Source organism: Nocardia sp. NPDC102475 (genome assembly GCF_055584605.1).
Window position 1 is genome coordinate 1 of sequence record NZ_JBVJLS010000022.1, and the last position, 56386, is coordinate 56386.

At 65.3% G+C, this 56386-nt stretch carries 56 protein-coding genes (1 of these 56 cut by a window edge); 27 read left to right on the plus strand and 29 right to left on the minus strand.

Features of this window, described 5'->3' with window-relative positions; genetic code table 11:
- Positions 1–81: 81 nt before the first annotated feature.
- The 7 genes from pcaG to ACZ60G_RS32485 all read right to left on the minus strand — a co-directional run bounded on the left by pcaG (position 82) and on the right by ACZ60G_RS32485 (position 6112).
- Complete coding sequence (gene pcaG, locus ACZ60G_RS32455) at positions 82–627, minus strand: protocatechuate 3,4-dioxygenase subunit alpha (protein WP_465815032.1); 546 nt, start codon at positions 625–627, stop codon at positions 82–84.
- Positions 620–1342 (minus strand): protocatechuate 3,4-dioxygenase subunit beta, encoded by a 723-nt coding sequence (gene pcaH, locus ACZ60G_RS32460; RefSeq protein ID WP_465815034.1) that lies wholly within the window; start codon positions 1340–1342, stop codon positions 620–622. Before pcaH ends, pcaG begins: the two co-directional genes overlap by 8 nt.
- Positions 1339–2520, minus strand: a complete 1182-nt coding sequence (locus tag ACZ60G_RS32465; RefSeq protein WP_465815036.1) for a thiolase family protein — start codon at positions 2518–2520, stop codon at positions 1339–1341. Before ACZ60G_RS32465 ends, pcaH begins: the two co-directional genes overlap by 4 nt.
- Entirely contained in the window at positions 2517–3299 is a 783-nt protein-coding gene (locus ACZ60G_RS32470) for a CoA-transferase subunit beta (RefSeq protein WP_465815037.1), read from the minus strand. Before ACZ60G_RS32470 ends, ACZ60G_RS32465 begins: the two co-directional genes overlap by 4 nt.
- Positions 3296–4117, minus strand: coding sequence for a CoA transferase subunit A (locus tag ACZ60G_RS32475; protein ID WP_465815039.1), 822 nt, complete (start codon positions 4115–4117; stop codon positions 3296–3298). Before ACZ60G_RS32475 ends, ACZ60G_RS32470 begins: the two co-directional genes overlap by 4 nt.
- Positions 4118–4915: 798 nt before the next feature.
- Positions 4916–5410, minus strand: coding sequence for a YbhB/YbcL family Raf kinase inhibitor-like protein (locus ACZ60G_RS32480; RefSeq protein ID WP_465815041.1), 495 nt, complete (start codon positions 5408–5410; stop codon positions 4916–4918).
- Between the two features lie 123 nt (positions 5411–5533).
- Positions 5534–6112: a DUF2267 domain-containing protein gene (locus tag ACZ60G_RS32485; protein WP_465815043.1), complete on the minus strand. Its 579-nt coding sequence runs from the start codon at positions 6110–6112 to the stop codon at positions 5534–5536.
- A gap of 283 nt (positions 6113–6395) precedes the next feature.
- Between ACZ60G_RS32485 and ACZ60G_RS32490 the strand changes: the two genes are divergently transcribed.
- From ACZ60G_RS32490 to ACZ60G_RS32520, 7 genes are all read left to right on the plus strand, one after another.
- A complete protein-coding gene (locus ACZ60G_RS32490; RefSeq protein WP_465815214.1) occupies positions 6396–7250 on the plus strand; it encodes an alpha/beta fold hydrolase in 855 nt (284 codons plus the stop codon).
- Between the two features lie 2 nt (positions 7251–7252).
- A complete protein-coding gene (locus ACZ60G_RS32495) occupies positions 7253–8281 on the plus strand; it encodes a VOC family protein (protein ID WP_465815045.1) in 1029 nt (342 codons plus the stop codon).
- Positions 8278–10011, plus strand: a complete 1734-nt coding sequence (gene mhpA / locus ACZ60G_RS32500) for a bifunctional 3-(3-hydroxy-phenyl)propionate/3-hydroxycinnamic acid hydroxylase MhpA (protein ID WP_465815047.1) — start codon at positions 8278–8280, stop codon at positions 10009–10011. The genes ACZ60G_RS32495 and mhpA overlap by 4 nt, the downstream gene beginning before the upstream one ends.
- The gene (locus ACZ60G_RS32505) at positions 10008–10823 is read left to right on the plus strand and encodes a 2-keto-4-pentenoate hydratase (protein WP_465815049.1); all 816 of its coding nucleotides are present in this window, start codon (positions 10008–10010) and stop codon (positions 10821–10823) included. The genes mhpA and ACZ60G_RS32505 overlap by 4 nt, the downstream gene beginning before the upstream one ends.
- Positions 10820–11776, plus strand: a complete 957-nt coding sequence (locus tag ACZ60G_RS32510) for an acetaldehyde dehydrogenase (acetylating) (protein ID WP_465815051.1) — start codon at positions 10820–10822, stop codon at positions 11774–11776. The genes ACZ60G_RS32505 and ACZ60G_RS32510 overlap by 4 nt, the downstream gene beginning before the upstream one ends.
- A gap of 26 nt (positions 11777–11802) precedes the next feature.
- Positions 11803–12840 carry a 4-hydroxy-2-oxovalerate aldolase gene (gene dmpG / locus ACZ60G_RS32515; protein WP_465815215.1) on the plus strand — a complete coding sequence of 346 codons (1038 nt, stop codon included), beginning with the start codon at positions 11803–11805 and terminating at the stop codon, positions 12838–12840.
- A 134-nt stretch (positions 12841–12974) separates the two neighbouring features.
- The gene (locus tag ACZ60G_RS32520) at positions 12975–14012 is read left to right on the plus strand and encodes an amidohydrolase family protein (RefSeq protein WP_465815053.1); all 1038 of its coding nucleotides are present in this window, start codon (positions 12975–12977) and stop codon (positions 14010–14012) included.
- Here the strand turns inward: ACZ60G_RS32520 and ACZ60G_RS32525 are convergent, their stop codons facing one another.
- Complete coding sequence (locus ACZ60G_RS32525) at positions 14013–14648, minus strand: TetR/AcrR family transcriptional regulator (protein WP_465815055.1); 636 nt, start codon at positions 14646–14648, stop codon at positions 14013–14015.
- A gap of 146 nt (positions 14649–14794) precedes the next feature.
- On the opposite strand from ACZ60G_RS32525, the gene ACZ60G_RS32530 reads away from it, so the two are divergent.
- From ACZ60G_RS32530 to ACZ60G_RS32545, 4 genes are all read left to right on the plus strand, one after another.
- Positions 14795–16105 (plus strand): bifunctional o-acetylhomoserine/o-acetylserine sulfhydrylase, encoded by a 1311-nt coding sequence (locus tag ACZ60G_RS32530; RefSeq protein WP_387290212.1) that lies wholly within the window; start codon positions 14795–14797, stop codon positions 16103–16105.
- Between the two features lie 5 nt (positions 16106–16110).
- Positions 16111–16902 carry an ABC transporter ATP-binding protein gene (locus ACZ60G_RS32535; protein WP_465815057.1) on the plus strand — a complete coding sequence of 264 codons (792 nt, stop codon included), beginning with the start codon at positions 16111–16113 and terminating at the stop codon, positions 16900–16902.
- Positions 16902–17879 (plus strand): aliphatic sulfonate ABC transporter substrate-binding protein, encoded by a 978-nt coding sequence (locus ACZ60G_RS32540; RefSeq protein ID WP_465815059.1) that lies wholly within the window; start codon positions 16902–16904, stop codon positions 17877–17879. The genes ACZ60G_RS32535 and ACZ60G_RS32540 overlap by 1 nt, the downstream gene beginning before the upstream one ends.
- A gap of 77 nt (positions 17880–17956) precedes the next feature.
- A complete protein-coding gene (locus ACZ60G_RS32545; RefSeq protein WP_465815216.1) occupies positions 17957–18667 on the plus strand; it encodes an ABC transporter permease in 711 nt (236 codons plus the stop codon).
- A 3-nt stretch (positions 18668–18670) separates the two neighbouring features.
- On the opposite strand, the gene ACZ60G_RS32550 is transcribed toward ACZ60G_RS32545, so the two are convergent.
- The gene (locus ACZ60G_RS32550; RefSeq protein WP_465815060.1) at positions 18671–20386 is read right to left on the minus strand and encodes an FAD-dependent monooxygenase; all 1716 of its coding nucleotides are present in this window, start codon (positions 20384–20386) and stop codon (positions 18671–18673) included.
- A gap of 160 nt (positions 20387–20546) precedes the next feature.
- Here ACZ60G_RS32550 and ACZ60G_RS32555 point away from each other — a divergent pair, with 160 nt between their 5' ends.
- Positions 20547–21155, plus strand: a complete 609-nt coding sequence (locus tag ACZ60G_RS32555; RefSeq protein ID WP_465815062.1) for a TetR/AcrR family transcriptional regulator — start codon at positions 20547–20549, stop codon at positions 21153–21155.
- Between the two features lie 64 nt (positions 21156–21219).
- Complete coding sequence (locus ACZ60G_RS32560; RefSeq protein WP_465815064.1) at positions 21220–22521, plus strand: NtaA/DmoA family FMN-dependent monooxygenase; 1302 nt, start codon at positions 21220–21222, stop codon at positions 22519–22521.
- Positions 22522–22531: 10 nt separating this feature from the next.
- Here the strand turns inward: ACZ60G_RS32560 and ACZ60G_RS32565 are convergent, their stop codons facing one another.
- Complete coding sequence (locus ACZ60G_RS32565; protein ID WP_465815066.1) at positions 22532–23269, minus strand: GNAT family N-acetyltransferase; 738 nt, start codon at positions 23267–23269, stop codon at positions 22532–22534.
- A gap of 265 nt (positions 23270–23534) precedes the next feature.
- On the opposite strand from ACZ60G_RS32565, the gene ACZ60G_RS32570 reads away from it, so the two are divergent.
- The 3 genes from ACZ60G_RS32570 (at position 23535) to ACZ60G_RS32580 (ending at position 24729) form a co-directional block, all read left to right on the plus strand.
- Positions 23535–23657 carry a hypothetical protein gene (locus ACZ60G_RS32570; protein ID WP_465815068.1) on the plus strand — a complete coding sequence of 41 codons (123 nt, stop codon included), beginning with the start codon at positions 23535–23537 and terminating at the stop codon, positions 23655–23657.
- A gap of 46 nt (positions 23658–23703) precedes the next feature.
- The gene (locus ACZ60G_RS32575) at positions 23704–24147 is read left to right on the plus strand and encodes a nitroreductase/quinone reductase family protein (protein WP_465815070.1); all 444 of its coding nucleotides are present in this window, start codon (positions 23704–23706) and stop codon (positions 24145–24147) included.
- 90 nt (positions 24148–24237) lie between these two features.
- Complete coding sequence (locus tag ACZ60G_RS32580) at positions 24238–24729, plus strand: MarR family transcriptional regulator (protein WP_465815072.1); 492 nt, start codon at positions 24238–24240, stop codon at positions 24727–24729.
- 3 nt (positions 24730–24732) lie between these two features.
- Here ACZ60G_RS32580 and ACZ60G_RS32585 read toward each other — a convergent pair whose 3' ends face one another.
- Positions 24733–25974 carry a PucR family transcriptional regulator gene (locus ACZ60G_RS32585; RefSeq protein ID WP_465815074.1) on the minus strand — a complete coding sequence of 414 codons (1242 nt, stop codon included), beginning with the start codon at positions 25972–25974 and terminating at the stop codon, positions 24733–24735.
- A gap of 167 nt (positions 25975–26141) precedes the next feature.
- Between ACZ60G_RS32585 and ACZ60G_RS32590 the strand changes: the two genes are divergently transcribed.
- From ACZ60G_RS32590 to ACZ60G_RS32605, 4 genes are all read left to right on the plus strand, one after another.
- Positions 26142–27593: a class I adenylate-forming enzyme family protein gene (locus tag ACZ60G_RS32590; RefSeq protein WP_465815217.1), complete on the plus strand. Its 1452-nt coding sequence runs from the start codon at positions 26142–26144 to the stop codon at positions 27591–27593.
- Between the two features lie 94 nt (positions 27594–27687).
- On the plus strand, positions 27688–29499 hold the full coding sequence (locus ACZ60G_RS32595) for a DUF3556 domain-containing protein (RefSeq protein WP_465815076.1): 1812 nt from the start codon (positions 27688–27690) through the stop codon (positions 29497–29499).
- Positions 29500–29535: 36 nt separating this feature from the next.
- Positions 29536–30951 (plus strand): phytoene desaturase family protein, encoded by a 1416-nt coding sequence (locus ACZ60G_RS32600; protein WP_465815078.1) that lies wholly within the window; start codon positions 29536–29538, stop codon positions 30949–30951.
- Positions 30952–31120: 169 nt separating this feature from the next.
- Positions 31121–32053 (plus strand): alpha/beta fold hydrolase, encoded by a 933-nt coding sequence (locus ACZ60G_RS32605; protein WP_465815080.1) that lies wholly within the window; start codon positions 31121–31123, stop codon positions 32051–32053.
- A 4-nt stretch (positions 32054–32057) separates the two neighbouring features.
- Here ACZ60G_RS32605 and ACZ60G_RS32610 read toward each other — a convergent pair whose 3' ends face one another.
- The 3 genes from ACZ60G_RS32610 to ACZ60G_RS32620 are packed head-to-tail and all read right to left on the minus strand — an operon-like array spanning position 32058 to position 35442.
- On the minus strand, positions 32058–32942 hold the full coding sequence (locus ACZ60G_RS32610) for an SCO6745 family protein (protein WP_465815082.1): 885 nt from the start codon (positions 32940–32942) through the stop codon (positions 32058–32060).
- 26 nt (positions 32943–32968) lie between these two features.
- Entirely contained in the window at positions 32969–33928 is a 960-nt protein-coding gene (locus ACZ60G_RS32615) for a phosphotriesterase family protein (protein WP_465815083.1), read from the minus strand.
- Positions 33925–35442, minus strand: a complete 1518-nt coding sequence (locus tag ACZ60G_RS32620) for a long-chain-fatty-acid--CoA ligase (protein ID WP_465815218.1) — start codon at positions 35440–35442, stop codon at positions 33925–33927. The genes ACZ60G_RS32615 and ACZ60G_RS32620 overlap by 4 nt, the downstream gene beginning before the upstream one ends.
- A 287-nt stretch (positions 35443–35729) precedes the next feature.
- Between ACZ60G_RS32620 and ACZ60G_RS32625 the strand changes: the two genes are divergently transcribed.
- The 5 genes from ACZ60G_RS32625 (at position 35730) to ACZ60G_RS32645 (ending at position 39451) form a co-directional block, all read left to right on the plus strand.
- Entirely contained in the window at positions 35730–36308 is a 579-nt protein-coding gene (locus ACZ60G_RS32625) for a TetR/AcrR family transcriptional regulator (RefSeq protein ID WP_387291392.1), read from the plus strand.
- Positions 36309–36456: 148 nt separating this feature from the next.
- Positions 36457–37212: an SDR family oxidoreductase gene (locus tag ACZ60G_RS32630; protein WP_433622660.1), complete on the plus strand. Its 756-nt coding sequence runs from the start codon at positions 36457–36459 to the stop codon at positions 37210–37212.
- Complete coding sequence (locus tag ACZ60G_RS32635; RefSeq protein ID WP_465815085.1) at positions 37209–38192, plus strand: NADPH:quinone oxidoreductase family protein; 984 nt, start codon at positions 37209–37211, stop codon at positions 38190–38192. Before ACZ60G_RS32630 ends, ACZ60G_RS32635 begins: the two co-directional genes overlap by 4 nt.
- Positions 38193–38226: 34 nt before the next feature.
- Entirely contained in the window at positions 38227–38988 is a 762-nt protein-coding gene (fabG, locus tag ACZ60G_RS32640; protein ID WP_465815087.1) for a 3-oxoacyl-ACP reductase FabG, read from the plus strand.
- 10 nt (positions 38989–38998) lie between these two features.
- Positions 38999–39451: a MaoC family dehydratase gene (locus ACZ60G_RS32645; RefSeq protein WP_465815089.1), complete on the plus strand. Its 453-nt coding sequence runs from the start codon at positions 38999–39001 to the stop codon at positions 39449–39451.
- Positions 39452–39522: 71 nt separating this feature from the next.
- Here ACZ60G_RS32645 and ACZ60G_RS32650 read toward each other — a convergent pair whose 3' ends face one another.
- From ACZ60G_RS32650 to ACZ60G_RS32685, 8 genes are all read right to left on the minus strand, one after another.
- Positions 39523–40578 (minus strand): phosphotransferase family protein, encoded by a 1056-nt coding sequence (locus ACZ60G_RS32650; protein ID WP_465815091.1) that lies wholly within the window; start codon positions 40576–40578, stop codon positions 39523–39525.
- A 15-nt stretch (positions 40579–40593) separates the two neighbouring features.
- Positions 40594–41811, minus strand: a complete 1218-nt coding sequence (locus ACZ60G_RS32655; protein ID WP_465815093.1) for an acyl-CoA dehydrogenase family protein — start codon at positions 41809–41811, stop codon at positions 40594–40596.
- Between the two features lie 58 nt (positions 41812–41869).
- Complete coding sequence (locus ACZ60G_RS32660) at positions 41870–42490, minus strand: HAD family hydrolase (protein WP_465815095.1); 621 nt, start codon at positions 42488–42490, stop codon at positions 41870–41872.
- On the minus strand, positions 42487–43296 hold the full coding sequence (locus ACZ60G_RS32665; protein ID WP_465815097.1) for an SDR family oxidoreductase: 810 nt from the start codon (positions 43294–43296) through the stop codon (positions 42487–42489). Before ACZ60G_RS32665 ends, ACZ60G_RS32660 begins: the two co-directional genes overlap by 4 nt.
- A complete protein-coding gene (locus ACZ60G_RS32670) occupies positions 43296–44309 on the minus strand; it encodes an NADP-dependent oxidoreductase (RefSeq protein ID WP_465815099.1) in 1014 nt (337 codons plus the stop codon). Before ACZ60G_RS32670 ends, ACZ60G_RS32665 begins: the two co-directional genes overlap by 1 nt.
- Positions 44310–44531: 222 nt before the next feature.
- Positions 44532–44771: a hypothetical protein gene (locus ACZ60G_RS32675; protein ID WP_465815101.1), complete on the minus strand. Its 240-nt coding sequence runs from the start codon at positions 44769–44771 to the stop codon at positions 44532–44534.
- Between the two features lie 155 nt (positions 44772–44926).
- Positions 44927–45199, minus strand: coding sequence for a hypothetical protein (locus ACZ60G_RS32680; protein WP_465815103.1), 273 nt, complete (start codon positions 45197–45199; stop codon positions 44927–44929).
- Positions 45196–45522: a hypothetical protein gene (locus tag ACZ60G_RS32685; RefSeq protein ID WP_465815105.1), complete on the minus strand. Its 327-nt coding sequence runs from the start codon at positions 45520–45522 to the stop codon at positions 45196–45198. Before ACZ60G_RS32685 ends, ACZ60G_RS32680 begins: the two co-directional genes overlap by 4 nt.
- A gap of 187 nt (positions 45523–45709) precedes the next feature.
- Between ACZ60G_RS32685 and ACZ60G_RS32690 the strand changes: the two genes are divergently transcribed.
- Complete coding sequence (locus ACZ60G_RS32690) at positions 45710–47047, plus strand: helix-turn-helix domain-containing protein (RefSeq protein ID WP_465815108.1); 1338 nt, start codon at positions 45710–45712, stop codon at positions 47045–47047.
- Here ACZ60G_RS32690 and ACZ60G_RS32695 read toward each other — a convergent pair.
- The 5 genes from ACZ60G_RS32695 to ACZ60G_RS32715 form a co-directional block, all read right to left on the minus strand.
- Entirely contained in the window at positions 46998–47549 is a 552-nt protein-coding gene (locus ACZ60G_RS32695) for a GNAT family N-acetyltransferase (protein WP_465815219.1), read from the minus strand. The two genes, ACZ60G_RS32690 and ACZ60G_RS32695, sit on opposite strands and share 50 nt — an antisense overlap.
- A 207-nt stretch (positions 47550–47756) precedes the next feature.
- Positions 47757–48770: a galactofuranose ABC transporter, permease protein YjfF gene (gene yjfF, locus ACZ60G_RS32700; protein ID WP_465815110.1), complete on the minus strand. Its 1014-nt coding sequence runs from the start codon at positions 48768–48770 to the stop codon at positions 47757–47759.
- Positions 48767–49798 (minus strand): ABC transporter permease, encoded by a 1032-nt coding sequence (locus tag ACZ60G_RS32705; protein ID WP_465815111.1) that lies wholly within the window; start codon positions 49796–49798, stop codon positions 48767–48769. Before ACZ60G_RS32705 ends, yjfF begins: the two co-directional genes overlap by 4 nt.
- Complete coding sequence (locus ACZ60G_RS32710) at positions 49795–51327, minus strand: sugar ABC transporter ATP-binding protein (RefSeq protein ID WP_465815113.1); 1533 nt, start codon at positions 51325–51327, stop codon at positions 49795–49797. The genes ACZ60G_RS32705 and ACZ60G_RS32710 overlap by 4 nt, the downstream gene beginning before the upstream one ends.
- Before the next feature lie 13 nt (positions 51328–51340).
- Positions 51341–52300, minus strand: a complete 960-nt coding sequence (locus ACZ60G_RS32715) for an ABC transporter substrate-binding protein (protein ID WP_465815115.1) — start codon at positions 52298–52300, stop codon at positions 51341–51343.
- Positions 52301–52527: 227 nt separating this feature from the next.
- On the opposite strand from ACZ60G_RS32715, the gene ACZ60G_RS32720 reads away from it, so the two are divergent.
- Positions 52528–53598, plus strand: coding sequence for a LacI family DNA-binding transcriptional regulator (locus tag ACZ60G_RS32720; protein ID WP_465815117.1), 1071 nt, complete (start codon positions 52528–52530; stop codon positions 53596–53598).
- Between the two features lie 4 nt (positions 53599–53602).
- Here the strand turns inward: ACZ60G_RS32720 and mmsB are convergent, their stop codons facing one another.
- Both mmsB and mmsA read right to left on the minus strand, forming a co-directional pair.
- Positions 53603–54919: a multiple monosaccharide ABC transporter permease gene (mmsB, locus tag ACZ60G_RS32725; protein ID WP_465815119.1), complete on the minus strand. Its 1317-nt coding sequence runs from the start codon at positions 54917–54919 to the stop codon at positions 53603–53605.
- Positions 54916–56386, minus strand: partial view of a multiple monosaccharide ABC transporter ATP-binding protein gene (gene mmsA, locus ACZ60G_RS32730; RefSeq protein ID WP_465815121.1) — the 3' portion only. The gene runs 83 nt beyond the window's last position; the window shows 1471 of its 1554 coding nt (coding positions 84–1554); its start codon lies beyond the right edge, outside the window; its stop codon occupies positions 54916–54918. Before mmsA ends, mmsB begins: the two co-directional genes overlap by 4 nt.

Below are 56386 nucleotides of genomic sequence, written 5' to 3' on the forward strand. Positions count from 1 at the left end.
CTACACACCTGCACCACCCGAACCGGCCGCTACTGCCGCCTGACACCAGGCGGTCGCAATGATCTTGAAACGTTGACATCTTCATTGAAAATCGAAGAACACCGTCTCGCGCTCACCTTGGAGGTACACGTCGAAAACATAGCCATCGGGACCGTCGGCGGCGATCAACGTGCCACGACGTTCCGGCGGCACCGCGGCCAGCACCGGATCGATCGTGTGCTGATCGGCGTGCTCGGGGAAGTAGATGCGGGTGACCACGCGATGCAGCAGACCACGGGCGAACACCGAGACGTCGATATGCGGGGCCTGCCCATCACCGAGCGCGCCGGGAACGACGGTGTAGACAGCGAATTCGCCCGTTCGGGTGTCGCTGCGTGCGAATCCGCGGAAGTCTTCGCGGACACCGCGACCATCGTCGGGATGCGCGATATGCCCGTCCGGGTCGGCCTGCCAGATCTCGACCATGGCGTCATCGATCGGCTCGCCGACGGCGTCGAGCACCCGGCCGCGAATCCACACGGCCTCGGGTGTCCCCAGCGGTACGGCGTACGGGCCGTCGTCCCACGTCAGTCCGATGTGCAGGTAGGGGCCGACGGTCTGCGAAGGCGTGGTGGGCAGATTAGTCATCGTCCTCGTCGTCCTCGAAAGGCGTGGCGTCGCGGCCACGCAATACGATGTCGAACTCGAAGGCCAGCGCCCGCTCGGGTTCGCTGCGGTCGAGATCGAAGCGGCTGATCAGCAGTGGGCGAGCGGCCTCGGGCACCGAGTTGAAGATGGGGTCCTGGGCGAACAACGGATCGTCCGGAAAATACATCTGGGTGACCAGTCGCTGGGTGAAGGCGCGCCCGAACAGCGAGAAGTGGATGTGCGCGGGCCGCCAGGCATTGTGGTGGTTGCGCCACGGATAGGCACCGGGCTTGATCGTGGTGAACTCGTAGCGACCCGCGCCGTCGGTGAGGGTGCGCCCGGCGCCGTCGAAGTTGGGATCCAGCGGACAGCCCCACGCGCCCCGGTCGTGCCGGTACCGGCCGCCGGCATTGGCCTGCCAGATCTCGATCAGCGAGTTCGGGATCGGCTTGCCGTCACCGTCGAGCAGTCGGCCGTGCACGATGATGCGCTGTCCGAGCGGTTCCGCGCGGTGCTGCGCGGTCAGGTCGTTATCGGTCTCGGCGAGCCGGTCCGCGCCGAGCACCGGAGCGGTGAGTTCGGTCAGCCGCTGCGGCAGCAGGACCAGCGGCTCTTTCGGATGCCGAAGGGCGGTGGACTTGTAGTCCGGGGAGTCCAGCGGCGGGTGGGTGCCTGCCGGATCCTTTCTATAGCTTTGCAGCGCGTGGGTTTTCATGATGTCGCCTCCAGAACAACGGCCAGCCCCTGACCGACGCCGATACACAATGCGGCTAGTCCCCACCGGCTGCCGCTACGCCGCATTTCGCGGGCGAGTTGGTTGATGACGCGTCCGCCCGAAGCCCCGAGCGGATGGCCGATCGCGATCGCGCCACCGTTGACATTGACGATGCCGGGATCCACCTCCGGCCAATCGGCAAGGCAGGCAAGCGATTGCGCGGCGAAGGCCTCGTTCAATTCGACGACGCCGAGATCGCCCCAGCCGATTCCCGCGCGCCGCAGGGCGATGCGCGCCGCTTCGACCGGACCGATACCGAACACATCCGGATCGACCCCGGCCGCGCCGCGTCCCGCGATCCGCGCCAAGGGTGCGCGGCCGAGCCGATCGGCCAGGGCTTCGTCACCGAGCAGCAGGGCGGAGGCGCCGTCGTTCAGCGGTGAGGCATTTCCGGCGGTGACGGTGCCTTCCGGCCGGAACGACGGTTTCAAGCCCGCCAACCGATCGACGGTCGTTTCCGCCCGCAGCGACTCGTCGCGAGCCAGTTCGGTGCCTGGGACGGCGACGACATGATCGTCGTAGAAGCCGTTGTCCCAGGCCTTGGCGGCGAGCTGATGGCTGCGCGCGGCGAATTCGTCCTGCGCCGCGCGCTCGATTCCGTAACGGCCCGCGAGGATTTCGGTGCTCTCACCCAAGGACACCGTCCACTGCGCGGGCATTGCCGGATTCACCAGCCGCCAGCCCAATGTGGTGGAATGCAGTGTTTCGTTGCCGACGGGAAATCCCTTGGCGGGCTTGGGCATAACCATGGGCGCGCGGCTCATCGATTCGACGCCGCCGACGACAACCGTTGCCGCATCGCCGGTTTCGATCATCCGGGCGGCCTGCATCGCGGCGTCCATACTCGACCCGCACAGCCGGTTCACGGTCGTGCCGGGTACCGAGGTCGGCCAATCCGCCAGCAGCGCTGCCATGCGTGCCACATTGCGATTATCCTCGCCCGCCTGGTTCGCCGCCCCGAAGACGACCTCGTCCACCGTCGCGGGGTCCAGATCGTTGCGCTCCGCGAGCGAACGCAGCGCCGAGGCGGCGAGGTCATCGGGCCGGATGCCGCTCAGCGCACCGCCGTACCTGCCGAACGGGGTGCGAATACCGTCGTAGAGAAATGCGCTGGTCATGAGGCGGCTTTCAGTGCTCGCAGGGTGGTGAGTTCCATGGCGGTCGGTGGCTCGCCGATTTCGAGATCCGGCGCGATCCGCAGTTGCCAGCCGGTGGCATCGCGGACCTGCTCGACGGTCACGCCCGGATGCAGCGCGACGAGGATCAGCTCGCCGGTGTCGTCGGGCCGCATCACCCCGAGGTCGGTGATCACCAGGGTCGGGCCCGCGCCGCGCAGGCCGAGTTCCGCGCGCTCGCCGGCGCCGCGACCGTGCCCGAACGAGGTGATGAAGTCGACTTTGTCGACGAAGGACCGGCGCGACTGGCGCACGACGACGAACACCTCGCCACAGGAGGCGGCGATCTCGGGCGCGCCACCGGCTCCCGGCAGGCGGACCTTCGGATGGTTGTAATCATCGCCGATGACGGTGGTGTTGATATTGCCGTACTTGTCGAGCTGCGCGGCCCCGAGGAACCCGATATCGATCCGCCCCGGCTGCAGCCAGTAATTGAATATCTCCGGCACGCTGATCACGGCGTCGGCGGTCTCGGCCAGCACACCGTCACCGATGGAAGCGGGCAGCCGATCCGGCTTCGAACCCAACGTTCCGGATTCGTAGATGAGGACCAGATCGGGCGCGTGGGTATTGCGTGCGAGATTGGCGGCCGTCGACGGCAACCCGATCCCGACGAAGCACCGTTTACCCGCACCGAGTGCCCTGGCGGCGGCGATTGTCATCATCTCGTCGGCGGTGTATGCCGTTTCCATTGTGGTGGTGCGGGTTTCGGCGATGGTCATACTGTCTCCGTGGTGGCGGTGTACACGTTTTCGTCGAGCCAGCGGGTGAAGTGGTCGCGGTCTCGGCTGATCGCGTCCCAGGTCTTGTAGTAGGCGTTGTCGCGTTCGGAATAGCCCTGGGCGTAAGACGGGTGCGCGCCCCCGGGCACCTCCGCGACGGCGGTCACCGCCCACGCGGGCAGCACGATCGCGCCGGGCACCGGGGTCAGTTCGTCGACGATCTCCTCGACCGTGACCAGGCTGCGGCGCGCGGCGAGCACCGCCTCCTTCTGCACCCCGAGCAGCCCCCACAGCTGCACATTTCCGGCCCGATCGGCGCGCTGGGCGTGGATGACCGTGACATCGGGATTGATCGCCGGAACCGCGGTCAGCTGCTCACCGGTGAACGGGCAGGTGATCGGTTTGATGGTGTCGGTGACCGTCGGCAGATCGGTGCCGACGTATCCGCGCAGCACGGCGAACGGCAATCCGGACGCCCCCGCCACATAGCGATTCGCCATACCGGCGTGGCTGTGTTCCTCGATATCCAACGTCGTGGGCCAGGCATGCTGTACCGCGTCGCGGAACCGATGCAGCGAGCCGGCGCCCGGATTGCCGCCCCAGGAAAAGATCAGCTTGCGTGCGCAACCGGCCCCGATCAGCTGGTCGTAGACGATGTCCGGTGTCATCCGCACCAGCGTCAGATCCCGCTTGCGCTGGCGGATGATCTCTTGCCCGGCGGCCACCGGGATCAGATGTGTGAACCCCTCCAGCGCGACCGTATCGCCGTCGCGGACGAGTTCGCCGACCGCAGCTGCCAAGGAGGTAATCCTGGCCATATCACTCCTCATTCGAAATCGTGGAAACGCGGCCGAGCCGAATCCAGCGGTTCGGCATCGATCCCGATGAGCACCGCGGTACCGCCAGTGTCGAGCCGCAGCTCGGGAACCTGCCGATGGCCGTGGCAGACGGACGGATCCGAACCTCACAGGCCGAAGCCGAGCATGCGCACCTGGACGTCAGCACGCCCGCAGACCGGGTCCGGCAACTCCGCGACCGTGATCCGTTCCGGCGCAACCAAGGGAGCCGCTCTCATAGCCCCTTTGTGCGCAATACGTACATTTGGTTGTTATGCGAACATCGTAAGCCGAATCCGATGGCGACTCAAGTCCCATATATCGATCGATGGCACGGTCGAGGACAACGGCCACCTTCGGCGTCGGCTATGTCGCCCGGCCGCTGGGCGCATTCGTGCTCGGTCACTGGAGTGACCGGCACGGCCGCAAGAACGTGCCATGATCGTGGAGCACGTACCGTTCGGGCGACGCGGATTCTTCGCCGGCTTCGCGCTGCAAGGGGTGCAGGCCGGTCAAATCTATACTGCCGCAGCGTTTTTGCTGATGTCGGCGCTGTCGCCCGATGACGCGTTCCAAACGTGGGATTGGCGAATTCCGTTCCTGCTCAGCGTCATTGTGGTGTTCGCCGGTTATCTGATCCGCGCCGGGCGGACGAAACTCCCGCATTCCAGGCCGAGCGGGCGCGGCAGGAACTCGTCGCCTCGTCCCGCTGTCACGCGAGGACTACTCGCGCCTGCGCGCCGAGGCGATCGCGGCGTAGGAGTGCGCGGTGCGGGTGGATCAGGCGGCGAAGAGGCCGACCAGGGTGCCGCTCGCGATGACGTGGTCCGTGATGGCGGACCGGACCACGTCGGCCGTGGTTTCCTTGGTGAATCCGGGCTTTTGGTCCAGGGCGTAGAGGCGGAAGAAGTACCGGTGCGGCTGGTCGCCGACCGGCGGTCGCGGACCGCTCCAGCCGATTTCACCGAAGTCATTGGGACCTACGACGGCCATGGGCGGCGGCGCGTCCGCCCGGACACTGGTCGCGTTCGGCGCGATGCCGGTCATCAGCCAGTGGGTGAACGGCCCGCCCGGTGCGTCCTCGTCCTCACACAACAGGACGAGCTCTTCGGCGTCGTCGGGGATGCCACTCCATTCGAGCGGCGGGACAGCGTTTCCGCCGTCATAGGAGTAGCGGTCCGGAATCGTCGCGTGGTCGGTGAACGCGGCACTGTGCAGGTCCGCGCGGGCCGGCGTCCGTTGCACGTCGGATCGCTGGCTGGTGGGATTGGCCATAGTTTCCTCCGGTCGATCGATGGTTCGAAAGTTGCCTCGGAATCACAGAGGTTCGCGCTGATCTCGTACTCGCCGAGCAGCGTCAATGTGCGGGTTACCGCCGGACTACTTGTTAAACCGTGGCTAATAGACGGCCTCGTACTTACCGGTCTGATCCGATGACATACCGGCCAGCCGCTGATCGATGCGCGCGAGCGTATCCGAGAGTGATTCGACCGACCGTTCCAGTCGATCCAACCGGTCGGCAGTGCCGTGCCTGGCCGTCTTGGGTGGGGCCGTTTCGGCGGACAACAGGAGCTCGCGCAGTGCGGGTGGCAGTTGTTCGAGGGCGTGCTCCAGCGTGCCCGGCGAGAACCGGTCCCGCAGCGCCGCGCTCAAACAGGTCACCGTAAACGGCACATCGCCGTCGGAGATCGTGGCCTCCGCGGCGAAGAGCTTGACGAATTCGGATTGGTCGTAGCGTTTCGGAACGTCACTCGGACGCCAGCCCTCGTAGTAAATGCCGCGCAACAGCTCCGGGAGCTGCGCGCCGAGATGCGCTGCCGCATCCACCGTCAGACGGTCACGCACCGTATGCAACCACGCGCGGAGCACGCGGTATGCGTAACGGCGATCACTGGTCCCCAGGCACTCCATAACGGTGTCGAGCCAGATTCGCGCTGTCTGTTCGGTGTGGGCGAATGGGTCACCTCCGCGGTTCATTTCGCCTTCCCTTCGGTCTCGTGAATCCACTTCCCAGGGTAGGCCGATCGAACCCGTCATATGTGTCATAACCGCAGCTCACGCCTATCCGGTCGGCCTCCGCGCCAGATCGGGCAGCGCCGTGGCGTGATGACCTTCAGATGACGATTTCATCATTGCTGAAATATCTCGTCAAATCTGGATGTGCACCATTCTGACGGTTTCATCATTTTTCGCTTGACAGAGGGTATGATCGTGACTGATGATTTCATCAACAACGATCGTGGAGGTAACTGTGGCAACCATCGACAAGGGTGTCGACGTCGGGCGAACGGTCCGGGTCGGCGAGCGTGAGATCTTCTTCAGCGAGGCCGGGTCCGGTCCCGCGGTGGTGCTGTTGCACGGTGGCGGACCGGGGGCGACCGGGCTATCGAACTATTCGCGCAATATCGAGGCGTTGGCGCAGCGGTTCCGCGTGATCGTGCCGGATATGCCGGGCTACGGGCGTTCCTCGAAGGTTGTCGATCAGTCCGACCCGTTCGGCGACATCGCGCTCGGGATCGGTGGTCTGCTGGACGAACTCGGCTTGGACTCGGCGCATATGATCGGCAACTCCTTAGGTGGAGCTACGGCGCTGCGGTTGGCGATGGACCGGCCGGAAAAGGTGGGCCGAATGATCCTGATGGGGCCCGGCGGTATCGGCTCCTCGCGCGCGCTGCCGACCAAGGGTCTGCAGGAGCTGTTGAACTACTACCAGGGCAGCGGTCCGAGCCGGGAGAAGATCACCCGGTTCATCCGTGAATACCTGGTGTTCGACGGCGCTGCGGTGTCCGACGACCTGATCGAGCTGCGCTTCCAGGCCAGCATCGACCCGGAGGTGGCGGCGCATCCGCCGCTGCGCCGGCCGTCGATTCCTTTCGGCTTGCGCACATTGTGGCGGATGGATCTCAGCCGGGATTCGCGGCTGCGGGACGTCGCTCATCCCACCTTGGTGATCTGGGGTGCCGCGGACAAGGTCAACCGGCCCGAAGGCGGTCGGTTCCTGGCCGATGCGATGCCGAACTGCGACCTGTATATGGCGGCCAATACCGGGCACTGGGTGCAGTGGGAACGCGCCGAGCTGTTCAACGCGCTGGGCACCGCATTTCTAGAGGTGTAGCCATGCGCGGGTTTCTGCGTCCCAACACCGATGCCTCGGTATTCGGCTCGGTGCACCTGGGATACATTGTGGTGCAATCGAATCGGCTGACCGATTGGCGCCGCTTCGGTGCCGAGGCGATCGGCATGCACGTGGACGAGGTCGACCGTGACGTGCTGCGCTTTCGTCTGGACGATCGCGCCTGTCGGTGCCTCGTCGAGCGTGGTTCGGCCGAGGATGTCACAGCATTGGGCTGGCATATCGACGACCACGATACCTTCGACCGCATCGTCGCCCGGGTGACCGATCGCGGTGTTCCGATCGTCGAGGGCACCCCGGAAGAGGCCGCGCTGCGTGGTGTGGAGCGACTATGGCGCTTCCCCGGCCCGAAAGGCCTTGTCCAGGAAATCTTTACCACCCCGATAACCACACCGGAACCGCTGCGGATGCTCAGTTCCGGATGGGTGACGGGGGAGGCCGGATTGGGTCATGTCGCGATCATTTCGCGCGAACCGGAAGCGATGCTTGGCTACTACCAAACGGTTTTCGACTCCCGACTGAGCGACTACATCGATGAGAACATCTCCGGGCTGAAGATGAAGATCCGGTTCCTGCGGGTCAACGAGCGACACCATTCGATCGCCATCGCCAATTTCCGTGGCATCAAGATCGACCCTATTCGAACCAGCGTGCAGCACGTCAATATTCAATCGGCGACCTTGGACGACATGCTTGCCTCCTTTGAGCGCGTCACCGATCTCGGCTTCCGCATACAGTGGTCGGTCGGGCAGCACACCAACGACCGGGAACTGTCGTACTACTGCATGACTCCGTCCGGCTTCGAACTCGAAATCGGCTGGAACCCGATCGTGATCGGTCCGGAACTCGAATCCACCTGGGAACCGACGACATACCAAGGCATCACCATCTGGGGCCACACCCCGGTCGGGGAGACGGTACTGGACAAATTCGCCCAATTCCGCCAGGCCCTGCGGACCTCCACCAAATCGGAGGTCACCGTTACGCAACTGGCAGAAGGACTTTCACAATGAATACCCCCGACTACGACGTGGTGGTCGTCGGCCTCGGTCCGACCGGCCTGACGCTGGCCAACCTACTGGGACGGCGCGGCGTGCGCGTGCTCGTGCTGGAACGGGAACCGGAGTACTACGGACTCGCGCGTGCGGTCTACACCGATGACGAAGGCATGCGCATCTTCCAAACCGCCGGTGCCGCAGACGAACTCGCGTCCGATATGAATGTGGACTCCACCGTGCAGTGGGTGCGCGGCGATGGCCGGGTGCTGGTGCAGTTCTATCAGATCGACCGTCCGCTGGGGTGGCCGGTGGTCAACTTCCTGTACCAGCCCTACCTCGAGAACACCCTCGAAAGTGCCCTCGGCAGCTATCCGCATGTCACCGTCCGCCGTGGCCGCGAGGTCGTCGATTTCGACCAGGACGAATCCGGAGTGAGCGTCGAACATGCCGAATGCCGGGGTACTGGATATGGCAACCGCCCGCCGGATACCGACCTTCGGACAGGCGAGCGGGTACGCGCGAAATTCCTGGTCGGCTGTGACGGCGGGCGCAGTGTGGTGCGCACGAAACTCGGTATCGATATGAGCGGGACCAGCTTTCCCGAGCGTTGGCTCGTGGTGGACCTGAAGGCCGAGGACGGTATCGATGCCTTCCGGCATCTGCCGTACTTCAACTTCGTCTGCGATCCGGCAATGCCGATCGTGTCCTGCCCCCAACCGAATGGGCATCACCGCTTCGAGTTCATGCTGACCGATTCGCAGACCAAAGAGGAGATGGAAGATCCGGAGACCGTCCGCCGAAACATCGCGCGCTTCGTCGATCCGGACGAGGTCGAAGTGTTGCGCAAGCTGGTCTACACCTTCAATGCCGTGCTTGCCGACCGGTGGCGGGACGGGCGGGTCCTCATTGCCGGTGACGCCGCGCATATGACGCCGCAGTTCGTCGGGCAGGGCATGAACTCCGGGGTGCGCGATGCCGACAACCTGTCGTGGAAGCTCACCGCCGTCCTCGAACAGGGTGCGGACCTGCGGATACTGGACAGCTACCAGTCCGAACGGCGACCGCACGCCAAGGCGATGATCGATTTTTCGGTACTGAACAAGAACATCGTCTCTTTCGACAACAAGCTGGTCGCGGCGGCCCGGGATATCGCACTCACCACCGCGCTCCGGGTGCCCGGGCTGGGCGGCTGGATTCGCGCCGCGAAGATGAAACCGGCACCACGCTTCCGTCGCGGCGCCTACCTGGGTCTACCCCGGCGTGGGCTGCGCGGTGTGGAAGGCACGCTCGCCCCGCAACCGGACGTACGGACCTACGACGGACGGCATCGGCGTTTCGACGATGTGCTCGGCCTCGGATTCGCGGTCGTCGGCAACGGTGTCGATCCGCGTGCTGTGCTCGGCGCCGACGACCTGGCGAGGTTGCGGGCCTGGGGCGCTCGTTTCGTCACCGTGTATCCGCTCGGTGGGCGACCGCAGGGGGAGCCGGGCGATGGTCGGGCCACCGGCGACGACTACGCCGACATCGAAGACCACACCGGCGCCCTGACCCGCTGGTTCGCAAAGGCGTGTGTCGGGACCGGCGGCCTGGTGCTGCTGCGCCCGGACAAGTTCGTCTTCGGGACCGCCGCTGCCCGTCGTGGCGGTGCCTTGATAGCCGAACTCATGCAGCAGCTCACCGGGACGGTTCCGGCACCGCCGCAATCGGATTCGGTCCAGAACCGCCACCTCGAGGAGGCTCGATGACTTCAACCGTGACCGATTCCCCGGCGGTGCGTGCCGCGGCCGAACGGCTTTCCATCGCCACAACGACTGGAACGCCGATCGCCCCGGTGCGTGATCTCATCGGCCCCGATGATGTCGATCTGGCGTATGCGGTGCAGCGCATCGGTATCCAGGAACGCTTGGCCGCCGGTGCCAGGCTGGTCGGACGCAAGATCGGGCTCACCTCACCGGCGGTACAGCGCCAGCTCGGGGTGAATCAGCCCGACTTCGGTGTGCTGTTCGAGGATATGAACGTCACCGAAACCCTTGCGGCGCAACGGCCACCGCTATTGCAGCCGAAGATCGAGGCCGAACTGGCCTTCGTGCTGCGTGCCGACCTCGACGACGAGCAGTTGGATGCGATCAGCGTGCGCGGGGCGGTGGACTACGCGGTGGCCGCATTGGAGATCGTCGACAGTCGCATCGCCGACTGGGATATCAGTTTCGCCGACACCGTGGCCGATAACGCCTCCAGCGGCTGGTTCGTCCTCGGTACCGAGCAGCTTTCCATGGCCGAGTTCGAACCGCGCGAGATCACGATGCATATGGCGATCGATGGCAAAATCGTTTCCGCTGGAACGGGTTCGGCCTGTTTGGGTGATCCGCTCAACGCGCTGGCCTGGCTGGCCCGCACCGCCCGCGACTTCGGTGCGCCACTGCGCGCCGGTGAGATCGTGCTCTCCGGTGCGCTCGGGCCGATGGCCCCTTTGCGCCCGGGTGCCCGCGTTCGGTCCGAACTATTCAGCGGCACAACCACACTCGGTGCCGTCGACTTCACGCTGGAGGAATCATGAGCCGCACTAAGGTCGCCGTCATCGGCTCGGGCAATATCGGTACCGACTTGATGTTCAAGGTGCTCCGGCTGTCGGAAACCCTCGAGATGGCCGCCATGGTCGGTATCGATCCGGACTCCGACGGACTGGCCCGTGCCGACAGGCTGGGCGTGCCCACCACCGCGCGCGGTGTCAGCGGACTGACCGGCATGCCGGGTTTCGACGAGATCGATATCGTTTTCGACGCCACCTCCGCCGGAGCGCACCGCGCCAATGCCACCGCGCTGGAGCCGCACGGGAAACGCCTGATCGACCTGACCCCGGCCGCGATCGGCCCCTTTGTCGTGCCCGCGGTCAACCTGGACCAGCACCTGGACGCCGCCAATGTGAACATGGTGACCTGTGGTGGCCAGGCCACCATTCCGATCGTCGGGGCGATCTCGCGGGTCACCGCTGTGCCCTACGCGGAGATCGTGGCCTCGATCGCATCCAAATCCGCCGGGCCCGGAACCCGCGCCAATATCGACGAGTTCACCGAGACGACTGCGCAGGCGATCGAGGCGGTCGGCGGCGCTACTCGCGGCCGGGCGATCATCATCCTCAATCCGGCCGAGCCGCCGCTGATCATGCGCGACACCGTGCTCGCGCTGATCAACGATCCCGAGTCCGAACACGATGCGGCCGTGCGGGAATCGATTCTGGCGATGGTCGCGGAGGTCGCCGCCTATGTGCCCGGTTACCGGCTCAAACAGGATATTCAGATCACGCCGGTGGCCCCGGACGCGGCACTGCGCACGCTGGTCGGCGATGCCGCTGTGACGCATCAGGTGTCGGTATTCCTCGAAGTCGAAGGCGCGGCGCACTATCTGCCGTCCTACGCCGGAAATCTCGACATCATGACCTCGGCCGCGCTGCGCGTCGCCGAACACCTTGCCGCAGCGTCACTTTCGGCCATGACCACGGAGAATGTGTAATGAATGCAGCATCGCAAAGCGATTCGATGAGGGGTGGTGGCCGGGTGGCGGGTGGGCCCGAAGTCTTCCTGCAAGATGTGACGCTGCGCGACGGCATGCACGCGCTGCGCCACCGCATCACCCCCGACGCTGTTGCCGCCGTGGCCGCGGCCCTGGACGCGGCCGGTGTGGATGCGGTGGAGGTCGCCCACGGCGACGGTCTGCACGGTGGCAGTCTCACCTACGGTCCAGGCAGCCATACGGATTGGGAATGGCTGGAAGCCGCCGCGAACGCGCTGACGAACGCCCGGCTGACCACCCTGTTGCTGCCTGGTATCGGCAGCATCGAGGACCTGCGCCGCGCCTACGACCTCGGTGTGCGTTCGGTGCGGGTGGCCACCCACTGCACCGAGGCCGATATCTCCGCCCAGCACATCTCCTTCGCCCGCGAACTCGGCATGGACGTCTCGGGCTTCCTGATGATGAGCCACATGAACACCCCCGCCGGGCTCGCCGCACAGGCCAAGCTCATGGAAGCCTATGGTGCACAATGTGTTTACGTCACCGACTCGGGCGGGCGACTCACCATGGACGGGGTCCGCAAGCGGGTCCGCGCCTACCGGGCCGTGCTGGACGAGAACACCGAGATCGGTATCCACGCGCATCAGAATCTGTCGCTGTCGGTCGCCAATAGTGTCGTCGCTGTCGAGGAGGGCGTGACCCGCGTCGACGCCTCGCTGGCCGGGCTCGGCGCGGGGGCGGGCAATACACCGATCGAGGCATTCGTCGCGGTCGCCGATCTCGAAGGCTGGAAGCATAGTGCCGACCTGAATCGGCTCACCGATGCCGCCGACGATCTGATCCGACCGCTGATGGAGCGACCGGTGCAGGTGGACCGGGAAACGCTGACCCTCGGCTACGCGGGCGTGTACTCGAGCTTCCTGCGTCACGCCGAAAAGGCCTCCGCTACATACGGAATCGATGTCCGCACGCTATTGACCGAGGCTGGACGCCGTGGCCTGATCGGCGGGCAGGAAGACATGATCGTCGATATCGCACTCGACTTGGCCGCCGTGGCGGAATGACGAAGGACTGTCACGAACACGAAAGGCGAAGCTCTGTGAACGGTCCTCGTGTAGAGGCCCCGCCTGCGGTCAGTCGTCGGCGCGCTCTCGGTAGCGTTGTTGCCGGCACGCTCGGTGCGGCCGCGGTGGCGTCGATGCCGAATGCCCAGGCGGCCCCCGCCCGCGCCCAACAGCCTGCGCCGTCGGGCACCTACCGCATCGACCTGCACGCGCACTTCCTGCCGCCGGATTACCGTGCCGCACTGCTCGATCACGGTCACCTCACGATCGGCGGCTACCCGACGCCGCAATGGTCGCCGGATGCGGCGGTGGCCTTCATGGACTACTACGGCATCCAGGCGCAGGCACTGTCGGTATCGGATCCGGGGGTGTCGTTCCTGGCCGGTAAAGAGGCCAGCGATATGGCTCGCTACTGCAATACATATGCCGCTGGTTTGTTCCGGTCCGATCCCACGCGGTTCGGCGCTTTCGCCGTGCTGCCGATGCCCGATATCGCGGCCTCGATCACCGAGGCGATCTACGCGCTGGACGAACTGCACCTCGACGGTGTGATCCTGCTGTCGGCCTATGACGGTGTCTACCTGGGTGATCCGCGCTTCGAACCGCTGATGATCGCGTTGAACCAGCGCAATGCCTACGTCTTCGTGCATCCGGCCGCCATTCCGGATGCTGCCAAGCCGAAGCTGCCGCTGCCGGACTTCCTGGAGGAGTTCACTTTCGACACCACGCGGGCGGCGACCATGATGATGGTCACCGGAATGACCCAGCGCTATCCCAACATTCGCTTCCAGCTTGCGCACGCGGGCGGCACCGTGCCGTTCCTGTCCTGGCGCATCAGCGTCGCGTCGCAAACGGTGCTGGGCGAGCTGTGGCCGCAAGACCTGCCGAAACCGTCGGTGCTTGATATGAAGAACCAGATCTCGCGGTTCTACTACGACACCGCGCTCAGTGGTTCGCCCGCCGCCATGGCCGGGGTGCTCGCCGTGACGAACCGTGATCACATCGTCTTCGGCTCCGACTGGCCCTTCAGCGCGCTAACGCTCCCGCAGAGCGGTTCGCACGATCCCGCACCCGGGCTCAGCGAGATCTTCGATGCAGATCAGCGCATGCAGGTCGAACACCACAATCCGCTGCGGCAACTGCCGCGACTTGCCGCAGCGGTCAACGGCTGATCACAGCTGGGGCTGCGGCGGCAATTCGCTGGATACCAGCTTCTGTGCCGCGCGCTTGTTCATACCGAACATCCGCAGCACACGCAGGGTCAACTCGTCGATGAGCGCCCCGGCATCGGCCTCGGGCCGGGTGTCCAATAGTTGCAGCAGTCCCAGCAGTGCCCCGCCCGAGGCCATCAGCGCCACATCCGGGTCCATCGGTTCGAACCGGCCCGCCTCCTGGGCGGATATGATGTCGCGGCGCGCTCGTGGGCCCAAGCCCTCGTCGCGCAGCAGCACCGACGTACCGGAATTCAGGATCACCCGCACGCCCTCCGGGATCTGACGCTGCAGCCGCCCGGTCATCCGGAAGCTCACCGCGAATACCTCGGCGGGATCGTCGTACATGGCGACGATCTCGTCGCGCATCTCGCTGTAGATCTGCAGCACCGACCGCACGGCCTCGTCGAACAACTGCTCCTTGGACTGGAAGTGGTTGTAGAACGAGCCGAATCCGACATCGGCGGCATCGGTGATCTCCTGGATGCTGACCGCGGATCGCCCCTCCGACAGGAACTTCCGCGCCGCCCCGATCAGCGCATTGCGCGTCCGCTCGCGCCGCCTGTCGATGCGGTTGCCCACCACACCTGTCACCATGTCCTCTTCCCGTCGTTTCCGTTATCGAAATCGTATCTGATAAAAGGATCAGAGTCGATTCCGGCCATGGTTTTCGGGGCTCGGATTCGGTTCCGGCTGAATGTAACTATCGACGCCCAGGCAGGCGCTTCTTAGTGTCCGTTGATGTGACCACCAGCGACCAGACCCAGGCCGACCCGAGCGCCGACTGGAGCTTCGAAACCAAGCAGATCCACGTCGGACAGGCGCCGGACGGCACGACCAATGCCCGCGCCCTGCCGATCTACCAGACCACTTCCTACACGTTCCGGGATACCGCGCACGCTGCGGCGCTGTTCGGTCTCGCCGAGCCGGGCAATATCTACACCCGCATCATGAACCCGACCCAGGACGCCGTGGAACAGCGCATCGCCGCGTTGGAGGGCGGTGTCGCGGCGCTGCTGCTGGCCTCCGGACAGGCCGCGGAGACCTTCGCGATCCTGAATATCGCCGGTGCGGGCGATCACATCGTGTCCAGCCCGCGGCTCTACGGCGGCACCTACAACCTGTTCCGCTACTCGCTGCCGAAACTGGGCATCGAGGTCAGCTTCGTCGACGATCCGGACGATCTGGACCAGTGGCGCGCGGCGATCCGGCCGAATACCAAGGCGGTGTACGGCGAAACGATCTCCAACCCGCAGAACCACATCTTCGACATTCCCGGCATCGCCGAAATCGCCCATGCCGCAGGCGTTCCGCTGATCCTCGACAACACCGTCGCGACGCCGTATCTGATCCAGCCGCTCGCCCACGGCGCCGATATCGTGGTGCATTCGGCGACCAAATATCTGGGCGGCCACGGTGCGGCCATCGCGGGCGTGATCGTCGACGGCGGCACCTTCGATTGGACCGGCGGCCGGTTCCCCGGCTTCACCACGCCGGACCCGAGCTACCACGGCGTGGTGTACGCCGACCTCGGCGCTCCCGCCTATGCCCTCAAGGCCAGGGTGCAACTGCTGCGCGATCTCGGCTCGGCCGTCTCACCGTTCAACGCCTTCCTGATCAGCCAGGGTCTGGAGACGCTGAGTCTGCGGATCGAACGGCATGTGCAGAACGCGAAGGCGGTGGCGGACTTCCTCGCGGCCCGTCCGGAGGTGACCTCGGTGTCCTACGCCGGGCTGCCGTCCTCCCCGTGGTACGAACGCGGGCGCACCCTCGCGCCCAAGGGCGTCGGCGCGGTGATCGGCTTCGAATTGGCCGGTGGGGTCGATGCGGGTAAGCGTTTCGTCGAGGCGCTCACGCTACACAGCCACGTCGCCAATATCGGCGATGTGCGTTCGCTGGTAATCCATCCGGCCTCGACCACCCACTCCCAGCTGACTCCGGAAGAGCAGTTGGCGGCCGGTGTCACGCCGGGTCTGGTCCGTCTCGCGGTCGGCATCGAGGGGATCGATGACATCCTCGCCGATCTCCGCGGCGGATTCGCCGCCGCTCAGTAGTCGACGTGTCACCCACTGCCAGTCGTGCCGCCGGGGTCGCATTGCGCGGCCTCGGCCGCAGTTTCGGCACCCATACCGTCCTGCGCGATATCGAATTGCAGATCGCGCCGGGTGAGGTGATCGCGCTGGTCGGTCCGTCCGGCAGTGGTAAATCGACACTGCTGCGGGTCATCGCCGGGTTGGATGAGCCGACCGAGGGCGAAGTCGTGCTGGACGGTCGGCCCATGCGTGGCATCGACCCGCGCTGCGCTGTGGTTTTCCAGGAGCCGCGGTTGCTGCCGTGGCGCAACCTCGCGGGCAACGTCGCATTGGGTCTGCCACCGACCATCTCGCGGGCCGAAGGCGAGGCCGAGGTGCGGCGTGGACTGGAGATCGTCGGCCTGGCCGGATTCGAGGGACATCGGCCGCGACAGGTGTCCGGGGGCATGGCGCAGCGAACGGCATTGGCCCGTGCGCTGGTTCGCCATCCGGGCGTGCTGCTGCTGGACGAGCCGTTCGCGGCGCTGGATGCGCTGACCAGGCTGCGGATGCAGGACCTGCTCGATGAGGTGCAGCGCGCCGCGGGCATCACGGTCGTACTCGTCACCCATGATGTAGACGAGGCGCTGCGCCTGGCCGACCGCGTTGTGGTACTCGAAACCGTCAGTGGTGAAACGGGTTTCACAATCGGTGCGGCCTTGGAGGTATCCGCCGACCGGCCCCGTGACGATACCGACCCACGGTTGGCCGCACTGCGGCTCGACCTACTCGAACGACTCGGCGTTCCGCGCCGCGCCACCGTCAAGGAGACACTCTGATGAGACCACCGACACTCGTCCTGGCAGCCGTCGCGGCAACGGTGGTGACGCTGCTTTCGGGTTGCGCGGAGGGCGAAAAGTCTGGTGCGGCGGGTGCGGATGAGGTGCGGCTGGACTACGCCTACTACAACCCGCTGAGCCTGGTCATCCGGGACCAGCACCTGCTGGAGAAGTCCGGCGCCAAGGTGACCTGGGTGTTCTCCGCGGGCAGTAATAAGGCCAATGAAAGCCTGCGCGCCGATGCGATCGACGTGAATTCGACCGCGGGTTCGGCGGCGCTGCTGGCGAAGGCCAATGGCACACCGCTGCAAAGCATTTCGGTCTACAGCAAGCCGGAATGGACCGCGCTGGTCGTCGCGAAGGATTCACCCATCACCTCGGTGGCCGAGTTGAAGGGGAAGAAGATCGCGGCGACGAAGGGCACCGACGCCTACTTCACACTGCTGCAAGCACTTCAGACGGCCGGTCTCACCGCCAGGGACGTGGAAGTGACCAACCTGCAGCACGCCGATGGCAAGACCGCACTCGAACGCGGCGATGTCGACGCATGGGCGGGTTTGGATCCCTATATGGCACAGACCCGTCAGGAGCAGGGTTCGCGATTGCTGTACCGCAACGCCAACTTCCAGACCTATGGTGTGCTCAATGCCCGCGCGGATTTCATCGCACAGCATCCGGATCGGGTCCAGGCCGTGGTCAATGCCTATGAGCAGGCTCGGGTTTGGGCGCTGGATCATCCGAACGAACTCGCGCAGCTGCTGGCGACGGAGTCGAAGACCTCCCTCGATGTCGCCGAGGAAACGCTCGAGCGCACCGTGCTGAAGGTCGATCCGGTGCCGGGTGAGGCCCAGCGGGCGGTGCTCACCCCGATCGTGCCGATCATCGTGGCCGACGGTGACGTGCGGTCGAAGGAAGCCGCCGAGACCGCACTCGGTGGACTCTTCGAGCCGAAATTCGCACAGCAGGCCATTCGGTGACGGTGACCCAGACCGCGGCGGCGCGTGCCGTGCGCCGGATCCGTTGGGACCGGGTAGCGCTCGGACTGGTCGTGCCCGTGCTGCTGCTGTCGCTGTGGCAGGGGGTGACCTCGGCCGGACTGTATTCGTCGAGTCAGCTCGCGCCGCCCGCGGATGTGCTTGCCGCACTGCGGGAATTGCTACAGCGCGACGAACTGTGGAGCCATCTGGCGATCAGCATCCAGCGGGTGCTGCTCGGATTCGCCAGCGGCGCACTCATCGCACTGGTGCTCGGCGCGGTCGTCGGGCTGTTCGATATCGCCCGCGTGCTGCTGGTGCCGACCGTCGGATTGTTCCGCACGGTGCCGTCGCTGGCGTGGGTGCCGCTGCTGCTGTTGTGGCTCGGTATCGGCGAGGAACCCAAGATCGTGCTGGTGGCCATCGGTGCGTTCTTCCCGATCTATACGACGACGGCTTCGGCTCTGGCACAGGTCGATCCACACCTGACCGAACTCGGCCGGGCCTATGGCCTCCGTCGGGCCGCGCTGTTGTTCTCGATCCAATTGCCCGCGGTCGCACCGGCGGTCGTCAACGGTCTGCGACTCGGTCTGGCGAACGGCTGGCTGTTCCTGGTAGCGGCCGAGCTGATCGCCTCGTCGAAGGGACTCGGATTCCTGCTGATCGACAGCCAGAACAGCGGCCGCACCGACATCATGCTGCTGGCCATCGTGCTGCTGGCCTTGCTCGGCAAGATCAGCGACACCGTATTCGCCATCGCGGAAACGAAATTGATCGACAGCCGGTTCTGAAAGTCAGGCGTGCGCGCCGCGGATGCGGTCGACGATGGAAAGCGGGTCGGTCGGGGCGGCGTTGCCGCGCCACGCTACGTGTTGGTCGGGACGGATCAGCACGAGGTCGCGTTCGTAGAGCGCACGGGCGTGGTCGTCGCGGATATCGACCACGTCGAGGGGAACGCCGCGCTCAGCTGCGGCGTCCACGAGTCCGGTGACATCGTGTTCGGCGAAGCGCAGCAGGGTGAAGCCGCGGCCGAGCAGGTCGAAGATCGCGCGGTCGTCCGCGAGGTACACACTCGGCGGCCTGGTGCCGGGCCAAGTGCTCGGTACGTATTCGTCCATCCGCTGCGGCGGCGCGTGCCCCTCGGGATCTCGGCAGACGATGGGGGAGTCGTCGTAGCGGTAGTCGAGTTCGATGCCGAGGGCTTCGTTCTCCAGGTTGCCCAGGTCGCTGATCTCGCGGCCGAGTTCGCGCCGGGTGCGTTCGGCGAACCAGCGTTCGCTGTGCATGGCGGTCCAGTCGCTGGTCATTATGGCGCCGCGGACCGCGCTGTGCCTGGCCGAGGCCGCGCGGTTGCGCAGCGCTACGGCGCGGCGCTCGTGCTCGTAGGCCGTGAGCAGGCCGGGGCCGCCCCAGCCGTGCAACTGTGCGGCGAGGACCCACCCGAGTCCTACCGCGTCACCGACGCCGGTATTCATGCCGTAGCCCCCGGTGGGCACGACTTGGTGGACGGCATCGCCGGCGAGCCAGATGCGGCCGCGTCCGAAGGAATCGGCGACGGTCAGGCGCGGGGTCCAGAAATTGGCGACCAGGATCTCGATATCGAAGCGTCGGCCGAGTCGTTCGAAGACGAACTCCCGCGGGTCGATCGTGTCGGCGTCGGTGACGATGCCGAGGGGCGCCTGCAGGGTGAAGGTGTCGCGGTCGTTCTGCGAGATGACGGTCCAGCCTTCGGGGGACTGGAAGTGCCAGACGGTGCCGAAGCGAGTGCGGATCTCGGTATCAGTGGTGGTGAAGTGCACGAGGTAGAACCGGCCGTCCATGGGGCGCTGCCCGGTGGCGCGGAATGCGCGGATCGAACTCTTGACGGTTCGTCCCGGGCCGAGTTCTTTGACGAGGAGTTTGCGGAGATCGATCTCGTCGAGTCCGATACCGAGTTGCCTGCGGGTGCGGCTGCCTGCGCCGTCGCAGCCCACGAGATATTGCGCGCGGACGGTGCGCGATTGCCCGGTCTCCCCGGACAACAGACGCACGGTGACACCGTCGGCGTCCTCGGTGAAACTGTCCAGCGCCCAGCCGTAGTGGACGTGTGGGTTGGCTCGGGTGTCGAGCTGTTCGCGAAGAGCTGGTTCGAGGATCACCTGGGATACACGCATGGCGGGTTCCAGCGGGAGGGTGCCGTCATTGCGCTCGCGGATGAGCCGGAATTGTTCGGCGACGCTGGGATATTCGAAGCGCGCCAGCTCCCAGCCGACCGCATTGGTGACCCAGGTGACCCGGGTTCTGGAGTCGTCCGGAATCGCGACCTTGCGCAGTTCGTCGGCGACACCCAGCCGCCGGTACAGCTCCATGCTGCGGCCATTGGTGATGTCCATTTTCGGATGCCTGGTGCTCGTGGCATTGCGTTCCACGACGACGGTGTCGACACCGTGGCGATCCAGTTCGAGCGCAAGCGTCAGACCTACCGGACCGGCCCCGACCACCAGTACCGAGGTTGTTTCGGCGGGGGTCATCGCGCCGTCCTTTCCGGATCTTTCCAGTCACTCCGATGTGCCACGCACCACATTGAACACTTCTGTTCAATTCATGTCAATGATGATCTATTTAGGTCACTTTTGACTCATTCGAAACGTGCTCGTACATTGGGGTGGAACTCCAGGAAGGAGATGCCGGGTGAATGCGACCGAGAAGCGGATCAATGCGGCTGCGATGCGGCTGTTCGCTGCGCGGGGCAGCGCGGATCTGACGATCAGCGAGCTGGCCACCGAGGCCGGCGTCGCCCGCGGCACGCTGTATCGCAATGTCGAATCCATCGAGCAGCTCTTCGACCGGGTGCGGGCGCAACTCGCTTTCGATATCCACGACGCGAACGCCCGGGTCATGGACGCCCACGGCGATATCGATCCGCCGCTGCGGATGGCCACCGGCATTCGCTTGCTGGTGCGCCGGGCCCATGAGAATCCAGCGATGGGACGCTTCCTGGTCCGGTTCGGTATGACCGACGAATCCCTGCGCGAGGTGCTCGTCGGTCCGCCGATGCGCGATATCGAGAAGGGCATCGAGAGCGGCCGCTACACCGTCTCGCCGGGGATGGCGCTGAGCGTGGCCGCGATGGTCACGGGTTCGGTGGTCAGTGCGATGTGGATGGTGCTCGAAGGGCATCAGGCCTGGCGCGATGCGGGTGCCGGTGCGGCCGAACTGGTGCTGTGCGCGTTGGGGGTGCCGCGAGAGGAGGCGCGTCAGATAGTCGCCGCGCCACTGCCCGATCTTCCCGAACTCTGACCGATTCCATTCGAGCTGATCGCAAACCTGTTCTGCGGGAGTGGAATACGGTTGTCTCGAGCAAATGAGCTCTGCACGACGTCGGGCGTTGAAAACAGTCACCGGAGTCAGCGGCGCGGTGAGCGTCTATGCGGCCGCGATCGATCCGCATGAATCGACGGTCGCGTCCTCGATCGAGATCGCGAAGATCGCCGAGGCCAATAAGTTCGACGCCCTGTTCGCCGCCGACCTGCTGAGCTTCGGCGCGCAGGGAGCGATCGGCGCGCAGGAGCCGCTGATCTTCCTGTCCGCACTGAGCGCGGTGACCTCGCACGTTGGCTTGATCGCCACCGTGACCAGCACCTTCCACCACCCCTACAATCTCGCCCGGCTGTTCGGAACGCTCGACCATGTGAGCAACGGCCGCGCCGCTTGGAATGTCGTCACATCCTCGGTGGGTGAGGAGAACTACGGCGCTCGAGATTTACCGAGCCCGGAGCAGCGGTATGCGCGGGCGACCGAATCACTCGAGGTCGTCAACGCGCTGTTCGACAGCTGGGAACCGGGCGCGCTGACCCCCGACGGAAGCGGCGGCGCGGTCCTCGACGCGACCAAGGTGCGCCCGATCGAGTATGCGGGGCAATACTTCACGGTGCGGGGTCCGCTCAATATCCCGCCGTTGCCGCAGCGTCGCCCGGTCCAATTCCAGGCCGGTCAATCGGCGGGCGGTATCGAGCTCGGCGCCCGATTCGCCGAGGTGGTCTTCACCTCGCTGCCGACCCTCGAAGATGCGGTGACCTATACCAAGACGATTCGCGCCCGTGCGACGGAACTCGGTCGCGCACAAGGCTTGCCGCTGATTATGAGTTCATTCCATACGACCTATGGAGCGACGGAGGCGGAGGCGCGCCGGTTGGTCCGCGAGGCGGCCGAAGCGACCGACTTCGATGCGGGCCGAATCCAATTGGCGGATATGTTCGGCGGCGGAATCGATCTTTCGGAGCTGCCGCTGGATCGGCCTATCCCGGAAACACTGCTGCCCGAGCTGAATTCGGTGAATCGGCGTCGCGGGCGGGTAGAGATCTTCAGCAAGCTGGCAGCATCGGGTCGCACGCTGCGTGAGCTGATCGTCGCGGCGAAAGATACCGGGCACTGGGCGGCTGCCGGTACGCCGGAACAACTGGCTGATGCTGTCGAAGAGCGTTATCGCGCAGGCGTTCTCGATGTCATTTCGCTGGGCGGTCTGGCCGATGCCCGAACTCGGGACTTTGTCACCAATGGACTTCTGCCCGAATTGCGCCGCCGGGGAATCGTCGGAAACGACTACGTCGGTGGCACTTTCCGCGAGAACCTGGAACTGCCCCCGCTACCCGAGCGCACGGTGTGATTTCGGCTGGTTAGTTCGGCGTCGATGCGGAGCCGGTGGCCGATGGTGCCTGCACGAGCGTCAACAACGAACGCTTGCGCAGGGTGAATCCCAACGTCTCGTACAAACTGATGGCCGTCGCATTGTGGGCGACGGCGTGCAGGAACGGGGTCTCGCCGCGCGCACGGATCCTGGCGCCGACCGCACGGGTCAGCCGAGAGGCGAAGCCGCGGCCGCGGAATTCGGCATCGGTGCACACGGCGCTGATCTCGGTCCAGCCCGGCGGGTGCAGGCGCTCACCCGCCATTGCCACCAGCCTGCCCTCCACCCGAATTCCTAGGTAGGTGCCCATTTCGATGGTCCGGGGCGCATACGGGCCGGGTTCGGTGCGGGCGATCAGCTCCAGGATCTCCGGCACATCGGTGGCGGTGAGTACCTCGAGTTCCGGATCATGGGCGACGCGTAGTGCCCTGCCGTCCATTTGTACCGAACCGAATTCGTTCAGCACAGTCCACCCATCCGGCGGCACATGGCCGTAGCCGCGCAGTGCGGTGCTGCCGCCCGGTCCGAGCAGGGTGGCCAGATCGGCCCAGTCCTGCTCGTCCAGTACCGGTGGATGACCGATGAACCTGGCGACGTCCGGGTCGTAGCGGCCGATGCGGCCAACCCAGCTGGCGAAGCGGCGGTGCTCGCCGCGCAGCGATGCCCGCACCGGATCGTCGAGCGGGTGCAGTGGGGTATTGATATCGATGGTCGACTCGGTGGTCATCGCGCACTCCTCCGCAACAGGGTCCGACCGGAGAACGTTAGCGAGGCGCACGAGTGTCGGCACTGGTTGTGCTCAGCGGAATTTCTATCCGGTGGTAGTCGACTCGCAGCGTATTTCCCCGCGCTCGAGCTGATCTCAATCGCAGCTTTGCTCGATGTGCAATCGCCTCCTCTCCCGGAGGCGAGGATGCCAATGGACAGATCTGGTCGCCGCGGCGGCTTCCTCGATCCGGCCGACCGCTGCGTACGGGGCGCGGAGACACTGTATGCCGTTCGCGCCCTGTGGGATTCGTGGGACGCCGCCGATATCGTCGCGGTTCGCCACCGCCGAGCGCCTGCGCCAGGTCGCCGAGCGCTTCGCCGAGGAGGGGCCGGGCGCTGGTATGTGAAATATACGATATGAAACTCGTATAATCTTCAACTAGGATTGTGTGCATGAGTGCAGATAGTTACCGTCGGACAACCAACACCATCAACAAGGTCATCGTCGGGCTACAGCGGATAGGCATCGCCTTCGGCCCGATGCAACTGCTCACGGTCGCGGGGCGACGCAGCGGACAGTTGCGTACCTTCCCGATCGCGGTGAACCAGCTCGACAGCGGACGCTTCATCTTCCAGGCATTCCCGAAGGCGGCGTGGGTCGCGAATGCCCGTGCGGCAGACATCGTTACGCTGACGCGCGGCCGAAAGTCGTCGACGGCGCGCCTGGTGGAGGTGCCCGCCGAGGAGCGTCCGTCGCTGCTGCACGAATTGGTGGCGTCGAGTCCGAAGAGCGTCGGCCAGCGTTTCGTCACCACCGGACTGGCCGATGCCGCCACCCCGGATGGCGTGGCGGCGTCGGCGCATCGAATCGCGGTCTTCCGCGTCGTTCCGGCCTGACGGAGCGAATCGCGCACGTCGGCGAGCCGGATCTGCCCCTCGCCTACGTATGATACGAAAACCGTATAAACGTAGGCGAGGTGGCGGACAATGAGTTCAGCGGCAGGTCGTACATCGACGCGCAGCCGTCGGCGATTGACGGCTGATGTGCGGGAAGCATTGCGTGACTTGAATATTCAGCTTTCGCTGCTGAATAGACGGTTCGGCGGCCGGGTCGAACTCAAGGACGTCGACTGGACCTGCCTCGACCTGATCAACCGCCACGGCCCCATATCCCCGACGGCGTTGGCGCGCCGCGCCGGATTACACCCCGCGACCATGACCGGAATCCTTGATCGCCTGCAGAAGGGCGGATGGATCGTTCGCGAACGTGACCCGGACTCGACGGATCGTCGCGCGGTCACCTTGCATTCGGTGCGCGAACGGAATTCCGAACTGTTCGAGCTGTTCTCCGGCATGAACAACCGTATGGACGAACTCTGTTCCCGCTACTCCGAAGCCGAACTCGAGGTGATCGCCGACTTCCTGCAGCGAACCGGCGTGGCGGGCCAAGAAGCCGCCCAGGAGTTGGCGCAAGGCTGAGGATCAGCTGCCTCGGCGCTCCGGTCGATCCAGTCCGAGCTGTGCGCAGGCGAGCAGGGCGACCTCGATTTCGAGCCGGTTCTCGGTGACCGGGTGACCGAGGATTTCCTCGGCTTTGCGGACTCGGTAGTGGACGGTGTTCTTGTGCACGTGCATGCGGGTGGCGGCATCGGTGAAGCTGCCGCGGGCATCGAGGAAGATCTGCACCGTTTCCCGCAGCCGGACGGTCGCTTCATCGTCGCGCATGAGGTCGCCGAGCACGCGGTCGGCGAAGGCCCGGACATCGGCGAGATGGTCGATCAACAAGCTGGCCAAGGCAATTCGGGAATGCAGGGTGAGCTGACGGTCGAGGTGGGTGGTCGCGATGGCGACACCGCGGGCGCGCTGTGCGTCGCGAAAGGTGCGACGGAATCCGTCGAGTCCGGTGCCGGGTTCCCCGACTGCCAAATGCAGGGTCGGTCGTGTGCGCAGCTCGTTGTCGAGCCGGTCGGCATCGAGGGCGGGTTTGCCGGTGGAGGAGATCCAGGCCCAGCAGTTCTGTTCGTCGACGGTGATCGTCAGTGCGGTCTTTCCGGTGGCCGCGGATAGCATCGCCACGCCCGCGCGCAGCAGACCGGCAGGGTCGGGGGAGCCCGGTGGTATCCAGATGACGGCGGCCAGGTGCCAGCCGCGCAGTGAGGTCGCCAGCATCTGTTCGGCCGATGCCAGATCGAGTTCGTCGGTGTCGAGTACGGCGCGGATCTGTGCGGCGCGGGTGGCGTCGGAGCGGGTATCCCAGCGGCGGCGTTCGGTTTCGTAGATGTCGATGATGCCCTCGATGACCTGGTCGATGTAGCTGTTGACCAGCAGGGCGATCCGGCTCATGGTCGCCAGTGCCTCGTCGGCGGACCGATCCAATTCGCGCAGGATCGTCATGGCCTGCTGTAGGAACATGTGTTCGCCGAGGCGATAGGCGCGCAGGAGCCCTTCCAGGGACAGATCGTGCTGGGCGAATCGGCGAGCGTATTCGGCGGCCGCCGGTGGCACGGTGATGTCGTCGATCGAGATGCTCAGGGCCAGCATGTCGATAATGGCGACGAGATTGGACGAGGTGCTGGCGACCATCAGCCGCCGCACCTCGCTGTCGTGCCGGAATTCCGGGATGACCTCGACGAACATCGAGGTCATCTCGACGGTCAGCCGCTCGAGATCGGCCTTGATACTTCCCGCGACCTCGCGCACGATCGGGTCCACGCCGGCACTCATAGCCGGACAGTAACCGACGGCATGGTCGGGTTCGGCCGTATTCGGAAACCCTTTGTGCCCGCAGTACAAAGCCGTCGGTGAATTCTGGGATACCGGCCCGTAGTCGAGGGTCGGCCGGGTGCCTACCGTTGAATGTAATACCGATCACACCCGATGGTGAGGAAATCGTGCACCACATCGCCGAATTACCGGATATCAGGGCCGAGCGGAATCCGGCCGGTCCCTGTATCGCGGATGATCGTGAGCAGTTGGATAATCAGGCCTTCGCGGATCGTGTTCGCGCGGCCGCCGACGTTTTGTACGGGCATGGAATTCGTCCCGGGGATGTCGTGGCGGTGGCGCTGTCGAATCGAATGGAATTGGTGATAATTCTATTCGCCGCATGGCGTCTCGGTGCCGCGGTCACACCGGTGAATCCGGACCTGACGTTCGACGAAGCGCGTTATCAAATCGAGGATGCCGCGGCGAAGGTGGTGATCACCGAGAGCGGGCGCGGCATCGGGACGCTGGATGTGGCCGACGTGGCCGGGCGGCCGGCAAACACGGACGCCATGGTGGATTCAGCTGTCGGAGATGGTCTGGCGCTGCTCATCTATACGAGCGGTACGACCGGACGGCCGAAGGGCGTCATGCTCGATCACGGCAATATCGCCGCGATGTGCGGCATGATCATCGACGCGCTGAGCCTGGACGAGTCCGATCACAGTCTGCTGATCCTGCCGCTGTTCCACGTCAACGGGATCGTGGTGAGCGTGCTGTCGCCGCTGCTGGCGGGCGGTCGCGCGAGTATCGCCGGGAGGTTCTCCGCATCGACATTTTTCGATGTCGTCGCGCGGGTCCGGCCGACCTATTTCTCCGCCGTGCCCGCGATCTACGCGATGCTGGTGTCCCAGCCGGAACAGTTGCGCCCGGACACCTCGTCGCTGCGCCGGGTGATCTGCGGTGCGGCGCCGATGCCCGCCGAATTGATCACACGCTTCGAAACCCGGTTCGGTGTACCGATCGTCGAGGGCTACGGACTGTCCGAGGGCACCTGCGCATCGACGCTGAATCCGCCTGCGGGGCAAAGGAAGCCGGGTACGGTCGGGCTTCCGCTGCCCGGGCAGACCGTCGCGATCATGGATCCCGGCGGCAGCCTGCTCGCGGATGGATCGCCCGGCGAGGTGGTGGTGCGCGGGCCGAATGTCATGCGCGGCTATCTCGGCCGGCCGGATGCGACCGCGCGCACCATCGTCGACGGCTGGCTGCACACCGGGGACGTGGGCCGGTTCGATGCCGACGGCTACCTGGTGCTGGTGGACCGGATCAAGGACATGATCATCCGCGGTGGCGAGAACATCTATCCCAAGGAGATCGAGAATGTCCTGCATGCCCACCCGGGCGTGTTGGAAGCGGCCGTGGTCGGTGCGCCCGATCCGGTCCTCGGCGAGGTTCCGGTCGCCCATATCGTGCCGCTGCCCGGTTCGCTGGTCACCGAGACCGAGCTGATCGAGCACTGTCTGCGCTCGCTGGCCCGCATCAAGGCGCCGGTATCGATCTTCCTCACCGACGGACTGCCCAGAAATCCCGTCGGAAAGATCGATAAACGAAAACTCCGTGCACTCGCGGCGAGTGCATAGCGGATTATCCGCCCGGCCACACAATCCGTAATCACCGGTATTTCGGACGCGGCCGGTGCCTGCCCGAAATCCCTGCCATTGAAAGGTTCGAACAATGGGATTCAAAGAGGCGGACTTCCCGCCCGTCGATCCGGAGACATTTCTCGACAAACCGCTCATGGAGCGCATGAAAGCACTGGCCCTGCACTGGGTGGAATACGGATTCGGCACGCCGAAAATGATCCACACCATCTATATGGTCAAGGTGCTGATCCTCTACGTTCTCTGCGGTACCGCGCTGGTCACCTGGACATCCGGCGTCGGCCCGTTCTGGGATGTGGCGCATTGGTGGAACCAGCCGATCGTTTATCAGAAGCTGATCCTGTGGACGGTGCTGTTGGAGGCGATCGGCATCGCCGGATCGTGGGGACCGATCGCGGGCAAATTCAAGCCGATGATCGGCGGCGTCCTGTTCTATGCCCGGCGCGGGGCGATCCGGCTGCGGCCGTGGCGGCGGGTGCCGTTCACCGATGGCGATCGCCGCACCGGTGTGGATGTGCTGCTGTATCTGGCATTCCTGGCCAGTCTGCTGGTGCCGATCCTGCTGCCGGGAGTGCCGAGTTCCTCGCTGAGCGACGCGGTGCCCGACAACACCACTGGTCTGGTGCAGCCGACGCTGCTGATCACGCCGATTGCGCTGTACATACTGTGCGGGTTGCGGGACAAGACGATCTTCCTCACCGCCCGTGGTGAGCAGTACCTGCCCGCGCTGGTGTCCTTCGCGGTATTGCCGTTCGTCGACATGATCATCGCCGCGAAACTGCTGATCTGCGTGGTGTGGATCGGGGCGGGGATCTCGAAGTACGGCCACCACTTCAGCAATGTCGTGTCGGCGATGACCTCGAATGGTCCCTGTGTGCCGTTCAAGAGCGTCAAGCGGCGGTACTACCGCGACTTCCCACGCGATATCCGGCCCTCGAAGCTGGCCTCGCTCACCGCGCATGTCGGCGGTTCGGCCGTGGAGATCGCCACTCCGCTCGTGCTGCTGTTCGCCACCAATCGGTGGATCATCCTGGCGGCAGTCGTGCTCATGGTGGTGTTCCACCTGACGATCATTTCGATGTTCGCGCTGGCGGTGCCGCAGGAATGGAATGTCATCTTCGCTTACCTGACGGTGTTCCTGTTCCTGGGCTTCCCCGCCGGGGACGGTTATGCCGTCACCGACATGTCCTCGCCATGGTTGACCGTCGCGATCGTCGCGGTTCTGGTCTGCTTCCCGATTCTGGGCAACCTGCGTCCGGATCTGGTGTCGTTCCTGCCGTCGATGCGGCAGTACGCCGGAAACTGGGCCTCGGCACTGTGGGCCTTCGCCCCCGGTGCGGAGGATAAGCTGAACGCGCTGCCGCACCGGCCGACCAAGAACCAGATCGACCAACTGCGGGCCATGGGCTATCCGCCCGCGGTCGCCGAGATCACCATGCAGCAGACCATCGCGTGGCGGTCCATGCACAGCCAGGGGCGCGGACTATTCTCCCTGCTGCTGAAGAACATCCACGAGATCGACCGCTGGACGGTGCGCGAGGCCGAGTTCGGCTGCAATTCGCTGATCGGCTTCAACTTCGGCGACGGGCATCTGCACAATCTGGATCTGATCAACGCCGTCCAAGCGAGGATCGGATTCGAACCCGGCGAATGGATCATCGTCTGGGTCGAATCACAGCCGATCCATCGGGGAACCCAGGAGTATCAGGTGATCGATGCGGCGCTCGGCGTCATCGAACGCGGCACCTGGCGGGTCCGCGACGCGGTGAACGCCCAGCCGTGGCTGCCGGACGGCCCGATTCCGTTGCAGGTCACCTGGCGGCGGGAGGAGGCGTTCCGCGCCTTGTCCGGCAGGGCCGAGCCGGAGTCGGAAATGGTGTCGTAGTGCCTGTGCCCCAATAGTTTTCAGGAAGGACATCCGATGAAGACCGCCATCGTCGTCGGCAGCGGACCGAATGGCCTGGCCGCCGCGATCACCCTCGCACGAGCCGGTGTCGAAGTGACCGTGCTGGAGGCGGCCGACGAGATCGGCGGCGGGACCCGTTCGAGCGAGGCGATCGTGCCCGGCCTCGTGCACGATCACTGCTCGGCCATCCATCCGATGGCGGTCGGATCGCCGTTTCTGGGCAGCCTGGATCTGGAGCGTTACGGGCTGCGGTGGGCGTGGCCGGAGATCGACTGCGCCCACCCGCTCGACGACGGAACCGCCGGGGTGCTGTATCGCTCGGTCGCCGAGACCGCCGCCGGTCTCGGTATCGATGGCCGGGCCTGGCGCCTGCTGTTCGACCGGCCGGTCGCCGCCTACGACCGGTTCGGTGCGGACATCATGCGCCCGCTGCTGCGGCTGCCCCGGCATCCGATCAGCCTGGCCCGCTTCGGAATTCCCGCGCTGGCACCGGCATCACTGCTGGCGGAGATCTTCCGCACCGAGCAGGCGCGGGCATTGTTCGGTGGCGTCGCCGCGCACGCGTTCCACCCGCTGCACCGACCGCTGAGCGCCAGCGTCGGGCTCGGCATCCTCACCGCGGGGCATCGGCACGGCTGGGCAGTTGCCGTCGGCGGCTCACAGCGCATCACCGACGCGATGGCCGCACTGCTGCTCGACCTCGGCGGGAAGATCGAAACCGGTGTGCACGTGCGGTCGCCATGGCAGTTGCCGCCCACCGACATCACCATGTGGGATGTGGCGCCGACCGCGGTCGCCGAAATCCTCGGTGACCGGCTTCCTTCGCGAATTGCCAAGGCATATCGGCGATTCCGCTACGGGCCAGCGGCCTTCAAGGTCGACTTCGCGGTCGAGGGCGGGGTTCCCTGGACCGCCGAACCCGCCCGCCGGGCCGGAACCGTCCACCTCGGCGGTGGTTTCGCCGAAATCGCCGCCGCCGAACAAGAAATCCATGCCGGGCGCATGCCCGGGCGACCGTTCGTCCTGGTCGGACAGCAGTACCTCGCCGACCCCCAGCGTTCGGTCGGCGCCGTGCACCCGGTGTGGACCTATGCCCATGTTCCGCATGGCTTCACCGGCGATGCCACCGAAGCGATCAGCGACCGGATCGAAGGCTTCGCCCCCGGCTTCCGCGACCGCATCGTCGGCACCATCGTCCGCACCGCACCCGGTTTCGCCGAATACAACCCCAACTACGTCGGCGGCGACATCATGACCGGTGCCAAAGACATTCCCCAACTCGTCTTCGGCCCGCGAAAAACCTTGCAGCCCTACGATATCGGCCTCCCCGGCCACTACCTGTGCTCTGCCGCCACCCCACCCGGCCCCGGCGCTCATGGCATGTGCGGAGCCAACGCCGCTGCCCGCGCCCTGCGGCTACTTCATCACTGAACAGTGCAGTTCACGTCACATTTCTCGCCCGGCCGTCGTCAGCTGTCGATTCATTCGTCCTGGAGGAGCAGTCGAAACGACGGGTGGGCGGGCGTAGCCGAAAGTTGAACTTGACGTCAGAGTCGAATACGGTGTCGATCTATATTGCCGTGGTAGACGAGGTGACCCATTGGACGCACGCAATCTGCTGGACGAGTGGCTGGGGCTGGGGAGTCGCCAGGTCGCGACCAATGGGATCGAGTTGCGGGTTGTCGAGCATGGTGACGGTCCCGTTGTGGTGTTCTGTCATGGTTTTCCCGAGCTCGGATTCTCGTGGCGGCATCAGGTTTTCGCGCTCGCCGAGGCGGGTTTCCGGACGTTGACACCGGATATGCGCGGATACGGAGGCAGTTCTCGGCCGAGTCGGATCGAGGACTACGACATGGCCGCGCTGTGTGGTGATCTCGTCGGTTTGCTCGATGCGGCCGGTGTCGAGGATGCGATCTTCGTCGGTCATGACTGGGGTGCGTCGGTGGTGTGGCAGTTGGCCCTGCGGCATCCGGATCGGGTGCGGGCCGTTGCGGGGCTGAGTGTTCCGGCCACACCGCGGTCGGTCGCGGCGCCGTTGCCGATTCTGCGGTCCCGGCTCGGCGACGAGTTCTATATGTGTTGGTTTCAGGAACCGGGCCGCGCTGACGCGGAGCTCGCGTCGGATGTGCGTCGCACTCTGCTGCAGGACGATGTCGTCGGTGTCCGGGATCTGTTGAGCGGCAACGGTTCCGAGATGGCGGCTCCGGCCTGGCTGAGTGAGGACGAACTCGGTTACTACATAGAGACTTTCACGGCGACCGGGTTCACCGGCGGACTCAACTACTATCGCAACCTCGACCGTAACTGGGAACATAGCGCGCACCTGGCCGATGCGAAGATCCATCAGCCCGCGCTGTTCATCGCCGGGTCGGAGGATGCCGTCATCCGGTTCACCCCGACCACCAAGATGGCTCACATACTGTCCGACCTGCGGGTGTCCGTTGTTCTGGACGGGGCCGGACACTGGATTCAACAGGAACGCGCGGACGAAGTCAGCGCCGCACTCATCGACTTCGCCCGCAGCGTCAGCTGAAGACCTACCCGACCACCTGCCGATAGCGCGCGGACAGCAGCTGCGGGAATCCGAGGTCACCTTCGATCACCCGGATCGCCAACGGCGCGGCGAGCGCACGCAGGCGCGCACATCCGGTTTCGCCGATCGCTTCGTACGGATAGACCGAGAGTTCGTCGGTCCGGCTCTCGATCGCGCCACGCCGCTCGGAGCCGTGCTCGCTCAGCACGACAGCATCGTCGGCCATCCAACCCCGCTCACGAAGCCGCCGCACACCCGCGGCCCAGTCCAGCTCGCTCCAGGATCGGCTGGCGCGCAACACTTCCGGTGATATCTCGCCGGTCGCACTGTGCGTGATCAATGCCTCGATACCGTTCAGCCCCTCCGTCAGCAGCAGGGCAACGTGTCCGTCGCCGCGGTACTCCCGCAGCAGTGTCTGCGCATGCCACAGCATCAGATGTGGTTCATCGGGCCACGGCAGCGCCGCATGCGCCGCGAACAACGGACGGCCCTGCGGGCGTTCGCAGGCACGTTCGGCGGCTTGCCGGGCGAGCTCGGCGGCTTCACTCACCTCGGGGCCATAGACGTCATCGCCCCATGCCTGCCGAAGCGACCGATCAACGGCACGCATACGAGCTCGGAAAATGTCTGCGGGAGAGGCGATTTCCCATGCGGCAGGAATGACGGCCCGCACCGCATCCGGATTGAAATTGAAGAACGTAGCGATGGTGACCTCGGCCTGCACCGGCCCGAATGCCGCGGACCGGGACGCGAAGTACATCATGCGCGGATCCGTAATGCCCAACTCACGGTAAGCATCCGGGCCGTGCGGGGTGAAGTAGATCAACCCGTGTATCGGCTCGAGCGCGCGGAACGTCAGATGGGCACTACGCGGAGAGACGGTAGTCAATGGCGTTGCTCCGGTATCTATTCGGATCACTTCTCGAAGTACCGGCGCGGATTGCGCACCAGAATCGCGTCGATATCGTCGTCGGTGAGTCCCCGCGCGGTCAGTGCCGGAATCACATCTTCACTGATGTGCCGATAGTTCCACCGCGGTGCCACCTGCGCTTTGGCCTCCGGATCGAACCAGTCGATGTGGCACGCCGCGTCATGCGCGATAACGACCTTGTCCAGGTAGCCGCGTCGCACCAGTTCGACGATGGTGTCGATCCGATCCTCGAACGGCAGCAGGACGTCGAGCCCGAATCGATCCATGCCGAGCAGCGATCCCGCGTCGGCGAGTTCGGTGAGGTAATCGATATCGGTGGTGTCACCGGAGTGGCCGATCACCACGCGGCCCAGATCCGCGCCTTCCTCGGCGAGCACCCGCTGCGCCACCAGTCCGGATCGGGTGTGCGGGTTGGTGTGCACGGTGATCGGCGCACCCGTTTGCGCCGATGCCTGCCCTACCGCGCGCATGACCCGTTCGACGCCGGGCGTCAGTCCGGGTTCCTCGATGGCGCACTTCAGGAATCCGGCGCGCACACCGGTATCGGCGATGCCCTCGGTGAGGTCCTTGACGAACATCTCCACCATCGGCTCCGGCCGGTCGAACAGCAAACCCGGACCGGTGTAATGGAATTGGAAGGGCGCATCGTTGTAGGTATAGATGCCGGTGGCGACGATGATCCGCAAATCCGTTCTGGCGGCGAGCTTCTGGATGCGCGGCAGATAGCGGCCGAGCCCGAGCACGGTCGGATCGAGGATGGTGTCGATGCCGAGGGATTTCAACTCGTCGAGTTGTCTTACGGCATCGTCGACGCGGGCGTCCTCGTCCCAGTCGGCGTAGTTCTGCCGGAATTCCTCGCCGAGTACGAAGACGTGCTCGTGCACCAGGACGCGACCGAGTTCGGCGGAGTCCACGGTTCCGGTGGCGGTGGGGATTTCGGTCATCGGGCTGCCCTGTCCGTGAAGAGATTCGGGTCGAGAGCGCGTTTGAGGATCTTGCCGGTGGCGCCTTTGGGTAGCTGGTCGGTGAAGGCGAAGCGGTGCGGCACCTTGTACGCCGACAGCCGCTCCTTGGCCCAGGACCGCAGATCCGCCGGATCGAGTTCGACCCCGGGTGTGGCGGCGACGACCGCGCCGACCTCCTCGCCGTAGTGGTCGTCCGGAATGCCGATCACCGCGACTTCGACGATGTCGGGATGCTCGTACAGCACTTCCTCGACCTCGCGCGGATAGACGTTGTATCCGCCGCGAATGATGAGATCCTTTGCGCGGTCGACGATATAGACATAGCCGTCGGCGTCGACGCGGCCCAGGTCGCCGCTCTTCAACCAGCCGTCGGACAGGTCGGCGGCGGTGGAGTCGGGCCGGTTCCAGTAACCCTTCATGATGCTGGGGCCGCGCAGGAAGATCTCGCCGATGGTGTCTGCGGGCAGCACCTTGCCGTCGGGATCGCGAACCTCGATCGACGTCCCGGGCAGCGCGGCGCCGACCGAGCCCACGCGCTGTTCGCGATCCAGCGGGTTGTAGGTCGCCGCGCCGGTGGATTCGGTGAGTCCGTAGCCCTCGAGGATGGTGCAGCCGAAGCGATCCGAGAAGGCGCGGATCACCTCGCCGGGCAGTGACGCCCCACCGGATGCCGCCAGCCGCAGGCTCGCGAAATCTGCCGCACCGTAGTCACCGGCCGCGTGCAGCATGGCATTCCACATGGTCGGCACACCGGCGACGTGGGTGAGCTGCTGATCGCGGATCATCGCGATCATGGCCCGCGGTTCGAAGGGCGTCACCATGGCGAAGGACGCGCCCGCATGCAGCGCGGTGAGCAGACACACCGCCTGCCCGTAGACATGGAACAGCGGCAGTCCGGTGCCGAAGCGATCGTCCAGGCCGAGTTGCAGCTGATCGGTGAAGATTCGAGCGGTCTCGGTCAGGTTGGCGACGGTGAGTTCGACGCCCTTCGGTTTGCCGGTGGTTCCGGAGGTGTAGAGCAGCACCGCGGTGTCGTCGGCGCGGCGGCGTACCGGTTCGTCCACGGGCTCGGCCGGTTCGGCATGCGCACCCGGCGCGAGCGCGAGCAATGGCAGATTTCGTTCGGTGGCCGTCTCCCGTGCGGCCTCCTGAGCGCCGTGCCATGCGATGACGATCCGCGCGCCGGAGTCGTCGAGCACGTACCCGATTTCGGGCGCGGTAGCCATGGTGTTCATGGTGATGGCGATGGCGCCGATGAGCTGCGCGCCCAGATATGCGACGACGAATTCAGCAACGGTGGGCGCCACCAGCAGCACCCGGTCGCCCGTGGCGATACCGGATTCGCGTAGCAGGCCGCCGTAAGCCGCACTGCGCCTGGCCAATTCGCCGTAGGTGAGCTGTGTGTCCGTGGCCAGCAGCGCGATGGCTTCGGGGCGTTCGGCGGCGTGCTGCCAGCATCGGTCGGCGACATTGGTCGGCTGATCGGATGCCATCGGGGAAGCCGGATTCGCAGGCATGGCTTGCTCCAGTTTCATGAGTGGGCGAGAACTGATGTGACCCAGGCCACGTCAGTGGGTCGGACGCTACTTGAATTTGGCGTCATGTTCAATAGATGTTGTGCCGATGCAGGTTGCCCAGCGGCGTCGTGGGGTCGCGGGAGCGGCGGGCGCTGTTACGATCCACCACGTCAGCGAGCCGGACGACAGCGAGTGAGGCAGTGAACGCCCAGGAAGCCACCGAGGACCAGCCCGGTCGGGTGCCCCCACGGAGTAAGCGTGGCATGCGCACCAGGTCCGCACTGGTGACCGCGGCGCGCGAGGTGTTCGAACGCGACGGTTTCCTCGACGCCAGGATCAGTGATATCTCCAAGGCGGCCGGGGTCGCCTCCGGGTCGTTCTACACCTACTTCGACAGCAAGGAAGAGATCTTCGCCGCGGTCGTCGAGCAGGTGCGCGAGGAAATGCTGCACCCGCACATCCGGGAGCGGGTCGGCATCGACGACCCGCGCGAGCTGATCGCCGCCGCCAATCGTGAGTATCTGCTGTCGTATCGGCGTAATGCGCGGCTGATGGCCGTGCTCGAACAGGTGTCGAAGATCGATGAGAAGTTCCGGGTGCTGCGCTTCGAGCGCGCCCTGGCCTTCGTCGAGCGCAATGCCGAGATGATCCGGAATCTGCAGGATCGTGGCCTGGTGGACGCCGAGTTGGATGCCGAGGTCACCTCGCTGGCGCTGTCGAGCATGGTGAGCCGCATGGCGTACTTCGTATTCGTCGAGGGACGGAAGGTGTCCTTCGAGAAGTTGGTGAAAACGTTGAATCAGTTGTGGTTCAACGCTCTTCAGCTGAAAGAAGCTCACTGACCGAGCGTCGGCCAGGTGGCCGGCCGATGTGCGCCGATCATTCGTGTGACCCGTATCACTTGACGTGTGGCCTCACTTGAACTTGACGTCGGAATCAAGTTCGGTGAGTCTGGGTCACGCAGTTCGAGCATCAGGAGAGGCTTACGTAATGGGTCGTTTCGACGGAAAGACGGCGATTGTCACCGGAGCCAGCCGCGGTATCGGGCTGGCCATCGCGCAGCGGCTGGTGGCCGACGGTGCGCGGGTCTGTGTGACCGCCCGCAAAAAGGACGCGCTGGACGCGGTGATCGCCGAACTCGGCGGACCCGAGCACGCCATCGCCGTCGCGGGTCGAGCCGACGACGTCGAACATCAGACCGAGGCCATCGAGCGCACGCTGGAGACCTTCGGTTCGGTCGACTTCCTGGTCAACAATGCCGGTATCAACCCGGTGTATGGGCCGATGGTCGAACTCGACCTGGCCGCGGCCCGTAAAGTCTTCGAGGTGAACTGCCTGGCGGCGATCTCCTGGGTGCAGCAGGCGCACAAGGCATGGCTGGGTGAGCACGGTGGCTCGGTGGTCAATGTCGCGTCGGTTGCCGGGATCAAGCCCGCGCCCGGCATCGGGTTCTACGGGGCAACCAAGGCGATGCTGGTGCACATCACCCAGGAGTTGGCGGTCGAACTCGGCCCGTCGATCCGGGTGAACGCCATCGCGCCCGCCGTGGTCAAGACCCAATTCGCCACCGCGCTCTACGACGGCCGCGAGGAGCAGGTCGCCTCGGCCTATCCGCTCAAGCGCCTCGGCGTACCCGAGGACATCGGCAGTGTCGCCGCCTTCCTGCTCTCCGACGACGCGGCCTGGTTGACCGGCCAGCTGATCGTCGTCGACGGCGGCGTCACCCTCACCGGAGGCGTGGCGTGAAGGCTTGGCAGGTAACGGAATTGGGCGAACCGGCGCAGGTACTGCGCCTGGTCGAATTGGCGGAGCCCGAGCCCGGTCCAGGCCAAGTGGTGGTGCGAACCCGCGCCGCGGCCGCGAACTTTCCGGACGTGCTGATGTGCCGGGGCGAGTACCAGATCAAGCCCGAACTCCCGTTCACCCCGGGGGTGGAACTGTGCGGTGAGGTGGTCGCGGTCGGTGCCGACGTCGACGGCATCGCGATCGGCGACCGAGTGCTCGGCAGTCCGGCGCTGCCCTGGGGAGGGTTCGCGGAACTGGCGGTCATGCGCGCCGCGGATATCTTTCCCGCCCCGGCCGCGCTCGACGATGCCGAGGCCGCCGCCCTCTTCATCGGCTATCAGACTGGGTGGTTCGGACTGCATCGGCGCGCCGGCCTGCGGGCAGGGGAGACGCTGCTGGTGCATGCGGCGGCCGGTGGCGTCGGCAGTGCGGCCGTGCAATTGGGTAAGGCGGCCGGAGCCACGGTGATCGGGGTGGTCGGCAGCGCGGCCAAGTCCGAGGTCGCGCGGGCGCTCGGCGCGGATATCGTGGTGGATCGCAGCGCACAGGATTTCGTCTCGGTCGTGCGGGAAGCGACCGACGGTCGCGGTGCGGATGTGGTGTACGACCCGGTCGGCGGCGAGGTGTATCAGCGGTCCACCAAGTGCATCGCCTTCGAGGGACGCATCCTGGTCGTCGGTTTCGCCGGCGGGCAGATCCAGTCCACCGCACTGAATCACGCACTGGTGAAGAACTATTCGATCCTCGGCCTGCACTGGGGCCTGTACCGCGACAAGGATCCGCAAGCGGTGCGCGACTGCCATCTGGAACTGACCGGGCTGGCCGAGCGGGGTGTGGTGAAACCCTTGATCGGCGAGCGGCTGCCACTGGATAACGTGGCTGCCGGACTGCAGCGCCTCGCCGACGGCAAGACCGTCGGCCGTGTGGTCTTCGAACCGTGAACGGTGCCAACCGAATTCGACAAGGAGAACCGTAATGAGCAGTGAGACAACCCGTACCGCCATCGTGACCGGCGCGGCACGCGGCATCGGCGCGGCTGTCGCCAAGCGGCTGGCGGCGGATGGATTCGCGATCGCCGTCCTGGATCTCGACGAGGCGGCCTGCAAAACCGTTGTCGCCGAAATCGAATCGGCCGGCGGCCGGGCGCTCGCGGTGGGCGCGAACGTCGCCGATGAACAGGCCGTCGCCGCGGCGGTCGAGCGGGTCGCCGCCGAACTGGGCGCGCCCACCGTCCTGGTGAACAATGCGGGCATCATCCGCGACAACATGCTGTACAAAATGACCGTCGACGACTGGGATGCGGTCATGGGCGTGCACCTGCGCGGATCCTTCCTGATGAGCCGCGCGACGCAGAAGTACATGACCGACGCGGGCTGGGGCCGCATCGTCAATCTCTCCAGCACTTCGGCGCTCGGCAATCGCGGTCAGGCCAACTACGCCGCGGCGAAGGCCGGATTGCAGGGATTCACCAAGACTCTCGCGATCGAACTCGGCAAATTCGGCGTGACCGTGAACTCCGTCGCGCCGGGATTCATCGAGACCGAGATGACCGTCGCCACCGCCGAGCGCATGGGTGTTTCGTTCGAGGAGTTCAGCAAGACCCTGGTGGCGCGGATTCCGGTAGGACGCGTCGGCAAGCCCGAGGATATCGCGCACACGGTGTCGTTCTTCGTCAGCGAGGGCGCGTCGTATGTCACCGGCCAGGTGCTCTACGTCGCCGGCGCGCCGACGGTCTGAGGCGCGAATAATGAAGGTATTCAATGGAATCGGCGAACTCGAGCAGGCCGTCGGCACCCATCTCGGCTACAGCGAATGGCACACCGTCACCCAGGAGCAGATCGACCTGTTCGCCGAGGCGACCGGTGACCGGCAGTGGATTCACGTCGACCCCGAGCGGGCCGCCCAGGGACCGTTCGGCACGACGATCGCCCACGGCTATCTGACCCTGTCGCTATTGCCGCAGCTGGTCTGGCAGGTGTATCGCGTCGACGGGGTGCAGATGGGAATCAACTACGGCAGCAACAAGGTTCGCTTCCCGTCGCCGGTGCCGTCGGGTAGTCGCGTGCGGGCGGGTGTGGAACTGGTGAAGCTCGAGCCGACCAAAGCGGGGGTCCAGGTGACGGCTCTGGTGACCATCGAGCGCGAGGGCAGCAACAAGCCCGCCTGTATCGCGGAAGCGCTGTCGGTACTCGTGCCCTGATAGAAGTGACCGCCGGACAATGCGAAACGGCCTGTCTCCCTGGTGATATCGGGAGACAGGCCGTTTTCGTCTCAGAAACCGGCTTCGGTGGCGATCCGGTCGGCGGTTTCGGCGAGCCCGTCGACCAGATCGGTAGTCGGAATGCCCGCCGCCGCACGGTTGCGAGGGTCGTCGAGGGTGCGGCGGTACACACCCTCGGCAATGACAGCGAGCTTCCACAGCCCGAGCGCATGCCAGAACCCGAGTGCCCGCCGGTCACGTCCGGTGATCGCGAGATACTCCTCGACCAGTTCGGCACGAGACGGAAAACCCGGGAGCATGACCATTTCCGTACCCGGAATGGCCGCTTCGCCCGGCATCGGCCAGTAGGCCAGCAGACTGCCGACATCGGCAAGCGGATCACCGAGGGTGCACAGCTCCCAGTCGAGTACGGCGGCGACCGCACCCGTCTCCGGTGTGGTGATCACATTGCGGAGGTTGTAATCGCCGTGCACGAGCGCGAGTTCGCGCTGTTCGGGAACGGCGGCCCGGAGCCGTTCGGTGAGACGGTCCACCAGCGGCAGGTCCCGTGTTTTCGACTTCTCCCACTGTGCCGACCACCGTTTGAGCTGTCGCTCGGCGTACGGTTTGTGACTGGCCAGGTCGATCAGCGCGGTGGCTTCCAGATCGACGGCGTGGATGCGGGCCAGCGTACGCACCAGTGACAGCCCGGCGCTGCGGCGCAGCTCGGGGGTGATTCGCTCGGCGGTCTCGACCCCGTCGATGACCAGTCCGTCGACGAATTCCATGAGCACGAGCGCGATCTCGCCCTCGTGCCGGATATCGTGGACGCGCGGCACCGGGACATCGGTGGGCGCCAGGGCCGACATCACGCGCGCCTCCCGCGCCACATCGTGCGCGGACGCCAGCAGGTGGCCGAGCGGCGGACGCCGCAGCACCCAACGCCGCCCCTGCGCATCGGTGATCAGGAAGGTCAGATTGGACTGGCCGATCCCCACCCGTTCGGCCCGCACCGGCGCGGTGCACGCCGAACCGAGCGAGGACACCCAGTCCGCGAACGCGGCCGCATCGATATCGAAGCCGGTCGCGTCCGCGGTGGGCTGAATAAGCCCGTTACTTGTCTGCATTCGTTCCTGTCCGTCCTACGCCCCGGTCCTGAACTTACCGAGTTCGGCGCGCGCGATGGCGCGTTTGTGCACTTCGTCGGGTCCATCGGCCAGACGCAATGTGCGCAGGTGCGCGTACATGCTGGCGAGCGGGAAATCGTCGGTGACACCGGCCCCGCCGTGCACCTGGATCGCCCGATCCACGATCCGCAGCGCCATCTCCGGTGCGGCGATCTTGATCGCCGCGATCTCGACCTGGGCCGCCTTATTGCCGACGGTGTCCATCATCCAGGCGGCCTTGAGGGTCAGCAGCCGGGCCTGTTCGATATCGATGCGGGCCTCGGCGATCCAGTCCTGGATATTGGCGCGCTCACTCAGCCTCTGCCCGAATGTGATTCGCGATTCGGCGCGTGCGCACATCAGTTCCAGCGCGCGTTCGGCCATACCGATGGCGCGCATGCAGTGGTGGATGCGACCCGGACCGAGCCGGGCCTGGCTGATGGCGAAACCCTCGCCCTCGCCCTTCAATACATCCGTGACGGGGACCCGCACATCGGAGAAATCGATCTCGGCGTGGCCCTCGCGGTCGGCGTAACCGAACACCGGCAGATTGCGCATGACCGTCACACCGGGTGCGTCGATCGGCACGACCATCATCGACTGCTGGCGGTGCTTGGGTGCGTCCGGGTCGGTCTTGCCCATGACGATGAGCACCTTGCAGTTCTTGTGTAATGCGTTGGAGGCGAACCACTTCCGGCCGTTGAGCACGTAGTGGTCACCGTCGCGCGTCATGCGCAACTGGATATTGGTGGCGTCGGAGCTGGCGACGGCGGGCTCGGTCATCGCGAAGGCGGAGCGGATGGTGCCGTTCAGCAGCGGCTCCAGCCAGCGCTCCTTGTGCTCCTGGGTGCCGAAGAGGGTGAACACCTCCATATTGCCGGTGTCGGGCGCCGAACAGTTGCACGCCTCCGGCGCGAGATGCGGGCTGTGGCCCATGATCTCGGCCAGCGGGGCGTATTCCAGATTGGTCAGGCCCGGACCCCATTCGGGATGCGGATGGAACAGATTCCACAGGCCGCGGGCGCGAGCCTCGGTCTTGAGGTCCTCGACGATCTGCGGATGGTGGTGCGGATCGCCGGCTGCCGCCATCTGCTTCTCGTATTCCGACTCGGCCGGGTATACGCATTCGTCCATGAAGGCGCGCAGATCGCGTTGATACCGCTGGGTGCGCTCGGACGTGCTGAACAGGTCCATCGAGGCTCCGATCGTTGGTGCGGGCGGTCGAAAGGGACTGCGCCGCAAGGTGGGTGGATCAGCTGGGGGTTCGTAGCGCGGGCCACAGCAGGGCCGCCGTCGACGCGGCGTCGCGGTGCACGATGCCGCCGAGTCCGAGCAGTTCGGCCGCGCTGATGTTCTGCTCGAGGTCGTCGACCATGATGGTCTGCTCGGGCGCGACACCGAGCCGTTCGCAGCCGACGAGATAGGCCCGGCGGGACGGTTTGCGGGCGCCGATCTCCGCGGAGATGGTCACCGCGTCGAACATGGCTGGCAGGTCGAAGCCCGCGTAGCAGTCGTCGCCGAGCGAATTCGACAGCAGACCGACGCGGTAGCCCGCCGCGCGGACACCTGCGACCAGCTCGATCATTTCCGGGTCGGGATGCAGCCGGGACTGGATGCGATCGACAAGGCCCGCATCGTCGATTTCGACGCCGTGCGCGCGCAGCCGCCGCGCGAACCCGACCTCGAACTCACGCTCACCGATGCGCCCCTCCTCGTGATCCACCAGCAGCGCACTGCTTTCCGGATCGCGGGTGAGCAAACGCAGCGGTAGCCGCGGGTCGCCCAGCTCCGCGCCGAATTCGGCGAAGGCGGCGAGTACGGCGGTGGTGAGGACGCCGCCGAAATCGAACAGCACAGCGCTGCGCCCGCTCAAGACAGTGACCTCCGATAGCGCTGCATGCCCGCGATCCAGCGGTCGTGATCGGCAGCCTTGCGGTGCAGGAAGTCTCGGACCTCCTCGTGTGGCAGCACGAGGAAACGTTCGGCCTCGATCGCCTCGAGCACGCGATCGGCCACATCGAGGGGAGCCAGCACCGCCCCGGCTCCGGTGACGGCGCGGGTGGCCAGGTCGCCGGCGGATCCGCCGTCTGTACCGAGTCCGGTGAGCAGGGCGGTATCGACACCCATCGGACACAGGCAGCTGACCCGCACACCGAGATCCCCGTAGGTCACCGCCAGCCATTCGGCGAATCCGACGGCCGCGTGCTTGGAGACCGCGTAGGTGGCCGAACCGATCTGGGTGAGCAGTCCCGCCGCCGAGGCGGTGCTCACGAAGTAGCCGCCGCCGCGTTCGAGCCAGTCCGGGACGAGCAACCGCGCCGCCCGCACGTGCGCCAAGGTGTTGACCTCGAGTGCTTGCTCCCACTGCGCCTCGGTGGCGTCCAGTCCGGGGCCGCCGCCGACACCGGCGTTCGCGAAGAACATGTCGACGGGGCCGAATTCGGTTGTGGCCGTATCGATGAGCTTGCGGAGATCGGATTCGGATGCGGCGTCACCGGCCTGTCCGGACACCGCGCCCGGAAATGCCTCGGCGAGTTGACGTGCCGTCGCCGCGAGCCGGTCCGCGTCACGGTCGGTGATCAGGACGCGAGCTCCGTGCTCGAGCAGGCGTTGCGCGATTGCCGCGCCGATGCCGCCGGCGGCGCCGGTGACGATCGCGACCGCGTTCTGCACGCGCATCAGTTCGCCTCGCCATTCAGCCGGACCAGCATCTTGCCGGTATTGGCACCGCGCAGCAGGCCGAGGAAGGCGTCGACAGCGGTGTCGATGCCAGTCAGCACCGTGGTGGGCACGCGAAGGCTGCCATCACGCACCCAGTCCGCTGCGAGCGCCGCATACTCCGCTGCCAGTTCCGGATGATCGGTGACGATGAAGCCGCGCAACGACAGTCGGCGAACCACCGCCAGCGCCAGATTCTTCGGGCCGGGCGGCGGGGTTTCGGCGTTGTACCCGGCGACGGCTCCGCACAGAGCGATTCGGCCGAAGTCGCGCATCGAGCCGATCGCCGCCTGCAAATGGTCGCCGCCGACATTGTCGAAGTAGACGTCGATGCCGTCCGGGGCCGCCTCGTGCAACCGTTTCCCCAGACTGCCCGCCCGGTAGTCGATCCCGGCGTCGTAGCCGAACTCCTCGACCAGCCGCCGTGCCTTCTCCGGACCCCCCGCCGACCCGATGATCTTGGCCGCGCCGAAGTGCCTGGCCACCCGGCAGGCGGCGAGACCGACGGCACCTGCCGCGCCCGAGATGAATACGACGTCACCCGGACGGACCGGCGCGATTTCCTTCAGACCCACATACGCCGTGAGTCCGGGGATGCCGAGCGGGCCGAGGTAGGTCTCGGCCGGTGCCAGCGTGGTATCGACCACGCGCGCCTGCCCCGCCTTCAATAGCGCGTGCTCCCGCCAGCCGAGATCGTGCAGCACTGTCGCGCCGACTTCGATTCCCGGTACACCCGAGGCGACGACGGTGCCGACCGCGCCGCCGTCCATGGGGGCATCGAGTCGGAACGGCGGAATGTAGGACTTCACGTCGTTCATGCGGTTGCGCATGTACGGATCGACCGACATCCAGTCGTTGCGGACCAGCAACTGCCCACTGCCCGGGTCCGGGACATCCGTGGTCACCATCCGGAAATCGGATGGTGCGGGTTCGCCGGTGGGCCGGGCCACCAGATGTACCTCTCGGCTCTTCACGACCAGAAACCTCCATGTTCATGCGCGCTGACCGGGGCGTTCGCGATGGAGCGCCGGTTGCCGGATGGCTCAGAGGTTAGTTGAAGTTGACGTCGGATTCAATTGTTGCATCACGCCCACCGTGCTGTTGTCTCGGCAACCGGACTACGGCTTGCTATCAATCTAAGTCAAAACGGTCCCCGGCCGCGCACGACCGGGGACGGGAGTTGTGACGGGCGCGCGTCACAACAGCCAGCCCGGTCGGTTGTCGACCCACACGACGGGCAGGGGGATGGTGCCGTCACCGATGCACGCCCACAAAGTGGACATGGGCATCCCGTGGTAGCGGGCCCTGATGGCGGCGGTGTCGGCGAATTGCACGACCGGCGGCCGCGGGAACGGGTCACCGTCGGGGCTCCATGCGTCGATGCACGCCATCGACCAACCGGGATGGTCGCCGACGTGGATGTCTGGTGAGGGCACCCAGGTGTGGGTGCTGTGTCGCCAACAGGACAGCCTCGACGCGGGCACGCGAACGATCAATGCGAACTGGACTAGACCGAAGTAGCGACGGATTCCAGCGTCGCGTGAATCCGGCCGGTAAGCGGCGGCGGCGGGCATCCGGTTGGCGGGGATCCTCACTGATCGGCCCACTCGCGCACTGCCTCTGCGATGCGTTCGACCAGTTCGACCGGCAGATCCACCCGAACTGGCGGACCAACAAGCGGGATCCGCTGCGGCAGTTCGGTGTCGATGACAGAGGCGGCTTCGACGTCGATGCACGTCACCCTCAACGCGGAAGTTGTTTCCAGCTCCGGCGCGGGCATCTCGATGGCGTCGAATTCTTCAACCCATCCATCGTCACCGACGAGACCGTATGTGCCGTCGCTGAATTCGATCAGGCCGCTCATCGGGTGGCTTCCCGTGTGGGCTGGAGCTTCCCCGCCTCAGCGCGGATCCAGTAGGCGGTGTTCTTGGCGTCGCAGGTCTCGCGGCTGCACTCGAGGTGTTCTTGCAGGACGTAGCCAGCTTCTTCGACGGTGTACCCGTCGGGCGGTGCGGGGTGGATACGCGCGGTTTTGCAAGTGACGCGCTCGAGGATGTCGGTTGCCGGGATCGCGTCGTCGGGGACGGCATCAGAGCCGAGCAGGTAGGGCAGGCCGTAGAAGATGAGCCACAGGAAGGACATCACTGCGGCGGCGACAACCATGGCTGTGATGAGTTCAGCGGGCATTGAGTGACACCCCCGGTTACGTAGTTTTGTTTTGGAGTGCACTCGGTGCCGGGGCCGGAACACACCCAGCACCGGGTGCCGGTTCTAGCGTGTCGGTCGTTGGGTAGGTCGTAAAAGTGCAGCAGGTGGGCAGAAAGCGGTACTTTTGCCCTTGGAGTCACTAGCTGCGGTGGAAGTGGGGAGCCCGATGCCGGAGATCGTGTGGACAGCCGGGGAGGTCGTTGCGTTGCGAGAGGCGTTGCGACTGAGTCGGATCGAATTCGCCCGCAAGCTGGGGGTCACTCGTCGAACGCTGGTCTCTTGGGAGACCGAACGGACAACATCTCTCCGAGCGGCCAGCCGACGGCTGCTCTATGGGGCACTTTCCGAGCTCGACACGGATCAGCGGGAGCGATTCGATGCGGCACTTTCTGCCGATCAAGGTGCATCAATCAGGTGCGAGTTCGACGGGAAGGAGGTCGGATCGGCTACTCGCGCGGCCTTTGTGGAAGGTCTACCGTTGAACATTGTGGAGCGACGAGAATTTGTTCGGCTGATGGGTATCGTCGCCGCTCAGATATCCGCACCCGCCGCGACCGAGAGCATGGTCATGGACAGGCCGATCTTGGGTCGAGCGGACCTTCAGGTTGATGAAGATGTCATAGGCAGCATCGAGGCGATGCTGGCGAAGGCTATGGACACTGACGATCAGTTCGGCCCCTGGCTTGTGCTTCGCTCGGTGTTGACTCAGCGGAGCCTCGTTGCGTCGCTGCTGCACGATTGTCCGTCGCAGTTGCGTCCGAAACTGCTGTCAGTGTTCGCAAACCTGACGCGGTTCGCTGGCTGGCTTTATTTCGACATGGGGGACTTGGCTTCCGCCTGCTCGTTTTACGAGGAGGCGCGCACCGCTGCCCACGAAGCCCGGGACGTGAAGTTAGCGGCATTCACGCTCTCGCACCTAAGTCATCTCGCCCTCTGGCGGGGCCACCCGCGGCTTGCGGTCGATCACGCCACGGCCGCATTGGACTGGGCACGACGGACCGATGATCGACTGCTAGTAGCAGATGCGACGGAGATGGCCGCTCGTGCCTATGCCGAAATCGGCGAGAAAACCGCCTGCCTTGCGATCTTGGACGAGAACTCGGCGGCGGTCGCCGATTCGGTCGGGCCGCATCAACCGGTGTCTTCGCTCGCCTATTTCTACGGTCCCGGTCTCAGCGCGGCAGCCCGAAGTCACTGCATGCGTCGGCTGGGCGATTCCACGAAAGCCGAAGCAGCAGCTCAGGAGTCGCTGAAACTGATCGATCCGACGTTTGTTCGCGACCGCGCGTTCTCGGTGCTAGAGCTCGGCAATGCCTACATCGTCCAGCGGGAAATCGAAGCAGCGTCGGCTGCGATCGCAGACGCCGCCAATCTGGCCAAGAAGAACCAGAGCGGCCGTCTGGTCGAAGCGCTGCGCAATGCCCGATCCGACTTGACTCCGTGGCAGGATTCGGTCACGGTTCGGGAGCTGGACCAGGAACTCGCAGCTCACGGTTTCCTCTGATCGGTAGCCCCAGCGTATAGAACGCAAGCAATTCGATAGGCGCGTTGGGCGGGAAGTATCGATATCCGACGGGTTCTGTTTCCGGTCGCCCGATCAGCGAGTGAACACCGGTCGCCCCGGGCAGCACCGAATATGCAACTCGCTGCTCAGGTCGATCGGCGAGCAGACATTGAATCACCTTCCGCCCGATGCCTTTCCGCTGCCAGTCCGGATCGACTGCCAGACCACTTATCAGGAAGGTTCGGTCGCCCGACTCCGCCGTGAACTCGGGCGGCAACGGCTCTACCTTGTCCCACCAGCCGTCTGCCGACTCGAGCGGATATCCATAGGCCGCGCCGATCACGACGTCGTCCATCTCGGCTGTCACCAGGACGAAACCTGGCCGGGCGAGTAGCGATGTGAGCACATCGTGGTGTCGCGCTGACTCCGCTGCGGACCACCGGTGCGGAGGAAGGGTGAATGCTCGATCGAACAGCGCACACACCGAGTCCGTCAACATCATCGCGCGCGGGGTGTCGCAGCGATTCACTTCTGGCAGGTCCACCACGTGTGCTCCCTCGCTCGCTTGATCACTCTATGCCGAAGCAGAATAGAAGCGGTCGGTAACATCCGCGATGACCTGTCGTCCGGACGGACTCTCCCTTCAATTGTGAAACGTGTTGCACCGAGGTGCCCTGCTGCCTCACCGGCGCGCTGCCTGCCGATGTACCTATCCGTCGCGGGTTGCGATGGTGCGCTGGAGCAGGATGAAGGCGAGTAGCAGGACGCCGATGAAGATCTTGGTCCACCAGGAACTCAGGGTGCCTTCGAAGCTGATGATCGTCTGGATTACGCCGAGGGTCAGTACACCGAGTACCGAGCCGAGGACGAATCCGGAGCCGCCGGTGAGCAGGGTGCCGCCGATGACGACCGCGGCGATGGCGTCGAGTTCCATGCCGACGGCGTGCAGGCTCCAGCCGGACAGGGTGTAAAGCGTGAACAGGATGCCCGCGAGTGCCGAGCAGAAGCCGCTGATCGCGTACACGGCGACCTTGGTCCTGGCCACCGGTAGCCCCATCATGAGCGCCGACTGTTCGTTGCCGCCGATCGCGTAGGCGGTGCGACCCAGTCGGGTGTAGTGCAGAACGACGAAGGCCACGGCGACGACTACCAGCGCGACGATCATGCCCACCGTCAGGAATACGTCCCCGCCGAGCCGGAATCGACGCTGCGCCAGATCCGTATACACGGGGTCGGTGATCGTGATCGAATCCGTGCTGATCACATACGCCAGCCCGCGTGCGAGGAACATACCGGCCAGCGTCACGATGAACGGCTGGATCTCGAAGTAGTGGATAACCGCGCCCATCGCGGCCCCGAAGAGCGTGCCGCCTACCAGCATGAGCGGCATGACCAGCAGCGGCGGCCACCCGTGCACGGTCACCAGCCACGCCGAGACCACCGTGGACAGGGCCAGCACCGCGCCTACGGACAGGTCGATGCCGCCGGTGAGGATCACGAAGGTTGTCCCGACGGCGAGGACGAGCAGAAAGGCGTTGTCTATGAACAGGTTCACGAAAACCTGCGGATAGCCGAACGCCGGATAGCGCATCACTCCGACGCCATAGATGATGGCGAACAGTGCCGCGGTCGCCAGCACCGGGATATATCGGCTGCGGTGCCCGCGCATCGTGGGGCGGCGCAGAGCAGGTCGGACGGCGCGGGCCTGGGTCAGCACGTTCATGTAGTCGCCTCCGTCGCTGTCGATGGAATGCTCCGTCGGGGTCGTCGGCGAAAGACCTTGGCGCGGAAGGCCGGTGACTGGATCAGGCAGACCGCGATCACCACGACCGCCTTGGAGACCAGCGTCGTCTCCGGTGGCACCCCGACGGTGTAGATCGTGGTGGTGAGCGTCTGGATCACCAGCGCCCCGAGGACGGTGCCGCCGAGCTGAAATCGCCCACCGGTCAACGCGGTACCGCCGATGACGACCGCGAGAATCGCATCGAGTTCGATCCACAGTCCGGCGTTGTTGCCGTCCGCCGCAGAGACATTCGAGCTGATCATCAGTCCCGCGATTGCGGCGCAGCACGCGCAGACCGCGTAGACGGCGACGATCAGACCACCGGCCCGGATGCCGACCAGACGCGCCGCCTCGGCATTACCGCCCACCGATTCCAGCAGCAGCCCGAGCGCACTGCGCCGCAACAACAACGCGAGCCCAGCGAACACTGCGGCGGCGACCAAGACGGGCACCGGCAGCCCGAGCAGATAGCCACCACCGATGACCTTGTACGGCGGACTGTTGATCGTGATGATCTGACCGGACGTAATCAGCTGTGCGACACCGCGCCCGGCCACCATCAGAATCAATGTCGCCACGATCGGCTGAATCCCGAAGCGCGCCACCAACACTCCGTTCCACAGTCCGAGCGCGACCGCCACGCCGAGCGCGATCAGCACCGCGACGGCGACGCCACCGGCATCGGCCTGATCCGGCATATTGCTGATGTGCAGACAGGCCAGCGCACCCGCGATGGCCACGACCGTGCCGACCGACAGGTCGATGCCGCGCGTCGCGATGACCAGCGTCATGCCGAGCGAGATCAGCACCAGTGGTGCGCCGTAGCGCAGGATATCGATCAGGCTGCCGTAGAGGTGTCCGTCCTGGATGCGGATCGAGAGGAACCCGGGCGTGAACGCGACGTTGACGATCAGCAATGCGATGAGCGCGGCCGCGGGCCAGAACAGGTGGTTCCGGATAATCGTCATGAAATCGCCCCGCTCGCAATGGTTTCGGTGAGGCGGTCCATGGTCAGGGTGGCATCGTTGACGAGTTCGGCGACCAGCCGCCGATCGCGCAGGATCGCCACCTTGTGACTGAGGCGCAGTATCTCCTCGAGTTCGGCGGAGATGAACAGCACCGACATGCCCTCCTCGGACAGTGAGATGACCAGCCGCTGAATTTCCGCCTTGGCCCCGATATCGATGCCGCGGGTCGGTTCGTCGAGGATCAGCAGTTTCGGCCGGGTGGCCAGCCAGCGGGCCAGCAGCACCTTCTGCTGGTTGCCGCCGCTGAGGAATTTCACCGGCGTATCCGGATCGGCCGGGACGATCCGCAGCGAGGTGATGTACCCGGCGACGAGTTCGTCGCGCTTGCGCGCCGACAGCGGCCGGGCCCAGCCGCGCGCGGCCTGGACCGCGAGCACGATATTGTCGCGCACCGACAGGTCGAGGATCAGGCCCTGGGATTTGCGATCTTCGGGACAGAAGGCGATCCGGTGGTCGATCGCGGCGCGCGGCGAGCGCAGTGCCGTCGGTGCGCCAGCCACGCGGAGATTCCCGGTGGACGCGCGGTCGGCGCCGAAGAGCAGGCGCGCCACCTCGGTGCGGCCGGAGCCGAGCAGCCCGGCCAACCCGACGACTTCGCCGTCCCGGACGGTGAGATCGAATGGCGCGACAGAATTGCGGCGCCCGCCGATCCCGGTGGCCTGCAACAGCGGATCGTGGCGCGCCACCACCGCCGGATCCGGCTTCTCGTGCTCGATCTCGTCGAGCGTGCGCAGCGCCGTGCCGAGCATGTGCGCGATGAGATCCTTCTGGTCCAGTTGTGCCACCGGATACTCGCCGACGAGAGTTCCGTTGCGCAGCACGGTTGCCCGGTCGCAGATCTCGAAGATCTGATCGAGGAAGTGGGTGACGAATCCGATCGCCACGCCATCGGCGGCGAGCCTGCGCATCATCGCGAACAGTTGCTCGACCTCACCGGTGTCCAGCGATGAGGTCGGCTCGTCCAGGATGAGGACCTTCGCATCCAGGTCGACGGCTCGGGCGATGGCGATGAGCTGTTGCACCGCAAGCGAATACGAGCCGAGTGGGGCCGCCACATCGATGTTCAGATGCAGTCTGGCCAGCAACCGGGCGGCCTCGCGACGCATCGCGGCGAATCGGATCAGACCGGCCCGCCGCGGTTCCCGTCCGATGTAGATGTTCTCCGCGACCGACAGATTCGGGCACAGATTCACCTCCTGATAGACGGTGCTCACCCCGGCCCGCAGCGCCTGCTGCGGGCCGGTGAAGCGCACCGGGCGACCGTCGAGTTCGATGATTCCGGCATCGGCGTCGTGGATTCCGGTGAGCACCTTGATGAGGGTGGATTTGCCCGCACCGTTCTCACCGACCAGTGCGTGTATCTCACCGGGGAACAGCCGCAGGTCCACCTCGGACAGCGCGGTGACCCCGGCGAAACGCTTGACGATGCCCGACATCCGAAGTGCGGGTGTGACAGTCGGTTCCGACATGCACTGCTCCGGCTCAGTACGTCCGGGTGGGCAGCGCGGCGGCGGCCTGGTCCTGGGTGTAGACGCCTTCGTCGGTGACGATCCGCTTGGGCGTCGGGTGACCCGCCACGACCTCCTTGGTGATCTCCATCAGCTTCGGGCCGAGCAGCGGATTGCATTCGACCACGACGTTGATCTTGCCGTCGGCCATGGCCTGGAAGGCATCTCGGGTCCCGTCGATCGAGATGATCTTGATGTCCTTACCCGGCTTCAGCCCGGCCTCCTCGATCGCCTGGATCGCGCCGAGCGCCATATCGTCGTTGTGCGCGTACAACACGTTGATGTCTCGGTGCGCGGCCAGGAATGCCTGCATCACCTCTTTGCCCTTGGCGCGGGTGAACTCCGCGGTCTGCGATGCGATGATCTTGAACTTCGGGTCGGCGCCGATGACCTCCTGGAAACCCTTCTTCCGATCCGTCGCGGGGGCGGATCCGGTGGTGCCCTGCAACTCGGCGATATTCACGGTGTCGTTCGAGTTCTTGGTCGCGTCGACGAGCCAATTCGCCGCCCTGCGGCCCTCTTCGACGAAATCCGAGCCGAGGAAGGTCACGTAGAGCGAGGTGTCGGCCGAGTCGACCGAGCGATCGGTGAGGATCACCGGAATCTTGGCGTCCTTGGCCTCCTTCAGGACGGTGTCCCATCCGGATGCGACGACGGGGGAGAAGGCGATGACGTCGACGCGCTGCTGAATGAAGGTGCGGATCGCCTTGATCTGGTTTTCCTGTTTCTGTTGGGCGTCAGCGAATTTCAGCTGTATTCCGGCGGCGGCCGCGGCGTCCTGGATGGATTTCGTATTCGCGGTTCGCCAACCGCTTTCGGCGCCTACCTGGGAGAACCCGAGTACGGTCTGGTCGCTTCCCGAACTGCCGCAGCCGATGGCCGTTGCTGCGGTGAGGACAAGTGCGCTGGCGGTGATCAGAAGCCTCTTCAACACGATCAGGCTCTCCCTTGAATTGTGAAACGTGTTGCACCGAGGTGCGGTTGCCCTGTTAGTGTTAGCGCTCACATTCTTCTAGTCAAGAGCTCTCGCGGCCGTAATCTGGTGGCGACGACTGGATATCGGTTGCCGAGGTCAGCGCGGTGGCTCAGGGTCGCAGTGTGGTCATCGGCCGTGTGAGCGTTAACCTGGGGGAACTGGGACGACGCTTTGGAAGGTGGGATGTGAGGGACAGGGACGGATTTGCCGCCGGGGACACCTCAACGGCGGTTCGGCCGACGGGCGCGCGCCCGGCGGTCATGACCGATGTCGCCAAACTCGCCGGAGTCTCCCATCAGACCGTGTCGCGGGTGCTCAACGGCAGCGCGAACGTACGCCCGGAGACCCGCGAGCGGGTATTGCGCGCCGTCGAACAGCTCGGCTACCGCCCCAACGCCATGGCCAGGGGGCTGGTCAGCAGGCGCTCGAATATGCTCGGCGTGGTCAGTTTCGACACCATCCTGTACGGCCCGGCGTGCACCCTGCTCGGCATCGAACGTGCCGCTCGCACAGCGGGTTACGGTGTCAGCATCTTCGCGCTGGAGACGGTGGACCGCTCCAGCGTGCTGGCGGCCGCGAACAGTCTGGCCGATCAGGGAGTGGACGGAATCATCGTCATCGCCCCGCAGATGGCCGCCGCCGCGGCGCTGCACAACCTGCCCGAACGCCTGCTGGCCGTCGCGGTCGAGGCCGGACAGGACAGTGGGTTGCCGTCGGTTTCTGTCGATCAGGTCGAGGGTGCCCGGCTGGCGGTGCAACATCTGCTCGATCTGGGGCATCGCACGGTATGGCAGGTCGCCGGACCCAGTGACTGGCTGGAGGCACGCGACCGCATCGAGGGCTGGCGACGCACGCTGGAGGCCGCGGGCGCGCCGATCCCCCCGGTGATCGGCGGGGATTGGAGTGCCCGCTCCGGATACGAAGCGGGCCTGCTGCTCGCCGCGCAGCCCGATGTGACCGCGGTATTCGCGGCCAATGACCAGATGGCGCTCGGCATGCTGCGCGCCTTCACCGAACGCGGTATCCGGGTGCCCGCCGACATCTCGGTGGTCGGTTTCGACGACATTCCGGAGGCCGCCTACCTTTCGCCGCCGCTCACGACCGTCCGGCAGGACTTCGACGAAGTAGGCCGTCGCAGTATGCGGATATTGTTGCGGCTCTTGGAATTCGACGGCACCACCGCCGAACCGGCATCGCCGTCGGTGGTGCCGACGCTGGTCACGCGCGACAGCACGGCGGCACCGGCCCAGCGGTGAAGGTTCAGGCGGCCGCGCGCTTCTTGTTGTAGACGTCGAACGCCACCGCGGCCAGCAGCACCAGGCCCTTGATGACCAGCTGCCAGTCGCTGCCGACGCCGAGCATCGACATGCCGTTGTTCATCACGCCCATTACCAGCGCTCCGACGATCGCACCCACGACCGTGCCGATGCCGCCGCTTGCCGACGCGCCACCGACGAATGCCGCGGCAATGGCGTCGAGCTCGAAGTTCTGTCCCGCCTTCGGAGTTGCCGCACCGAGCCGGGCCGCGAAGATGACACCCGCCAGCGCCGCGAGCATGCCCATATTCACGAAAACCCAGAACGTATTGGCCTTGGTATTCACCCCGGACAGCTGCGCGGCCTTCTCATTGCCGCCGACGGCGTAGATCCGCCGCCCGATCACCGAGCGGTTCATGACGAACGAATACAGCACGATCAGCACGATCAGGATGACGCCGATAATCGGAATCCCGTTGTAGGACGCCAATACGAAGCTGAATGCCAGGATGACCGCACCGAGCGCCACCAACTTCGCGATGAACAGCGAGCGGGGTCCGGCAGGCAGACCGTAGGAGTGTCGGCGTTGGCGCACCCGCCACTGCGACCACACCAGGGCCGCTACCGCGAGCACGCCTATGAGCAAGGTCAAACCGTTCAGCTCGCCGACGCGCAGCCGTATCGCGATTCCGTTGAACCCGGCGAACTGAACGGCATGCAGCGGTACCCAATTCGGAAGATATCCGGCCGCGATATTCACGAAGCCCTGCGGGAACGGCCCGATCGACTGACCTTTGAGCACCAACTGCGCCAGACCACGGAACAGCAGCATGCCGCCGAGAGTGACGATGAATGCCGGAATCTTGACGTAGGCGATCCAATATCCTTGCCATGCACCGATGGCCGCGCCCATCGCGACGGCCGCCAGCACGACCAGCGGCCACGGCCAGTGCCACTGCACGATGGCGATACCGGTCACCGCGCCGACCAGCGCGCACAGTGATCCGACCGATAGGTCGATGTGCCCGTTGATGATCACCAGCATCATCCCGATGGCCAGCACCAGGATGTAGCCGTTCTGCAGGATGACATTCGTGACATTGAGCGGCGTCAACAGGCTGACGCCGTCGGAAAGCTTTGCCGTGGTGAGGATTTGGAACAGCAGCGTGATCACCACGAGCGCAACGATCATGCCGTACTGGCGCACATTGCCGCGCAGGGTGCGACGCAGCGCTGCGAGCGCGCCGACCTGTTTCTGCTCGACGGCCTTCGCGATGACCTCCGCGGAGTCGTCGTCTTCCAGTTTGTCCAGCAACGTCATTCGGGTACCGCCTCGGCTGTGGCGGTGCCGCGCGTCATCAGTTTCATGACAGCCTCCTGTGTGGCTTCGTGTTTCGGAAGCTCCCCGGTGATGCGACCCTGGCTCATCGCGTAGACGCGGTCACACAGGCCCAGTAGTTCCGGCAGTTCCGAGGAGATGATCAGCACGCCCTTCCCGGCGGCGGCGAGCTGGTGGACGATCAGATAGATCTCGTATTTTGCGCCGACGTCGATACCGCGGGTCGGCTCGTCGAGGATCAGCAGATCGGGTTCGGTGAAGATCCATTTGCCGAGTACGACCTTCTGCTGGTTTCCGCCGGAGAGGTTGCCCACCTTCTGGAATACCGTCGGCGTCTTCACCGTCAGCCGGGTGCGCAGGCGCTCGGCTTCGACGATCTCGCGGTGGGTGTCGATGACGGTGTGCCGGGAGACCGCGGGAAGATTGGCCAGGGTGATATTGCGCCGGATGTCTTCATCGAGGATCAATCCGTATTGCTTGCGGTCCTCCGAGACATAGGCGATCCCCGCGCCGATCGCATCGCGCACCGACGAAACTCGCAGTACCGCACCATCTTTGCGGATCGTGCCGCGAATATTGCGGCCGTAGGACCGGCCGAAAACACTCATCGCCAATTCCGTGCGCCCGGCACCCATCAATCCGGCGATACCGACGATTTCACCGCGCCGTACGTTCAGTGCGGCGTCCCGTACGATCCGGCGATCGGCAACGGTCGGGTGATCGACATTCCAATCGGCGATCTCGAAGAACACCTCGCCGATCTGCGGATCCGTCCGCGGCGGGAACCGGTGGTCGAGATCGCGCCCGACCATCCCCTTGATAATGCGATCCTCGGTGACCTCCGCGGTCGCCGCATCCAGGGTCTCGATGGTGCGGCCGTCGCGCAGCACGGTGATCGAATCCGCGACCTCTAGCACCTCATTGAGCTTGTGCGAGATAAGGATCGAGGTGATGCCCTGTTCGCGCAGTTGCCGCAGCAGCGCGAGCAGGCTCGCGCTGTCGGTCTCGTTGAGCGCCGCGGTCGGTTCGTCGAGGATGAGCAATCGCACCTGTTTGGACAGCGCCTTCGCGATTTCGACGAGCTGCTGTTTACCGACACCCAAAGCGGCGACCAGGGTTTCGGGATCCTCGACGAGACCGACCTGCCGCATCAGCAGCATCGCCTGCCGATTGGTCTCGTGCCAGTCGACGGTCCAGCTGCGCAGCCGTTCATTGCCGAGGAAGATATTCTCCGCGATCGAAAGCTGCGGCACCAGCGCCAATTCCTGGTGGATGATCGCGATCCCGGCCGCCTCGCTACCGCGAATATCCTTGAACGCCACATCGGTACCGTCCATGCGGATCTGTCCGCTGTAGGAGCCGTGCGGGTAGACGCCGCTGACCACCTTCATGAGCGTCGATTTGCCCGCGCCGTTCTCGCCGACCAGCGCGTGGATTTCGCCGTCGGCC

Coding starts and splice junctions, on each gene's coding strand:
- ACZ60G_RS32695 (WP_465815219.1), bottom strand. CDS start 47,549: ATGATGTTGACGGACTCGGTGTGTGCGCTGTTCGATCGAGCATTCACC.
- ACZ60G_RS32580 (WP_465815072.1), top strand. CDS start 24,238: ATGAGTTCAGCGGCAGGTCGTACATCGACGCGCAGCCGTCGGCGATTG.
- ACZ60G_RS32680 (WP_465815103.1), bottom strand. CDS start 45,199: ATGAGCGGCCTGATCGAATTCAGCGACGGCACATACGGTCTCGTCGGT.
- ACZ60G_RS32690 (WP_465815108.1), top strand. CDS start 45,710: ATGCCGGAGATCGTGTGGACAGCCGGGGAGGTCGTTGCGTTGCGAGAG.
- ACZ60G_RS32655 (WP_465815093.1), bottom strand. CDS start 41,811: ATGGACCTGTTCAGCACGTCCGAGCGCACCCAGCGGTATCAACGCGAT.
- dmpG (WP_465815215.1), top strand. CDS start 11,803: ATGAGGGGTGGTGGCCGGGTGGCGGGTGGGCCCGAAGTCTTCCTGCAA.
- ACZ60G_RS32630 (WP_433622660.1), top strand. CDS start 36,457: ATGGGTCGTTTCGACGGAAAGACGGCGATTGTCACCGGAGCCAGCCGC.
- pcaG (WP_465815032.1), bottom strand. CDS start 627: ATGACTAATCTGCCCACCACGCCTTCGCAGACCGTCGGCCCCTACCTG.
- ACZ60G_RS32550 (WP_465815060.1), bottom strand. CDS start 20,386: ATGACCCCCGCCGAAACAACCTCGGTACTGGTGGTCGGGGCCGGTCCG.
- mmsB (WP_465815119.1), bottom strand. CDS start 54,919: ATGACGTTGCTGGACAAACTGGAAGACGACGACTCCGCGGAGGTCATC.
- ACZ60G_RS32540 (WP_465815059.1), top strand. CDS start 16,902: ATGAGACCACCGACACTCGTCCTGGCAGCCGTCGCGGCAACGGTGGTG.
- ACZ60G_RS32705 (WP_465815111.1), bottom strand. CDS start 49,798: ATGACGATTATCCGGAACCACCTGTTCTGGCCCGCGGCCGCGCTCATC.
- pcaH (WP_465815034.1), bottom strand. CDS start 1,342: ATGAAAACCCACGCGCTGCAAAGCTATAGAAAGGATCCGGCAGGCACC.
- ACZ60G_RS32710 (WP_465815113.1), bottom strand. CDS start 51,327: ATGTCGGAACCGACTGTCACACCCGCACTTCGGATGTCGGGCATCGTC.
- ACZ60G_RS32615 (WP_465815083.1), bottom strand. CDS start 33,928: ATGACCGAAATCCCCACCGCCACCGGAACCGTGGACTCCGCCGAACTC.
- ACZ60G_RS32595 (WP_465815076.1), top strand. CDS start 27,688: ATGGGATTCAAAGAGGCGGACTTCCCGCCCGTCGATCCGGAGACATTT.
- ACZ60G_RS32485 (WP_465815043.1), bottom strand. CDS start 6,112: ATGAACCGCGGAGGTGACCCATTCGCCCACACCGAACAGACAGCGCGA.
- ACZ60G_RS32685 (WP_465815105.1), bottom strand. CDS start 45,522: ATGCCCGCTGAACTCATCACAGCCATGGTTGTCGCCGCCGCAGTGATG.
- ACZ60G_RS32665 (WP_465815097.1), bottom strand. CDS start 43,296: ATGCGCGTGCAGAACGCGGTCGCGATCGTCACCGGCGCCGCCGGCGGC.
- ACZ60G_RS32645 (WP_465815089.1), top strand. CDS start 38,999: ATGAAGGTATTCAATGGAATCGGCGAACTCGAGCAGGCCGTCGGCACC.
- ACZ60G_RS32620 (WP_465815218.1), bottom strand. CDS start 35,442: ATGGCATCCGATCAGCCGACCAATGTCGCCGACCGATGCTGGCAGCAC.
- ACZ60G_RS32570 (WP_465815068.1), top strand. CDS start 23,535: ATGCCGTTCGCGCCCTGTGGGATTCGTGGGACGCCGCCGATATCGTCG.
- ACZ60G_RS32505 (WP_465815049.1), top strand. CDS start 10,008: ATGACTTCAACCGTGACCGATTCCCCGGCGGTGCGTGCCGCGGCCGAA.
- ACZ60G_RS32495 (WP_465815045.1), top strand. CDS start 7,253: ATGCGCGGGTTTCTGCGTCCCAACACCGATGCCTCGGTATTCGGCTCG.
- yjfF (WP_465815110.1), bottom strand. CDS start 48,770: ATGAACGTGCTGACCCAGGCCCGCGCCGTCCGACCTGCTCTGCGCCGC.
- fabG (WP_465815087.1), top strand. CDS start 38,227: ATGAGCAGTGAGACAACCCGTACCGCCATCGTGACCGGCGCGGCACGC.
- ACZ60G_RS32565 (WP_465815066.1), bottom strand. CDS start 23,269: ATGACCACCGAGTCGACCATCGATATCAATACCCCACTGCACCCGCTC.
- mhpA (WP_465815047.1), top strand. CDS start 8,278: ATGAATACCCCCGACTACGACGTGGTGGTCGTCGGCCTCGGTCCGACC.
- ACZ60G_RS32585 (WP_465815074.1), bottom strand. CDS start 25,974: ATGAGTGCCGGCGTGGACCCGATCGTGCGCGAGGTCGCGGGAAGTATC.
- ACZ60G_RS32560 (WP_465815064.1), top strand. CDS start 21,220: ATGAGCTCTGCACGACGTCGGGCGTTGAAAACAGTCACCGGAGTCAGC.
- ACZ60G_RS32525 (WP_465815055.1), bottom strand. CDS start 14,648: ATGGTGACAGGTGTGGTGGGCAACCGCATCGACAGGCGGCGCGAGCGG.
- ACZ60G_RS32625 (WP_387291392.1), top strand. CDS start 35,730: ATGCGCACCAGGTCCGCACTGGTGACCGCGGCGCGCGAGGTGTTCGAA.
- ACZ60G_RS32520 (WP_465815053.1), top strand. CDS start 12,975: ATGCCGAATGCCCAGGCGGCCCCCGCCCGCGCCCAACAGCCTGCGCCG.
- ACZ60G_RS32510 (WP_465815051.1), top strand. CDS start 10,820: ATGAGCCGCACTAAGGTCGCCGTCATCGGCTCGGGCAATATCGGTACC.
- ACZ60G_RS32465 (WP_465815036.1), bottom strand. CDS start 2,520: ATGACCAGCGCATTTCTCTACGACGGTATTCGCACCCCGTTCGGCAGG.
- ACZ60G_RS32475 (WP_465815039.1), bottom strand. CDS start 4,117: ATGGCCAGGATTACCTCCTTGGCAGCTGCGGTCGGCGAACTCGTCCGC.
- ACZ60G_RS32575 (WP_465815070.1), top strand. CDS start 23,704: ATGAGTGCAGATAGTTACCGTCGGACAACCAACACCATCAACAAGGTC.
- ACZ60G_RS32470 (WP_465815037.1), bottom strand. CDS start 3,299: ATGACCATCGCCGAAACCCGCACCACCACAATGGAAACGGCATACACC.
- ACZ60G_RS32600 (WP_465815078.1), top strand. CDS start 29,536: ATGAAGACCGCCATCGTCGTCGGCAGCGGACCGAATGGCCTGGCCGCC.
- ACZ60G_RS32480 (WP_465815041.1), bottom strand. CDS start 5,410: ATGGCCAATCCCACCAGCCAGCGATCCGACGTGCAACGGACGCCGGCC.
- ACZ60G_RS32650 (WP_465815091.1), bottom strand. CDS start 40,578: ATGCAGACAAGTAACGGGCTTATTCAGCCCACCGCGGACGCGACCGGC.